This is a genomic window from Massilia sp. DJPM01, assembly GCF_030348125.1.
Taxonomy (GTDB): domain Bacteria; phylum Pseudomonadota; class Gammaproteobacteria; order Burkholderiales; family Burkholderiaceae_D; genus Telluria_A; species Telluria_A frigida.
This window is the reverse complement of sequence record NZ_JAQOZV010000059.1, coordinates 1-47,854: the sequence shown is the minus strand read 5'-3', so window position 1 is coordinate 47,854 and position 47,854 is coordinate 1. Positions and strand designations below refer to the sequence as shown.

43 protein-coding genes are annotated in these 47,854 nt (G+C 63.4%); 20 read left to right on the top strand and 23 right to left on the bottom strand.

Annotated features, from left to right (window positions below; all coding sequences use genetic code 11):
• Positions 1-21: 21 nt before the first annotated feature.
• Together PO883_RS28105 and PO883_RS28100 are read right to left on the bottom strand one after the other, a co-directional pair.
• On the bottom strand, positions 22-2,382 hold the full coding sequence (locus PO883_RS28105; protein WP_289312699.1) for a tetratricopeptide repeat protein: 2,361 nt from the start codon (positions 2,380-2,382) through the stop codon (positions 22-24).
• Between the two features lie 10 nt (positions 2,383-2,392).
• Positions 2,393-3,088 carry a toll/interleukin-1 receptor domain-containing protein gene (locus tag PO883_RS28100; protein ID WP_289312698.1) on the bottom strand — a complete coding sequence of 232 codons (696 nt, stop codon included), beginning with the start codon at positions 3,086-3,088 and terminating at the stop codon, positions 2,393-2,395.
• A gap of 95 nt (positions 3,089-3,183) precedes the next feature.
• On the opposite strand from PO883_RS28100, the gene PO883_RS28095 reads away from it, so the two are divergent.
• A complete protein-coding gene (locus PO883_RS28095) occupies positions 3,184-4,164 on the top strand; it encodes an NADPH:quinone oxidoreductase family protein (protein WP_289312697.1) in 981 nt (326 codons plus the stop codon).
• Between the two features lie 44 nt (positions 4,165-4,208).
• Here PO883_RS28095 and PO883_RS28090 read toward each other — a convergent pair whose 3' ends face one another.
• From PO883_RS28090 to PO883_RS28080, 3 genes are read right to left on the bottom strand one after another with little or no spacing between them, the layout of a single operon-like run.
• Positions 4,209-6,032 carry a DUF885 family protein gene (locus PO883_RS28090; RefSeq protein ID WP_289312696.1) on the bottom strand — a complete coding sequence of 608 codons (1,824 nt, stop codon included), beginning with the start codon at positions 6,030-6,032 and terminating at the stop codon, positions 4,209-4,211.
• 3 nt (positions 6,033-6,035) lie between these two features.
• Positions 6,036-8,042: an ATP-dependent DNA helicase gene (locus tag PO883_RS28085; protein WP_289312700.1), complete on the bottom strand. Its 2,007-nt coding sequence runs from the start codon at positions 8,040-8,042 to the stop codon at positions 6,036-6,038.
• A gap of 58 nt (positions 8,043-8,100) precedes the next feature.
• Positions 8,101-8,301, bottom strand: coding sequence for a YdcH family protein (locus tag PO883_RS28080; RefSeq protein WP_167089445.1), 201 nt, complete (start codon positions 8,299-8,301; stop codon positions 8,101-8,103).
• A gap of 222 nt (positions 8,302-8,523) precedes the next feature.
• Here PO883_RS28080 and PO883_RS28075 point away from each other — a divergent pair, with 222 nt between their 5' ends.
• Positions 8,524-9,330 (top strand): PP2C family serine/threonine-protein phosphatase, encoded by an 807-nt coding sequence (locus PO883_RS28075; RefSeq protein ID WP_167089447.1) that lies wholly within the window; start codon positions 8,524-8,526, stop codon positions 9,328-9,330.
• A 106-nt stretch (positions 9,331-9,436) separates the two neighbouring features.
• Here the strand turns inward: PO883_RS28075 and PO883_RS28070 are convergent, their stop codons facing one another.
• From PO883_RS28070 to PO883_RS28050, 5 genes are all read right to left on the bottom strand, one after another.
• Entirely contained in the window at positions 9,437-10,138 is a 702-nt protein-coding gene (locus PO883_RS28070) for a hypothetical protein (protein ID WP_289312695.1), read from the bottom strand.
• Positions 10,139-10,158: 20 nt separating this feature from the next.
• Positions 10,159-11,256, bottom strand: a complete 1,098-nt coding sequence (gene zapE / locus PO883_RS28065; RefSeq protein ID WP_289312694.1) for a cell division protein ZapE — start codon at positions 11,254-11,256, stop codon at positions 10,159-10,161.
• A 64-nt stretch (positions 11,257-11,320) separates the two neighbouring features.
• Positions 11,321-12,754 (bottom strand): dihydrolipoyl dehydrogenase, encoded by a 1,434-nt coding sequence (lpdA, locus tag PO883_RS28060; RefSeq protein WP_289312693.1) that lies wholly within the window; start codon positions 12,752-12,754, stop codon positions 11,321-11,323.
• Between the two features lie 91 nt (positions 12,755-12,845).
• Positions 12,846-14,117: a 2-oxoglutarate dehydrogenase complex dihydrolipoyllysine-residue succinyltransferase gene (gene odhB, locus PO883_RS28055; protein WP_289312692.1), complete on the bottom strand. Its 1,272-nt coding sequence runs from the start codon at positions 14,115-14,117 to the stop codon at positions 12,846-12,848.
• A 60-nt stretch (positions 14,118-14,177) separates the two neighbouring features.
• Positions 14,178-17,033, bottom strand: coding sequence for a 2-oxoglutarate dehydrogenase E1 component (locus tag PO883_RS28050; RefSeq protein ID WP_289312691.1), 2,856 nt, complete (start codon positions 17,031-17,033; stop codon positions 14,178-14,180).
• Positions 17,034-17,335: 302 nt separating this feature from the next.
• On the opposite strand from PO883_RS28050, the gene PO883_RS28045 reads away from it, so the two are divergent.
• On the top strand, positions 17,336-17,974 hold the full coding sequence (locus tag PO883_RS28045; RefSeq protein ID WP_289312690.1) for an ankyrin repeat domain-containing protein: 639 nt from the start codon (positions 17,336-17,338) through the stop codon (positions 17,972-17,974).
• 20 nt (positions 17,975-17,994) lie between these two features.
• Here PO883_RS28045 and PO883_RS28040 read toward each other — a convergent pair whose 3' ends face one another.
• The gene (locus PO883_RS28040) at positions 17,995-18,213 is read right to left on the bottom strand and encodes a hypothetical protein (protein ID WP_289312689.1); all 219 of its coding nucleotides are present in this window, start codon (positions 18,211-18,213) and stop codon (positions 17,995-17,997) included.
• A 287-nt stretch (positions 18,214-18,500) separates the two neighbouring features.
• Here PO883_RS28040 and PO883_RS28035 point away from each other — a divergent pair, with 287 nt between their 5' ends.
• From PO883_RS28035 to PO883_RS27990, 10 genes are all read left to right on the top strand, one after another.
• Positions 18,501-19,139, top strand: coding sequence for a PepSY-associated TM helix domain-containing protein (locus tag PO883_RS28035; RefSeq protein ID WP_289312688.1), 639 nt, complete (start codon positions 18,501-18,503; stop codon positions 19,137-19,139).
• Between the two features lie 11 nt (positions 19,140-19,150).
• Positions 19,151-19,666 (top strand): DUF2271 domain-containing protein, encoded by a 516-nt coding sequence (locus PO883_RS28030; RefSeq protein ID WP_289312687.1) that lies wholly within the window; start codon positions 19,151-19,153, stop codon positions 19,664-19,666.
• A gap of 11 nt (positions 19,667-19,677) precedes the next feature.
• Positions 19,678-20,511 (top strand): DUF4198 domain-containing protein, encoded by an 834-nt coding sequence (locus PO883_RS28025; protein WP_289312686.1) that lies wholly within the window; start codon positions 19,678-19,680, stop codon positions 20,509-20,511.
• A 2-nt stretch (positions 20,512-20,513) separates the two neighbouring features.
• Positions 20,514-21,524: an FAD:protein FMN transferase gene (locus PO883_RS28020; RefSeq protein WP_289312685.1), complete on the top strand. Its 1,011-nt coding sequence runs from the start codon at positions 20,514-20,516 to the stop codon at positions 21,522-21,524.
• Complete coding sequence (locus tag PO883_RS28015; protein ID WP_289312684.1) at positions 21,521-22,867, top strand: sulfite reductase subunit alpha; 1,347 nt, start codon at positions 21,521-21,523, stop codon at positions 22,865-22,867. Before PO883_RS28020 ends, PO883_RS28015 begins: the two co-directional genes overlap by 4 nt.
• 205 nt (positions 22,868-23,072) lie before the next feature.
• The gene (locus PO883_RS28010; RefSeq protein ID WP_289312683.1) at positions 23,073-25,379 is read left to right on the top strand and encodes a catecholate siderophore receptor Fiu; all 2,307 of its coding nucleotides are present in this window, start codon (positions 23,073-23,075) and stop codon (positions 25,377-25,379) included.
• A 94-nt stretch (positions 25,380-25,473) separates the two neighbouring features.
• A complete protein-coding gene (locus PO883_RS28005; protein ID WP_289312682.1) occupies positions 25,474-26,154 on the top strand; it encodes a Fe2+-dependent dioxygenase in 681 nt (226 codons plus the stop codon).
• A gap of 59 nt (positions 26,155-26,213) precedes the next feature.
• Positions 26,214-26,612 carry a BlaI/MecI/CopY family transcriptional regulator gene (locus PO883_RS28000; RefSeq protein ID WP_289312681.1) on the top strand — a complete coding sequence of 133 codons (399 nt, stop codon included), beginning with the start codon at positions 26,214-26,216 and terminating at the stop codon, positions 26,610-26,612.
• A gap of 200 nt (positions 26,613-26,812) precedes the next feature.
• The gene (locus PO883_RS27995) at positions 26,813-27,631 is read left to right on the top strand and encodes a hypothetical protein (protein WP_167089473.1); all 819 of its coding nucleotides are present in this window, start codon (positions 26,813-26,815) and stop codon (positions 27,629-27,631) included.
• Position 27,632: 1 nt separating this feature from the next.
• The gene (locus PO883_RS27990; RefSeq protein WP_167089475.1) at positions 27,633-27,941 is read left to right on the top strand and encodes a hypothetical protein; all 309 of its coding nucleotides are present in this window, start codon (positions 27,633-27,635) and stop codon (positions 27,939-27,941) included.
• 6 nt (positions 27,942-27,947) lie between these two features.
• Here PO883_RS27990 and PO883_RS27985 read toward each other — a convergent pair whose 3' ends face one another.
• Positions 27,948-28,913: a ribonuclease Z gene (locus PO883_RS27985; protein ID WP_289312680.1), complete on the bottom strand. Its 966-nt coding sequence runs from the start codon at positions 28,911-28,913 to the stop codon at positions 27,948-27,950.
• A 97-nt stretch (positions 28,914-29,010) separates the two neighbouring features.
• Positions 29,011-29,556, bottom strand: coding sequence for a PEP-CTERM sorting domain-containing protein (locus tag PO883_RS27980; protein ID WP_289312679.1), 546 nt, complete (start codon positions 29,554-29,556; stop codon positions 29,011-29,013).
• Positions 29,557-29,748: 192 nt separating this feature from the next.
• On the opposite strand from PO883_RS27980, the gene PO883_RS27975 reads away from it, so the two are divergent.
• Positions 29,749-30,207 (top strand): DUF421 domain-containing protein, encoded by a 459-nt coding sequence (locus PO883_RS27975; protein ID WP_289312678.1) that lies wholly within the window; start codon positions 29,749-29,751, stop codon positions 30,205-30,207.
• 38 nt (positions 30,208-30,245) lie between these two features.
• Here the strand turns inward: PO883_RS27975 and gluQRS are convergent, their stop codons facing one another.
• Both gluQRS and PO883_RS27965 read right to left on the bottom strand, forming a co-directional pair.
• Positions 30,246-31,238 carry a tRNA glutamyl-Q(34) synthetase GluQRS gene (gene gluQRS, locus PO883_RS27970; RefSeq protein WP_289312677.1) on the bottom strand — a complete coding sequence of 331 codons (993 nt, stop codon included), beginning with the start codon at positions 31,236-31,238 and terminating at the stop codon, positions 30,246-30,248.
• Positions 31,239-31,259: 21 nt separating this feature from the next.
• Entirely contained in the window at positions 31,260-31,757 is a 498-nt protein-coding gene (locus tag PO883_RS27965; RefSeq protein ID WP_289312676.1) for a nuclear transport factor 2 family protein, read from the bottom strand.
• 400 nt (positions 31,758-32,157) lie between these two features.
• On the opposite strand from PO883_RS27965, the gene PO883_RS27960 reads away from it, so the two are divergent.
• On the top strand, positions 32,158-33,546 hold the full coding sequence (locus PO883_RS27960; RefSeq protein ID WP_289312675.1) for an Atrophin-1 multi-domain protein: 1,389 nt from the start codon (positions 32,158-32,160) through the stop codon (positions 33,544-33,546).
• 66 nt (positions 33,547-33,612) lie between these two features.
• Here the strand turns inward: PO883_RS27960 and PO883_RS27955 are convergent, their stop codons facing one another.
• The 7 genes from PO883_RS27955 to PO883_RS27925 form a co-directional block, all read right to left on the bottom strand.
• Positions 33,613-34,914 (bottom strand): citrate synthase, encoded by a 1,302-nt coding sequence (locus tag PO883_RS27955; RefSeq protein WP_289312674.1) that lies wholly within the window; start codon positions 34,912-34,914, stop codon positions 33,613-33,615.
• A gap of 94 nt (positions 34,915-35,008) precedes the next feature.
• Positions 35,009-35,275, bottom strand: coding sequence for a succinate dehydrogenase assembly factor 2 (locus tag PO883_RS27950; RefSeq protein ID WP_167089491.1), 267 nt, complete (start codon positions 35,273-35,275; stop codon positions 35,009-35,011).
• A 198-nt stretch (positions 35,276-35,473) separates the two neighbouring features.
• Positions 35,474-36,184, bottom strand: coding sequence for a succinate dehydrogenase iron-sulfur subunit (locus PO883_RS27945; RefSeq protein ID WP_054263811.1), 711 nt, complete (start codon positions 36,182-36,184; stop codon positions 35,474-35,476).
• Positions 36,185-36,193: 9 nt separating this feature from the next.
• A complete protein-coding gene (gene sdhA, locus PO883_RS27940; RefSeq protein ID WP_289312673.1) occupies positions 36,194-37,972 on the bottom strand; it encodes a succinate dehydrogenase flavoprotein subunit in 1,779 nt (592 codons plus the stop codon).
• Between the two features lie 2 nt (positions 37,973-37,974).
• Positions 37,975-38,340 carry a succinate dehydrogenase, hydrophobic membrane anchor protein gene (gene sdhD, locus PO883_RS27935; RefSeq protein ID WP_289312672.1) on the bottom strand — a complete coding sequence of 122 codons (366 nt, stop codon included), beginning with the start codon at positions 38,338-38,340 and terminating at the stop codon, positions 37,975-37,977.
• A complete protein-coding gene (sdhC, locus tag PO883_RS27930; protein ID WP_206089484.1) occupies positions 38,340-38,762 on the bottom strand; it encodes a succinate dehydrogenase, cytochrome b556 subunit in 423 nt (140 codons plus the stop codon). Before sdhC ends, sdhD begins: the two co-directional genes overlap by 1 nt.
• A gap of 239 nt (positions 38,763-39,001) precedes the next feature.
• A complete protein-coding gene (locus PO883_RS27925; protein ID WP_167089499.1) occupies positions 39,002-39,799 on the bottom strand; it encodes a GntR family transcriptional regulator in 798 nt (265 codons plus the stop codon).
• 295 nt (positions 39,800-40,094) lie between these two features.
• Between PO883_RS27925 and PO883_RS27920 the strand changes: the two genes are divergently transcribed.
• The 5 genes from PO883_RS27920 (at position 40,095) to PO883_RS27900 (ending at position 47,175) form a co-directional block, all read left to right on the top strand.
• Positions 40,095-41,084, top strand: a complete 990-nt coding sequence (locus PO883_RS27920) for a malate dehydrogenase (RefSeq protein ID WP_289312671.1) — start codon at positions 40,095-40,097, stop codon at positions 41,082-41,084.
• A gap of 104 nt (positions 41,085-41,188) precedes the next feature.
• Positions 41,189-42,184 (top strand): CoA ester lyase, encoded by a 996-nt coding sequence (locus PO883_RS27915; RefSeq protein ID WP_289312670.1) that lies wholly within the window; start codon positions 41,189-41,191, stop codon positions 42,182-42,184.
• Between the two features lie 14 nt (positions 42,185-42,198).
• Positions 42,199-42,795 carry a hypothetical protein gene (locus PO883_RS27910; RefSeq protein WP_308606397.1) on the top strand — a complete coding sequence of 199 codons (597 nt, stop codon included), beginning with the start codon at positions 42,199-42,201 and terminating at the stop codon, positions 42,793-42,795.
• 155 nt (positions 42,796-42,950) lie between these two features.
• Entirely contained in the window at positions 42,951-45,659 is a 2,709-nt protein-coding gene (acnA, locus tag PO883_RS27905) for an aconitate hydratase AcnA (protein WP_289312669.1), read from the top strand.
• A gap of 250 nt (positions 45,660-45,909) precedes the next feature.
• Positions 45,910-47,175: a DUF2863 family protein gene (locus PO883_RS27900; RefSeq protein WP_289312668.1), complete on the top strand. Its 1,266-nt coding sequence runs from the start codon at positions 45,910-45,912 to the stop codon at positions 47,173-47,175.
• A gap of 468 nt (positions 47,176-47,643) precedes the next feature.
• Here the strand turns inward: PO883_RS27900 and PO883_RS27895 are convergent.
• Positions 47,644-47,854: hypothetical protein (locus PO883_RS27895; RefSeq protein WP_289312667.1), on the bottom strand; the 211-nt coding region annotated here is incomplete at its 5' end.

Here is a 47,854-nt window from a genome sequence, read left to right as displayed (position 1 = left end):
GCGACGCGCGCCAGCCTGGTCTTAGCGGGCGCTGACCGGGCGCCCGCCGACGGCATCGGTCAGCGCCTGTTGCAGCGCGGACACTTCGTCCTGGGCGAAAGCGAGCAGCGCATCCTTGTCGTTGTTGCGCTGATAGACCTGCTTGATCAGGGCCACCCCGCGCAGGCGCAGCAGCGGCGGCACATGGCGCCGCAGCACGCTTTTGCGCAGGCTGTCGGCCAGCACGCGCGCCTCGCGCTCGCTGCGCTGGTCGATCAATTCCTGCAGCTGGGCCAGCTTGTGCGCGAGGCCGTCGCTGCCGTCGGCGGCGTCGAGGATGCCGCTGCGCCGCGCGCCGCCCGGCTGCCCGCTATCGGGCAGCTTGCGCGCCTCGCCGCCATAGCCGTGGCGCGCCGGGGCCGGGTCGCTCTCGCGGGCGGGCGCCTCGCCCGTGCCGCGCGCCGGCTCGCGCATCTCGACCAGTTTCTGGCGCAGGCGCCGCGCCGCGTCCAGGTCGCCCTGCTCGCTCAGGGTCGAGGCCAGCCGGGTCTGGCTGGTGATGGTGTCGGGATGGTCGGCCCCGAGGCAGCGCTCGCGGCTTTTGGCCAACAGTTCGAGCATCCCGCGCACCCCGCCCAGGTCGCTCTGGGCCGCCATGATCTCGGCCAGCAGTTCGCGCGCCTGCATCGTGGCCGGATGGTCGGGCCCGGCGTGGCGTTCGCGCGCGCCGGCCACCCCTTCCTGCAGCTTGCGCGCATTGCCCAGGTCGCCCAATTCCAGCAGCAGGGCCGCCAGTTGCTGGGCGCAGCGCAAGCTGTCCTCGTGCTCGCCGCCGAGCAGGCGCTCGCGTCCTTCCAGCACCCGTTCGAAGACCATGCGCGCGCGGCTGAACTCGCCGTGGCGGGCCAGGGTCTGGGCCTGCCCCGCCAGACGCTCGAGGGTGAGCATGTGGCCGCAGCCGAGCACGCGCTCGCTGGCCTCGATCAGCTGTTCGTGCAGGGCCAGCGCACGCGCGAAGTCGCCGCCCTCGGCCAGGGTGGCGGCCAGCGCGGCGCGCGCGGCCAGGGTGTCGGGATGGTCGCTCCCGAGCAGGCGCACGCAATCGTCGGCCAGCAACTCTTGCAGCAGGCGCGCCTCGGCCAGGCGGCCCTGCTGGCGCAGCAGCGCCGCCAGCAGGGCCCGGCTGGCGCGGGTGTCGGCATGCTCGTCGCCGAGCAGGCGCTGGCGCAGGCTGGTGCTTTCTTCGAAGCAGGCGATGGCTTCCTCGACCCGCCCCGTGCCCTGGTACAGCACGCCGAGCTGGTGCAGGTCGAGCGCCAGCGGCAGCGACAGCGCAGTGGCGCTGCCGCGCCCGAGGCGCTCGCGCGCCGCGCCGATGGCGGCGCACAGGCAAACCTCGGCGTGCGATTGCCAGGGAAAATAATTGCCGCTCATCCAGTCGAGCAAGGTGGAAAAGGTGCGCGCCAGCGAAAAGCGGTCGCCATCGCGGGCGGCGCCGGGCGCGAACGCATCACCGGCGGCCACGGTATGGATCTGCTGCAACTGGATTTCATCGAAATAGCTGTCGAGCGACACCCGGGCCACGCCGTACCACTGGCGCAGCAATTGCTCGATCACGCTCTGGTAGCCGGACAGCGCGCGCTGCGGATCGCCGCGGCGCCACTGCTGGCGGCGCTGCAGGTCGGCGCTGTCGACCGCCGCTGGCAGCGGGTAGACCAGCAGCGGGCGCTGTTCGTCCTCGTGGCAACAGCGGTAATCGATGGCGCGCGTGACCGCCCCGGCCAGCCCGTCCAGGCTGCGCTGGCTGGGCGTGAACACGGCCACCAGCCGGCGCGGCAGCAGGGTGGTGCAGATGCTGACGGCGGCCGAGCGCCCGCTGGGAGCATCGACCAGCACGTGCGCGAAACGCTGCGCCAGATAGTCGCCGAAACAGCGGAACAGGGCCGGACAGGCATCGAACAAGCCATCCCAGTCGAACTGGTCGGCGCGTTCGCCGTAACTGTCGTCGAAGCGGCCGGCGCGCATCAGGTACAGCGGGCGGCTCTGGTCGACCCGCTCGACGAAGGGTTCCCAGTCGACCGCGTCGAGCACCTGGCGCGCCAGCGCCGCATCGTCGCGCGTCGCCGGGCCGCGCCCGAGCAGGCGCAAGTGATCGCGGCAAGCCTGGAAGTATTCCAGCAGGCCCGGCCGTTCAGCGGGGCGCCCGGCGTCCTGGTGCAGGCCGGGCGCGGCGGTATCGAAGTCGATCATCAGCACCGGCACGGTTGCGTTGTGCCGCCCGGCCAGCAGCAGCGCCATGCTCGACAGGGCCATGCTGCGCGCCGGGCCGCTCTCGAACGAGTAGAAGGTGGTCACCTCGCCCGGGCTGGCCAGGGGCGGTAGAGTAATGCGTTTGATTTCCATGTTGCTCCTCTTATTTTTTCGGAAAAGTCAGATCCGGCAGATCGCGCCACACGGGTGGGACATCGGGAAGCACGAATTGGTTGCAATCATGGCCGACGGGGATGTACTTTTTTAGGCATTCATATTGGATGACAATCCTGTTCACGATTTTCTTGATATCGGGCAGGAACTCCGGATGCGATTTCAAGTCGCCCGTCGCCATCGTGAAATGCGAAAAATCCACGTAAAAGCTGGATGCGGCGATCTGGGGCGGCAAGCGGGCCGGATGCATGGTCATGATCACCGGAATGATCAGGTGGCTGGGCATGGTGTACCAGCGACTTCGTTCGGCCTCGATGGCCTGCATGGCGGCGAACTCGCGCCGCGTGTAGCCGTGCGCCTCGTACTTGGGCGTGTAGATCAGGATCATGGTCACGCTCTCGCACAGCGCGCGCGCGATGCGGCGGTCGATATCGTCGCCGCCGCCGAGCTGTTCCGTATCAATGAACAGCTCGTCTTCATTGTCAAAATACGGTTCCAGATAGCAGCGGATGGCATCCGACAGGGCAATCTTGAACGCGTTCATCAGTCCATCGCGGCGGCCGTGGGCGTAACTAAAGAAACAGCCATAACGGATTGCCATGTCAGCCTCCCTTCTCCGGTGGTCCCACTCATGCGCTCGCCCTGTCGACTTTAACAAGCGCGACAGAGGTGGCCTTGCGCGCACGCAAACGGCTTGGCGGCCCGCCAGCGCGGAATTCAGGCATAATCAAAAAACCAAACGGTCGTACTATTTTTTAACAATACTCATCGGAGACACCAATGAAAGCCGTGGTTTGCAAAGCGTGGGGGCTGCCCGACAGCCTGGTAGTGGAACAAGTGGCGGCCCCGGTGGCGGGACCGGGCCAGGTGCTGCTGGACGTCAAGGCGGCCGGGGTCAACTTCCCGGACGTGCTGATCATCCAGGGCAAGTACCAGTTCAAGCCCGAGCTGCCATTTACCCCGGGAAGCGAACTGTCGGGCGTGGTCAGCGCGCTGGGCGCGGGTGTCACCAACGTCAAGCCGGGCGACCGGGTGATCGCGTTTACCGCCCAGGGCGCGTTCGCGCAGCAAATCGTGGTGCCGGCCCAGGCTGTCATGCCGATGCCGCCCGGAATGGATTTCGACACCGCCGCCGCCATCACCCTCACCTACGGCACCTCGCACCACGCGGTGGTCGACCGCGCCGCGCTCAAGGCTGGCGAAACCATGCTGGTGCTGGGCGCGGCCGGCGGCGTGGGCCTGGCGGCCATTGAAATCGGCAAGGCGCTGGGCGCGCGCGTGATCGCGGCGGCGTCGAGCGATGAAAAACTGGCGGTGTGCCGCGAGCATGGCGCCGACGCCACCATCAATTACAGTACCGAAGATTTGCGCGAAGCGATCAAGGCCGCCACCGACGGCAAGGGGCCGGACGTGATTTACGATCCGGTCGGCGGCATCTATGCCGAACCGGCCTTCCGCTCGATCGGCTGGCGCGGGCGCTACCTGGTGGTCGGCTTTGCCAACGGCGAGATTCCCAAGCTGCCGCTCAACCTGACCCTGCTCAAGGGCGCGTCGCTGATGGGCGTGTTCTGGGGCGAGTTCGCCAAGCGCGAACCGAAGGCCAACCTGGCGGCCATGCGCGAACTGATGGGATGGCTGGCCAAAGGCAAGATCCGGCCGCGCATTTCAGGCCGCTACACGCTGGAACAGACGGCGCAAGCCCTGAACGACATGGCCGCGCGCAAGGTCACCGGCAAGGTGGTGATCGTACCGGACGCGTAAGCGGCCGGGCAACGCGGAGGCCGGGCAACGCGGAGGCCGGACGCCTACTTGGCTTGCTGGGCGATCCAGGCGTTGATCCTGGTCTCCAGCAGCGCCAGCGGCAAGGTGCCGTCGGCCAGCACCGCATCGTGGAACTTGGCCAGGCTGAACTTGTCGCCCAGCGCCGACTGCGCGCGCTGGCGCAGTTCCAGGATTTTCAGCGCCCCCACCTTGTAGCCGAGCGCCTGGGCCGGCCACGCCATGTAGCGTTCGGTCGCGTTGCGCGCATCTTCCTCGGTGCTGCCGGCCTCGTCGACCAGAAAGCGGATGGTTTGTTCGCGCGTCCAGCCTTTGGCGTGCAAGCCGGTGTCGACCACCAGCCGGGCCGCGCGCATCATGTCGAGCATCAGGTGGCCGGCGTAGGCGTTCGGGTCTTCATACAAGCCCATTTCCTTGCCCAGCGATTCGGCGTACAGGGCCCAGCCTTCGATATACGCATTGTTGCCGCCGAACTTGCGGAACTTTGGAATCGGCAGCTCCTGCTGCTTGGACAGCTGGAAATGGTGGCCCGGATGGCCTTCGTGCAGGAACAGGGAGGTCATGCGCGTGCTGGCGTATTTGGCCGGGTCGGGAATCACGGCCCAGAACATGCCCGGGCGCGAGCCATCCGCCGCCGCGCCTGTGTAATGGTCGGACGCGGTATCGCGCGACAGGGCCGGCTCGGCGCGGATTTCCAGCTGCGCCTTGGGCAGGGTCGCAAACAGGCGCGGCAGCATCGGCAAGATGCGCGCATTGAGCGCCCGGTACGCCTGCAGCACGTCTTCCTCGGTCTTGAACGGCCGGTACTTGGGCTGCTGCGCCAGCCAGCGCGGCAAGCCGGCCGGCGTGCCTGTGTAGCCCAGCTTGGGCGCCAGCCTGGTGAATTCGGCATTGATGCGGGTCATCTCGGCCAGCCCGATGCGGTGGATTTCTTCGGGCGAGAGCGCGCTCGTGGTTTGCGCCGCCACCCAGGCGCGGTACCAGTTGCCGCCGTCCGGCAGGCTGCCCCAGCCGGCGGTCTCGCGCGCGGCCGGCAGGTACTCGGTCTCCAGGAAGGCGGCCAGCTTGCGCAGCGATGGCAGCACCTGCACCCGCACCGCTTCGCGGTAGGCACCCGTCATGCGTGCTTTTTCGCCCTTGCTGAACGATGCCGGCAGTGAGCGCGCGGGCGCCGAGAAAGCACTGGTATCGACCGTGGCGGCGGCCAGCGCCTTGATCTGCGGCAGCAGCCCCTGCACCAGTGCCTTGGGTTGCACGATGCCCTGCTTGATGCCGGCGCGCATGTTGGTAATCGCCGCGTCGGTCCACTGCGGCAGCGCCGTGATGCGCTTGAGGTAAGCCTGGTAATGCGCCACGGTGGCCAGCGGCTGCGAACCGTCGCCGGCGCCGAAATTGGCCAGCAGCACCGGCAAGCTGTCCATCTGGTTCATCGGCAGCAGATAATCCTTGAACGACTCGAAGCGCAGCAGGTTGCTGACTTCGAAAGCGAGGACGTCGTAGGTGGTCAGGTCAAGCGGCGTGAGTTTGCTGCGGTCGATCCGGGCCAGCTCGTCGCGCACTTCGTGCAGCATGGCGAACTGGCGCGCGCGCACGGACGGCACGATGGTCATCGACAGCAAATCGTCGAAACGGTTGTCGCCCGAGAACGTGGCGTTGATCGGCTCGAAGCGCGCCTGCTCTTCATAATAGCGTTCGGCCAGCTGGGCCAGCTGCGCGGCCGGCGCCCCAGCCGGCGTCTTGACCGGATCGGCGGCGCCTGGCGCCAGCGGCTCGGCGGCATGCAGCGGCAGCGCCGCCGCCACGGAGGCGCCCAGCAAGGCGGAAAGTAGTAGCGAGCGCAGCACGGTCATGGCTTAGTCCTGGGGTTCTTGAGGCGGTTTAAAAAAGGCGATCACGTCTTCCTGCAAACGGGTACGCTTGAATGACGGCAGGCTCTGCCACACACGCTTGCCGTACGACTTGGAAATCAGGCGCGGGTCGCAGATCATCAGCACCCCGCGGTCGGTCTCGTCGCGGATCAGGCGCCCTGCCCCCTGCTTGAGGTTGATGATCGCCTCGGGCAGGGTGTGGTGCATGAAGCCGTTCAAGCCCTGCTTTTCCATCACATCGATGCGGGCGGCCAGCACCGGGTCGTCGGGCGGCGCGAACGGCAGCTTGTCGATGATCACCAGCGAGAGCGCATCGCCGCGCACATCCACGCCTTCCCAGAAACTTTGCGAGCCGACCAGCACGCCGTTGCCGGCATTGCGGAAGGAATCGAGCAATTCCGTGCGGCCGCGCTCGCCCTGGACGAAGAGCGGAAAATCGAGTCCGCGCTTGGCGAACTCGTCGCGCAGGCGCTCGGACACGTGCTTGACGGCGCGGATCGTGGTGCACAGGAAAAAGGTGCGCCCGCCGGCCGCCTCGATCACCGGCAGAGCGCAATCGATGACGGCGTCGGTGTAGCCGAAGGAATTCGGTTCCGGCAAGCCATTCGGCACGTACAGCAAGCCCTGCTGCTCGTAGTTGAACGGGCTCGGCCAGGTCTTGGCCGGTTCGCCCGTGAGACCCATCTGGTTCGAGAAATGCTTGAAGTCGTTCTTGACCGCCAGCGTGGCCGAGGTAAAGATCCAGCTGCGCGGCGTGCCTTCGCGCTGGTTATTGAAAATCGGCGCGATCGACAGCGGCGTCTTGTGCAGTTGCAGGGAGGACGAAAAGGCCTCGACCCACAGCACCGCCTGGTCGCCTTCGACCACCTTACCCTTGCCATCCTGCTTCCAGGCGTCCAGCGCGGCGGCCAATTCGACCGCGCGCACGCGCACCTGCTCGATGGTTTCGGCGCGCGCGGCCTGGTCTTCCAGCACGTCGATCATCTCGGCCAGCTTTTCCTTGAGCGTGTTCAGGGCCGGGAAAAAGTCGGAGGACGGCATGATCTGCGCCAGCGACAGGCGCATGATGTCTTGCGGGAAGGTCAGGCGCAGGTCGCGCGCGGCCTTTTCGACCACGGTCACCACCTTGGCCCAGTCGGGGCCGCCGCGCGCGTGCGCCAGGCCCTCGGCCAGCACGTCGCGGCACAGCTCCAGGATGTGCGAGGTCGACACGGTCTGGCCAAAGAACAAGGTGGCCGTGTCGGGCAACTGGTGCGCTTCATCGAAGATGATGGTGTTGGCCGACGGCAGCAGCTCGGCCACGCCGGTATCTTTCAGCGCCACGTCGGCGAAGAACAGGTGGTGGTTGACCACCACCACATCGGCCTGCTGGGCTTCGCGGCGCGCCTTCATCACGAAGCAATCCTGATAATACTGGCACTCGGCGCCCATGCAGGTGTCGCGCGTGGAGGTGACCAGGTTCCAGATCAGGGCGTTTTCGGGCACCTTGGCCAGTTCGGCCTTGTCACCGGAGGTGGTCATCTTGATGAAGCGCGAGATTTCGCGCAGGTTGCCGACATCCTCGCGCGAGGTCATGCGCCCGTTCTGCAAGGTGCGTTCGAGGTGGTAGTGGCAGACGTAGTTCGAGCGGCCCTTGAGCAGCGCCACCGAAACCGGCGCCTTGAGCGCGGCGCGCACGGTCGGTATGTCGCGCAGGAACAACTGATCCTGCAAGTTTTTGGTGCCGGTCGAGATGATGGTCTTGCCGCCCCACAGCAGCGCCGGGACCAGGTAGGCGAAGGTTTTACCGGTGCCGGTGCCGGCCTCGGCGATCAGGGTGCTCTGGTCGGCGATGGCCTGGGCGATCGACTTGGCCATCTCGGTTTGCGAGCGGCGCGGGCTGAAACTGCCGACCGAGGGCGCGAGCGGGCCGCCCGCGCTGAACAGGCGGTCGACTTCGGCATCGTGTTTGCCGGCCGGCAGGGTGTCGGCGCCGTCATCGGCGTCGTGCAGCGCCCCGGGCGCGAGGAGAGGGTCGGTCAAAGTGGCATTTCAGTGAAGCGAAGACGGATCAGGCCGGGACATCAGGCACTAATTGCATTTTCAGCAGGGTAATGTGGTCTTTCAATTGCAATTTACGCTTTTTGAGCCGGCGCAGCTGCAACTGGTCGTGGTGCCCGTCCAGGGTCAACATATCTATGACCGCATCCAGGTCGCGATGTTCCACATCGAGTTCGATCAGGCGGCGCTGGATGGTTTGGACATCGTTCATGTGTGGCATTCCAGACAAGTTCATTTCAAAAATTTCATCAACTGCTGCCCAAAAACGCATACAATCGGAAACAATTTTTGTCGCACAGAAAATCGTCTCCGCTTGCAACAAGGAGGCAACTCAGTGCATAGTTTAATCTACGGCGCCGTTGCAGCCAACAATATCGCATACGACAGCCAAGACAGGCGTATGGTAACGCAGCCAGGACTTTACCCCAAGCTTATGAATGTATACAAGATCGAGGCCGGAACCGCGCAGCACATCGGTAATCGGCCGGAACAAACCAACCGGACCGCCTTGTTCACCGGCGCGCGCGCGCCCGGCTACATGATGGCGGTGCTGGCCGACGGCGTGTCCGGCGGCGCCATCGCATCCGACCAGGTGCTGCTGACGGCCAAGCAGCAGTTCGACAATTTCAAGCCGGGCGACGATCCCAGCATCGAGCGCTTGCAGGGATTGCTGCGCGACATCGTGCTCGAAACCCACACGGTTCTCAAGCTCAACGCGCTGACCAGCAAGACCGAGCCGCATACCACCTTCGTCGGGCTGGTGATCACGCCCAAGGGCACGGCGGTGTGGGCGCACGTGGGCGACTCGCGCCTGTACCGTTTCACCCGGGCCGAGTGCGCGGTGCGCACCAGCGACCTGCCCTACATCGAGCATCTGGTCGGCACCGACAAGCTGCCGCTGGAAGCGGCCAAGAATCACCGCCATTCCAAGCTGCTGGTCAATGTGCTGGGCAACGGCCGCAAGGAGCCGTTCGTGGCGGTGGGCCACCACGACAACCTGGCGGCGGGCGACACCTTTTTGCTGGCCTCGGACGGGCTGTGGCACTTCTTCACGGACAACGAACTGGGCGCCGTGACGAACAAGAACACCCCGCGCCAGGCGTCCGAACTGCTGATCAACAAGGCGGTGGAACGGGCCCACGGCAAGGGCGGCAATTGCACCATGGCGATCGTGAAACTGGTCAAGCCGCCCAAGGAAGTGCCGAACTACACGGTGGAACGGATGCGCCGGGCGGTCTGAGGCTGCTACGTCGTTCCCGCTAGCTCGTCGTTCCTGCCATTGGCAGAAACGACTTCCCGCGCAGGCGGGAACGACGTGTGGTAGTGGGTAAAACGCCGCTGAGGGCTTATTTCGAGATCTTGACTTCCTTCGGCTGCGCAGCCGCCGCGGCATCTTTCGCCGCCTTCTCCGCCTTCTTCGCGCTGGCCGCTTTCTTCTCTTCGACCTTGCGCTGGCGCTTCTCCGAATCGATGCGCTTCTGCGCGAACGCTTCGGCATTGGCCGCGCGCTCCGGCCCGGCCGCCTTCTCTTCCTGCGCAATGCGCGCCAGCTTGGCCGCCTGCGCCGCCTTGCGCGCTTCCAGCGTCGGCTTGGTCGACGGCCCCTTCACCTTGGGCGGCGCCGCCACCGCCGCCGGCGTCGGATTGGCCGCCAGGCGCGCTTCTTCCGCTTCCGCCGCGCGCACCGATTCGGCCACCGCCACGTCGCGCGCATCGGCCGAGGCCTTGCGCTGGAAATGCTTGGCCTCGTCCTCGACCGCGTTCAGGTAGGACAGCGTCACGCGCCGGTATTCGCGCGCTTCGTCCAGGCAGTCGTTGACGAAGAAACGCTCATAGCAGGTGACCTCGCTGTTGGCATAGCGCGCTTCGGCGGCGGCGCGCTGGCTGCGCACCTGCTCCAGTTTGAGTTCGGCCTGCTCCACCGACACCGTGGCCGGCACCACCGGCACCACCGAGGTCGGCAGCAAGCTGTTGGAACAGGCCCCCAGGCCGGCCGCCAGCAGCGCCAGCGCGCAAGCGCGGATCAGGGGGTGTGCGAGTTTTTTCATGGTCTTTGTCCTGTGGCTGGTCACGAGAGGGAGTCGGCGGCGCCGCGGCGCTCCGCATCCATGTATTCGCGCGACTGCATTTCAATAATACGCGAGACGGTGCGGTGAAACTCGTTCGACAGCGTCCCTTGCGTGTACAGCTCTTCCGGCGGCACGGCGGCCGACATCAGCAGTTTAACCTTGTGGTCGTAGAAGACGTCAATCAGCCACGTAAACCGGCGCGCCTCGGACGACTGCGCCGCCGACATGGCCGCAATCCCCGACAGCACCACGGTGTGGAAGCGGCTGGCGATCTCCAGGTAATCGTTCTGCGAACGCGGCCCGCCGCACAGGGTGGCGAAATCGAACCAGATGATGCCGCCCGCATGGCGCAGCGCGCGGATTTCGCGCTCCTCGATGCGGATGCGCGGGTCTTCGTCGGCCGTCTCGGCGATGCGCGCGTAAGCCGTGCGCAGCGCCTGGTCGGAGGCGGCATTGAGCGGCGTGTAATAGCTCTCGACCTGTTCCAGCGCGCGCTTGCGGTAATCGATGCCGGCGTCGACGTTGAGCACGTCGAGCTTGTCCTTGAGCAGGGCGATGGTCGGCAGCATGCGGTCGCGGTGCAGGCCGTCCGGATACAGCAGGTCGGGATCGTAGTTCGAAGTCATGATGAACGACACCCCGTTGTTGAACAGGGCGGTCAGCAAATTATACAAAATCATGGCGTCGGCGATATCCGACACGTGGAATTCATCGAAGCAGATCAGGCGGTATTTCTTGGCGATGCGGCGCGCCACGTCGTCGAGCGGATCGGCCACGCCCTTGAGCTCATCGAGCTCGCGGTGCACGCCGCGCATGAATTCATGGAAGTGCAGGCGCGTCTTGCGCACCACCGGCACCACCGAGTAAAAACTGTCCATCAAAAACGACTTGCCGCGCCCTACCCCGCCCCACAGGTAGACCCCGCGCGGCACGTCCGGGCGGTTGATCAGGCGCTTGAAGGTGGACGAGCGCTGCGCGCGAAAATCCACCCATTCTTCATAGGCGCGCTGCAGGCGGTCGACCGCGCGCTGCTGTTGCGCGTCCGAGGTAAAGCCGCGTTGGGATAAGGCGTGCTGGTAGAACTCTTGGACATTCATCAGGGGAGGCAATGCAGAAAGCCGGGCGGGCCAGAACCACTGGCACGCCCGGCGGGGTACGGATTTAGAAGTTCAGCGACCGCTTGTCGACGGCGAGCGCGGCTTCCTTGGTTGCTTCGGACAGCGATGGGTGGGCGTGGCAGATGCGTGCGATGTCTTCCGACGAGGCGCGGAATTCCATCGCGACGACCGCTTCCGAAATCAGTTCGGACGCCATCGGGCCGACGATGTGGACGCCCAGGATTTCATCGGTGGTGGCATCGGCCAGGAACTTGACCATGCCGGACGTGTCGCCCAGCGCGCGCGCACGGCCATTGGCCATGAACGGGAAGGTGCCCGCCTTGTAGGCCACGCCGGCCGCTTTGAGCTGCTGCTCGTTCTGGCCGACCCACGCGATTTCCGGCGAGGTGTAGATCACCCACGGAATCGTGTTGAAGTTGGTGTGACCATGCTGGCCGGCGATACGCTCGGCAACCGCCACGCCTTCTTCCTCGGCCTTGTGCGCCAGCATCGGGCCGCGCACCACGTCACCGACCGCCCACACGTTCGGCAGGTTGGTCTTGCAGTCGTCGTCGACGGCGATGAAGCCGCGTTCGTCGAGCTTCAGGCCAACCGCTTCGGCACCCAGGCCGATGGTGTTCGGCACGCGCCCGATCGAGATGATCAGCTTGTCGAACACGGCGCTCTGCGCTTCGCCGGCGGCGTTGGCGTAGTCGACCGTGACGCTGTTCTCGCCCGCCGTCACTTTGCTGATCTTCACGCCCAGGTTGATTTCCAGGCCCTGCTTGGCAAACAGCTTGTGCGCTTCCTTGGCGATCTGCTCGTCGACCGCGCCCAGGAACGTCGGCAAGCCTTCCAGCACCGTGACCTTGGCACCGAGGCGGCGCCAGACGCTGCCCATTTCCAGGCCGATCACGCCGGCGCCGATCACGCCCAGGGTGGCCGGCACGGAGCCGATCGCCAGGGCGCCGGTGTTCGACAGGATCAGTTTTTCGTCGAACGGTGCGCCCGGCAGTTCACGCGCGTTGGAACCGGTCGCGATGATGACGTGCTTGGCGGCGAGCGTCTCGGCATTGGCGCCGGTGACGCTGACCTGGTAAGCGCCTCCGGCGGCGCCGGAAAACGCACCGCGCCCGTGGAAGAAGGCGATCTTGTTTTTCTTGAGCAGGAACAGGATGCCGTCATTGTTTTGCTTGACGACGGTTTCCTTGCGCTTCAACATCTGCGGCAGGTTCAGCGACAGGCCGGCGAAATCGATGCCGTGCTCGGCGAACGCATGGCCGGCGTGCTCGTAGTGTTCGGACGACTGCAGCAGCGCTTTCGATGGAATGCAGCCGACGTTGGTGCAGGTGCCGCCGGGAGCGGGACCGCCCTTGGCGTTGGCCCATTCATCGATACAGGCAACCTTGAAACCGAGTTGCGCCGCGCGGATGGCGGCGATGTAGCCGCCAGGGCCAGCGCCGATGACGACCACGTCGAATTGTTTTGCATCACTCATTATTGATTCCCTTGTCTTATTCTACTGCTACGAATATCCACACCGGCCGCCGCTCGCTGGGGAGCGTGCGGCGGCCAGGCGCGCTGCGTGCTTACAGGTCCAGCAGCAGGCGCGCAGGATCTTCCAGCGTTTCCTTCATCGTGACCAGGCCCAGGACGGCTTCGCGGCCATCGATGATGCGGTGATCGTACGACATCGCCAGGTAGTTCATCGGACGCACCACAACCAGCCCGTTTTCGACGACAGCGCGGTCCTTGGTCGCGTGCACGCCCAGGATGGCCGACTGCGGCGGGTTGATGATCGGGGTCGACAGCATCGAGCCGAAGGTGCCGCCGTTCGAGATCGAGAAGGTACCGCCGGTCAGGTCTTCCAGGGTCAGCTTGCCTTCCTTGGCTTTCTGGCCGAATTCACCGATCTTCTTCTCGATTTCGGCGATCGTCATCTGGTCGGCGTTGCGCAGGATAGGCACCACCAGGCCGCGCGGCGAACCGACCGCGATGCCGATGTCGAAGTAGCCGTGGTAGACGATATCGTTAGCGTCGACCGAGGCGTTGATGATCGGGTACTTTTTCAGCGCGGCGACAGCAGCCTTGACGAAGAAGGACATGAAGCCCAGCTTGACGCCGTGCTCTTTCTCGAACTTGTCCTTGTACTTGTTGCGCAGGTCGATCACCGGCTGCATGTTCACTTCATTGAACGTGGTCAGGATGGCGTTGGTCGATTGCGACTGCACCAGGCGCTCGGCGATACGGGCGCGCAGGCGGCTCATCGGCACGCGCTCTTCCGGACGTGCGCCCAGGTTGGCGACGGCAGGTGCTGCCACTTGCTGCAGCGGTGCTTTCGCTGGCGCGGCAGGTGCGGCCAATGGGGCTGGTGCCGCTGGCTTGACGCCGCCGGCAACCGCGCCAAGGACGTCGCCCTTGGTGACGCGGCCATCGCGGCCGCTGCCGGCCACGTCGGAGGTGGTCAGGTTGTTATCGGCCAGCAGCTTGGCGGCGGCAGGCATGGCCACATTGGCCTTCGAGGCGATCGCGCTGATGGCGGCGGCAACCGGATCGGCGGCCGCTGGCGCGGTCTGCACCGGCGCCGACGACACTTGCAGCGGGCTCACTTGGGCCGACGCTTCGGTATCGATGATGGCGATGACTTCGCCGGCGACGACGGTGGCGCCGTCCGCCTTGAGTATCTGGGTGATGATGCCGGCGTTCGGCGCTGGCAGTTCGAGCACGACCTTGTCGGTTTCGATATCGATCATGTTTTCGTCGCGCGCGACTGGCTCGCCGACTTTCTTGTGCCACGACAGCAGGGTCGCTTCCGCTACCGATTCCGACAGAACTGGGACTTTGACTTCGATTTGTGCCATGTAAAACTCCGTGTATTGTTTGTTGCGGCGCCCCGCGCAGCAAGCCGGGGCGCACCGTCATTATTTGGTCAGGATGAAACCCTTGAGCTTGGCGAACGCCGTTTCCAGCAATTCCTTCTGCTGCGCGTTGTGCTTGTCGGCGTAACCGACCGCAGGCGAGGCCGAAGCCGGACGGCCCGCATACGCCAGGCGCTGGCCCGATTCGAGGCTTTCAAAGATGTTGTGCTGGATCTGGAACCATGGTCCCTGATTCTGCGGCTCATCCTGGGTCCACACCACTTCGGTCGCGTTCGGGAACTTTTTCAGTTCGGCCGCGAACGACTTGTGCGGGAACGGATACAGCTGTTCGACGCGGATGATGGCGGTGTCGCTCTGGCCGCGTGTTTTGCGGGCGTTCACCAGGTCGTAGTAAACCTTGCCCGAGCAGGCGATCACGCGCTTGACCTTCTTGGCATCGATTTTCTCGTCGACTTCACCGATGACGGTGTGGAAGGCGCCCTTGGCCAAATCGGTCAGCGGCGAGCTGGCATCCTTGTTACGCAGCAACGACTTCGGCGTCAGGATCACCAGCGGCTTGCGGAACTGGCGCACCATCTGGCGGCGCAGCAGGTGGAAAATCTGGGCGCCGGTGGTTGGCTGCACCACTTGCATATTGTTGTCCGCGCACAGCTGCAGGAAGCGTTCAGGACGCGCCGACGAGTGCTCCGGACCCTGGCCTTCGTAACCGTGCGGCAGCATCATGACGAGACCCGACGCGCGGCCCCATTTGACTTCGCCGGAGGCGATAAACTGGTCGATCACGACCTGGGCGCCGTTGGCGAAGTCGCCGAACTGGGCTTCCCAGATGGTCAGGGTGTTCGGTTCGGCGGTCGAGTAACCGTATTCGAAGGCGAGTACCGCTTCTTCCGACAGCACCGAGTCGATCACGACGAACGGCGCCTGGCTTTCCGACACATTGCACAGCGGGACATAGGTGCCCGCATCCCAGCGCTCGCGGTTCTGGTCGTGCAGCACGGCGTGGCGGTGGGTGAAGGTACCGCGGCCGGCATCCTGGCCCGACAGGCGGATGGCGTAACCGGACGACACCAGCGAAGCGTAAGCAAGATGCTCGCCCATGCCCCAGTCCAGGTTCAGTTCACCGCGGCCCATGGTGGCGCGGTCGGCCAGCACTTTTTCGACCAGCGAGTGGACCTTGAAGTTTTCCGGCAAGGTGGTGATGCGGGTGGCCAGGCGTTTCAGTTCCGTCATCGGCACGGCGGTGTCGGCACTGTCGGTCCATTTGCGGTTCAGGAACGGCAGCCAGTCGACCGCGTACTTGTTCTTGAAGTTCGAGATGACCGGATCGATCGTGTGCTTGCCGGCGTCCATGGCGTCGCGGTAGGCCGAGACCATCTTGTCGCCGCCGTCGGCAGCCAGGGAACCCTGGGCGATCAGCTTGTCCGCGTACAGCTTGCGGGTGCCCGGATGCTGGCCGATTTTCTTGTACATCAGCGGCTGGGTCAGCGCCGGGGTGTCCTGCTCATTGTGGCCGAGCTTGCGGTAGCAGATGATGTCGACCACGACGTCTTTCTTGAACTGGACGCGGTAGTCGAGCGCGATTTGGGTCGCCAGCACGACCGCTTCAGGATCGTCGCCGTTCACGTGCAGCACCGGTGCTTCGATCATCTTGACGACGTCCGAGCAGTACAGGGTCGAACGCGCATCGCGCGGGTCGGACGTGGTGAAGCCGATCTGGTTGTTGATCACGATGTGCATCGTGCCGCCGGTACCGTAGCCGCGCGTTTGCGCGAGGTTCAGCGTTTCCATGACCACGCCCTGGCCGGCGAAAGCGGCATCGCCGTGCACCAGGATCGGCAGCACTTGGGCGCCATCCTTGTCGCCGCGACGCTCCATGCGCGCCTTGACCGAGCCTTCGACGACCGGATTGACGATCTCGAGGTGGGACGGGTTGAAGGCCAGCGACAGGTGCACCGGACCGCCGGCGGTCGAGATATCGCTCGAAAAGCCCTGGTGGTACTTGACGTCGCCCGATGGCAGGTCGTCGCCGTGCTTGCCTTCGAATTCTTCGAACAGTTCCTGGGGCGACTTGCCCAGGGTGTTGACCAGCACGTTCAGGCGGCCGCGGTGGGCCATGCCGATGACGATCTCCTGCACGCCATTTTCACCGGCGCGCTGGATGGTTTCGTCGATCGACGCGATGAAGGACTCGGAGCCTTCCAGCGAGAAGCGCTTGGCGCCGACGTACTTGGTGTGGAGGTAGCGCTCCAGGCCTTCGGCGGCCGTCAGGCGTTCGAGGATGTGGGCTTTTTTCTCGGCTGTGAAACTCGGGGTCGAGCGGATCGCTTCGAGCTTTTCCTGCAGCCAGCGCTTTTCCGCCGGATCGCCGATGTACATGAATTCGGCGCCGATCGAACGGCAGTAGGTATCGCGCAGGAAGTTCAGCAGGTCGCGCAGGGATGCGGTTTCAGGGCCGAAGTAGGTATTGCTGATGTTGAACACGATGTCCATGTCGGCATCGGTGAAGCCGTAGAACGCCGGATCGAGTTCCGGAATCATCGGACGTTCCTGGCGCTGCAGCGGGTCCAGGTTGGCCCACTGGGAGCCCAGATAGCGGTAAGCGGCGATCAGCTGGGTGACGGCGACGCGCTTGCGGCCCATTTCAGGATCGTGCGAGGCGGTCACGACACGGATCGGACCGGCCTTGGCGCGCTCGGCGAACGAGGCGATGACGGAAGCGTGGGCTACGTCGGGTTTGTTGGAGCCGTCGACTGCAGGGACGTTCTGCATGGAGTCGAAATAGGCACGCCAGTTGTCTGGCACCGAGCCTGGATTGTCGAGGTAGGCCTCATACAGCTCTTCAACGTACGGCGCGTTACCACCGAACAAATAGGAGTTCGCGGTTTGTTCTTGCATCATCTTGCTCACCTTTCTTCGCGCTTCGCGAGTTTGGCGGGTTAATCTAACCTTCCGCGACACGGCCTGACCGGTTAGCGGATTGCACATCAAGTTGTGGGGAAGGACTTGTAAAGCTCGCAGCATTCTAACGAGGTCGGAAGAATAGCACGCGTATTGTACGCGTAACATCCCGTCTCGTGAAAAAAGTTGCCGATCATCTTTTTCCGTTGGGCGATACCAAAACCACGCGGGATGGATAAAAAGATTGACACGGTTTCCGATTATGGCTATACATCGGCTCTTTTTCCTTCCTCGCCACCGCCATGCCCAAGCCGACCGTCGCCTCTACCCTGTTCGCCCTCTCCATATGGTGCCTGGCCGGCGCCGCGCAAGCCGGTGTGCGCGCCGACCTGGCGGGCGACTGGTGCTTTTACCAGCAGTCGAGCGGCGCCACCGTGATCCCGGAACAGGTCAATATCAGCCTGCACCCGGACGGGCGCTACGACTGGCGCGAAGGCGCCTTCCACCAGGACGGCAGCTGGTCGGCCGACGACAAGACCCTGACCATGAGCGATGTGGGCCAGCACGGGATCGTCAGCATCGCGGGCGAGGAGATGACCTTGCGCCGCTCCAGCCTGATGCACTTCAGGAAGGGCGCATGCGCGCCGGGCTTTGGCGACCAGGACCTGATCCGCTTCCAGAACGCGGCCTCCACCGGCGACATGGCGGTGCTCGCCGACTACCTGGCAAGGGGCATGGAGGTCGACATGGTCGACTTCCGCAGCGGCGACAGCGCCCTGGTCAAGGCCGCCAAGTTCTGCCAGGTGGGCGCGGCCAAGGCCCTGCTGGCCAAGGGCGCCAGCCGCACGCTCAAGGGCGACGACGACAAGACGGCGCTCGAGCATGCGCGCGCGAGCCGCTTCCACAAGGGTTGCCCGGAACTGGTCGCGCTGCTGGAGTAGGCGCCGGCGGTTGCCGCCGGTCAGGACAGCAACTCTTCGAGCCGCCTGTCGTCGGCGGCGAAGACCCCGGCTTCGGCGCTGTCCATCACAAGGGTGCGCCAGCCCATGTACACGCCGTAGGCGCGCTCCCTGCGCAAGCCTGCCTCCAGGTCGGAATAGCGGCGCGCCTCCATCATGAAATGGCTGATCAGCTCGGCGCCGCGTTCGGTAAGCGACTCGTAGGTATAGGGACCGCTCACATAATTCGGAAGCGATATGATGTTTGTACCTGGCTGGCCAGGCAAGGACGCGGACGCATCGCTGAACGTGCCGATGTCCCGCCTCGGCTTCGATTGTAACGATTAGGCGAAAGATGCCGCGCCGAATACGCGGCACCTGCCACGCGGCACGGGCAGCACCGGCGCCGCCCGCCGCCGCATTTCCGCCAACAAGCGATTGTTGCGTATTGTAAATCCAGTCCCAGTCCATTGACCGCGCAAATGATAATAGTTATCATTTGCGTTTGATTCATTCACGGAAGCACCCGATGCCCTCCCCCGCCACGCTCCCCAGCGCCAGCCGCGCCGCCTGGCTCAAGAATCTGCATCGCTGGCATTGGATCAGCTCGGCTTTGTGCCTGATGGGCATGCTTTTATTCAGCATCACCGGCATCACGCTCAACCACGCCACCCAGATCGAAGCCAAGCCGGCCGTCACCAAGCGCAAGGCCAGCTTGCCGGCGCCGCTGCGGCGCGACCTGGAGCAGTTCGCCACCAGGCATGCCGACGCGCGCGCGCCGCTGCCGCCGCGCGTGGCCAGCTGGGCCGACCGCGAGTTCGGCCTGGACGTGGGCGCCATCGATGCCGAATGGACCGAGGAAGACGCGTACGTCGCCCTGCCCCGGCCCGGCGGCGACGCCTGGCTGCGCATCGCCGTCGACGGCGGCGCCGAATTCGAGAAAACCGACCGTGGCATGGTTTCCTGGCTCAACGACCTGCACAAGGGCCGCAACGCCGGTCCCGTGTGGGGCTGGTTCATCGATATTTTCGCGCTCGCGTGCGTGGTGTTTTCGCTCACCGGTTTCCTGATCATGAAACTGCACGCGGCCAACCGCCCATCCACCTGGCCGGTGATCGGCGCCGGCATCCTGCTGCCGCTGCTGCTCGCCCTTTTGTTTACCCACTAAGTCCGCCACCTATGAAACTACAGCACACGCTTGCCCTTACCCTCCCCATGCTGAGCAGCTGGGCCGTCGGCGCCGACCTGGCCGTCAAGTTCGAGATCCCGCAACTGAACGTGGCCGAATACCACCGTCCTTACGTGGCGATGTGGCTGGAGCGCGCCGACCAGAGCGTGGCCGCCAACCTGTCGGTGCTGTACGACGTCAAGAAGAAGGACAACGCCGGCACCAAGTGGGTCAAGGACTTGCGCACCTGGTGGCGCAAGGCCGGACGCGACGTGGAACTGCCGATCGATGGCGTGAGCGGCGCGACCCGCTCGGCCGGCGAACAGACCATCAGCTTCGGCCCGGCCCGCACCGGCATCGACAAGCTCCCGGCCGGCGACTACAAGCTGGTGATCGAAGCGGCGCGTGAATCGGGCGGACGCGAACTGGTACGCGTTCCTTTCACCTTGCCGCTCAAGGGCAAGCAAACCTACAGTGCGCGCGGCAAGGAAGAACTTGGCGCGGTCTCCCTCCAGATCACCCCTTGATTGAAGCGACCATGAACAACACGACAATGAAAAAAACCCTGCTCGCGCTGGCCCTGGCCGCCGTTTCCCTGCATGCCTCGGCGCACCGTGGCTGGCTGTACCCGCAGTCGACGATGGTCGAATCGAAGGAGCCGTGGGTGACCATCGACGGCGCCATTTCGGAAGGCTTGTTCGACGTCGACCACGTCGCCCTCAAGCTCGATGGCGCCACCGTCACCGACCCGGATGGCGTTGCTACGCCTGCGCCGGCCGGCTACATGGGCAAGCAGCGCAGCACCTTCGATTTGAAGATGGCCAAGAACGGCACCTACAAGATCAGCATCGTCAGCCGCAACGTCATGGCCAGCTACAAGGACAAGGCGGGCGAAACCAAGCGTTTCCGCGGCAGCGAGGAAGCCTTTGCCAAGGAAGTACCAAGCGACGCGGCGGAACTGAAAACCACCTACGCCCACCAGCGCCTGGAAACGTTCGTGAGCGCGAACAAGACCAGCGACGGCGCCTTGAAAGCGAGCGGCGTGGGGCTGGAGATGATCCCGCTGACCAATCCGACCGACCTGCGCGCGGGCGAAACGGCCAGGTGGCGCTTCCAGCTCGATGGCAAGCCGCTGCCGAAATTCGCCTTCAGCCTGATTCCGGGCGGCGTGCGCTATCGCGGCGTGCTCGGTGAAGTGCGCCTGGAAACCGACGCAAAAGGCGAAGTGGCGGTGACCTTGCCGGCGCCCGGTATGTACTGGCTCAACGCCGGCTTCCCGCAAGCCCAGCCGAAAGGCCCGGCCCCGGCCGACGCACCGGCAGTCACGCGCCGCTACAGCTACGCCGCCACGCTCGAAGTGCTGCCAGAGTAAATATGGAGCGCCGCGTTCTCGTCCCCCTCGCGATCGCGCCGGCCTTGCCGCCGCGCGCAAGCATGCTGCACGACCTCGGTGGCAGCACCATGGGCACCAGCTGGTCGGCGCGCGTGATGGCGCCAGGCGATGCCGGACCGGCCCTGCTGGAAGGCTTGCAGCGCCAGCTCGACCTGGTGGTGGCGCAAATGAGCCACTGGGAACGCGACTCGAACCTGAGCCGCTTTAACAGTGCCCCGGCGGGCAACTGGCATCGCCTGCCGGATGAATTTTTCACGGTACTGAGCTACGCGCTGGAAGTGGCCGAGGCCAGCGGCGGCGCGTACGATCCGTGCGCCGGCGCGCTGGTCAACGCCTGGGGCTTCGGCGCGCGCCAGCGCTATAACGAAGCCAATTTTTACGCGCCCTTGCCGGGCGCCAGCGCGGCCATCGTGGCGCGCGCCGACCGCCAGCGCCTGCGCCTCGATGCGGGCAGCCGGCGCGCGCTGCAAGCAGGCGGCGTGCAGATCGACCTGTCGTCGGTAGCCAAGGGCTACGCGGTCGACCTGCTGGCGCGCTGCCTGGAAGCGCAAGGCCTGCATCACTACCTGGTTGAAATCGGCGGCGAACTGCGCGGCGCCGGCAGCAAGGCCGACGGCCAGCCGTGGTGGGTCGCGCTGGAAGGCGTGCCCGATGCCGGCGGCGGCGCGGGCCAGACCACGGTGGCGCTGCACGGGCTGGCGATTGCCACCTCGGGCGACTACCGGCGCTACTTCGAGCATGGCGGCCGGCGCGCCTCGCACACGCTCGACCCGCGCAGCGGCGCGCCGATCCGCAACGACGTGGCCTCGGTCACGGTGCTGCATGCCGAATGCATGGCGGCCGATGCGCTGTCGACCGCGCTGTCGGTGCTCGGCCCGGACGATGGCCTGGCCTTCGCCGAACGCCACCACCTGGCCGCGCGCTTCCTGCTGCGCGAGGGCGGCGGCCTGCGCGAAGTCGTCTCCAGCGCTTACCAGGAACTGCTGCAATGATGATCAGTGTCGATCCGCTGCGCTGGGGCGGCGCCGCTGCCGCCGTGGCAGCCTACGCGGGCATGTGCCTGGCGCTGCTGCGCGCGCGCCGCGGCCTGCGCAAGGACGGCGGCGCTGACAATGCCGACTGGCTGGTGGCCTACGCCAGCCAGACCGGCACCGGCGAAGCGCTGGCCGAGCACACCGTGGCGACCCTGCGCACCGGCGGCCTGTCGGCGCGCGCGGTCAGCGTCGAGCACTTGGATGACGCCACCCTGCGCGGCGCCGCGCGCATCCTGTTCATCGCCAGCACCTACGGCGAGGGCGACGCGCCCGACAGCGCGGCGCGCCTGGCGCGCCTGCTCGAGCAGCCGGATCTGGCGCTCGGCCAGCTGCATTACGCGCTGCTGGCCCTGGGCGACAGCAGCTACGCCAATTACTGCGGCTTCGGGCGCCGTCTCGATGCCGCCTTGCAGGCACGCGGGGCGCAGGCGCTGTTCGAGCGGGTCGACGTGGACCGCGGGCGCGCCGCCGCCATCGACACCTGGCAGCATCACCTGAGCCATCTGGCCGGCACCAGCGATGCGCCCGACTGGAGCGCACCAAGCTACGGCGACTGGCGCATCGGCGCGCGCCGCCTGCTCAATCCGGGCAGCGCGGGCGCGCCGGTGTACCGCATCGACCTGCTGCCGGCCACCGGGGATTTGCCCGGCTGGGAGGCGGGCGACCTGGTGCAGGTAAGCGCGCCGGGCGAGCCGGATTATCCGCGCGAGTATTCGATTGCCTCGACCATGGGCGAAGGCTGCCTGTCGCTGCTGGTGCGCTTGCACCTGCGCGACGACGGCGGCGTTGGCATGGCGTCCGGCTGGCTGTGCCGCGAGGCGCGCGAAGGCGATCCGGTGCTGCTGCGCGTGCGCCAGCACAGCCGCTTCCGGATCGGTGACAACGCCGGGCGGCCGCTGGTCTTGATCGGCAACGGTACCGGCATCGCCGGCCTGCGCGCGCACCTGAAAAGCCGCGCCGACGCCGGCGAGGCGCGCAACTGGCTGGTGTTCGGCGAGCGCAATGAAGCGCATGACCACTTCTGCGCCGCCGACATCGCGGCGTGGCGCCAGGCCGGCATGCTCGACACGCTCAGCCTGACCTTTTCGCGCGATGGCGGCAGCGTGCGCTACGTCCAGCACGCGCTCGATGCGCAGGCCGCGCAGCTGCGCGCCTGGGTCGACGCGGGCGCGGCCATCTATGTCTGCGGCAGCCTGCAAGGCATGGCCGGCGCGGTGCACGACACCCTGGCCAGGGTGCTCGGCAGCGATGCCCTGGCGCTGCTGGACGAGACTGGCCGCTACCGGCGCGACGTGTACTGATGAGGCCATTTTTCATGCCGAAAAATATGCATGAAGCATAGTTCGGGCAATTTTACCAGATGCGAATCTAAATCGAATTGATAACGATTATCATTTACAGGAATTTACGTTTCTCCTACAATGACTAAGTTGTTGGCAATTTATGCCATCCGGCGCGCGTTTCCAGGCCCGCCGGCGCCCACCCACCGTCAAAGAAGAGAAGCAGATGGCACCGATCAAAAGCCGCAAGCACGCGCAATCCCGTTTCAATCAACACATGAGCGTCGCGCTGGCCGCGCTGCTGGTGCCGGTGGCCGCCCATGCCGCCGAGGCCCCTCAGACCCCTCAGACCCCTCAGACCCGCACCCTGCCGGAAGTCCAGGTGGTGAGCAAGACCGGCGAAGAAACCGTCAACGACTTCAAGGCCGAGCGCGCCGCGTCGCCGAAATACACGGAACTGCTGATCAACACCGCGCAAACGATCACCGTCATCAAGAAAGAACTGATCCAGCAGCAAGGCGCGCTCACCCTGACCGAAGCGCTGCGCAACACGCCCGGCGTGGGCACCTTCTTCCTCGGCGAAAACGGCAACACCACCACCGGCGACAGCATCTACATGCGCGGCTTCGATTCCTCGACCAGCATTTTTGTCGATGGCGTGCGCGACATCGGCTCGATTTCGCGCGACGTCTTCAACGTCGAGCAGCTCGACGTGCTCAAGGGACCGGCCGGCACCGACACCGGGCGCTCCTCGCCGACCGGTTCGGTCAACATGGTGACCAAGCAAGCCGTGATGGAATCCGGCACGACCGGCTCAGTGATCGCCGGCAGCGGCAAGCAAAAGCGCGCCACGGTCGACTACGCCCAGGTGCTGAGCGCCGAAAAAGGCATCGCCCTGCGCCTGAACGCGCTGGCCCAGGATAGCGGCGTTCCCGGACGCGATGTCGTCAAGGACAAACGCTGGGCGCTGGCACCCTCGCTCGCCTTCGGCCTGAACGGCCCGACCCGCATCTACCTGAACTACCTGCACGTGAACCAGGACAACGTGCCCAACGGCGGCGTGCCGACCATCGGCTTGCCGGGTTACACCAGCCCGGACGCGCGCGCCTTCCTGACCAGCGCGCCGCGCGTCGATCCGCGCAACTTCTACGGTTCCGTGACCGACTACGACGAAGTCAAGGCCGACATGTTCACGGTCAAGGTCGAGCATGACTTTGCACCGAACGTGAAGCTGCAAAACACCACGCGCTACGGCAAGACGTCGCAGGATTACCTGCTGACCGCTTTCATGGGCAATAGCGCCAACCTGAAAACGCCGAACCCCAACGACCCGGCCAGCTGGACCATCACGCGCGGCAACCGCACGGTCAAGGACCAGAGCAACACGATCCTCACCAACCAGAGCGTGGCGACGGTAGGCATGGACCTGGGCGGCATGAAGCACACCTTCGTGGGCGGACTGGAACTGACCAGCGAAGAGCAGACCACCTTCGGCTACCTTGGCGCCGGCACGATGGCGGTCGATTCGCTGTACGCGCCGAATCCATCCTCGCCGATCACCGGCCTGAACCTGGTGCGCAATGGCGTGAGCACCAATTCCAAGGTCGATACCCAGAGCCTGTACCTGTTCGACACCATCAAGCTGGGCGAGAAGTGGATCTTCAACGTGGGCGGCCGCATGGACCACTTCAACGTGAACTACAACGCGACCAGCCTGTCGACCGCCTCCGCCAATCCGGCGCTGCCGGTCGGTACCCTGCTGCCGACCGCGCTCAAGCTGAGCGATACGGTGGGCAACGGCAAGGTATCGGCGCTGTACAAGCCGACCGCCGCCAGCAGCGTGTATGCGCTGGTGGCAACGTCCAAGCAGCCGCCGGGAACCAACCTGGCGCTGTCGGCGTCGGCCAATAGCGCGTCGAACCCGAAATACAATCCGCAGCAATCGACCACGACCGAAATCGGCACCAAGTGGGATTTCCTCAAGCAAAAACTGTCGCTCACGGCGGCGCTGTACCGCACCACGGTCAAGAACGAGCTGGAGCAGGATCCGGTGGACCTGGTGTACTACCAGACCGGCCGCAAGCAAGTCAAAGGCATCGAGCTGGGCGTGACGGGTGAAGTGGCGCGCAACTGGCTGGTGAGCGCCGGCTATGCCCGCATGGATACCGAAGTGAGCAACGGCAAGGTCGTGACCGCCAGCGGGATCAATAACCTGAACTACACGCCGAAAGATGCATTCACCTCGTGGACCTCGTACACCCTGCCGATGGGCCTGAAAGTGGGCGGCGGCGCGCGCTATGTCGGCAAGCTGCTGCGCGGTACCGATGGCGCGGTGGGTACGCCGGCGTTTGCCGATGCCTACTGGGTGGTCGATGCGATGGCGTCGTACACCGTGAGCAAGAACCTGGACGTGCAGCTGAACGTGTACAACCTGGCGGACAAGCAGTACATTGCGCAGATTAACAAGAGCGGTTACCGCTACACGCCGGGCGCGCCACGCTCGGCCAGCCTGATGGCCAACTTCCGCTTCTAAACGCCTTACCGGCATCGCCAGACACCGTCATGTCCGCCATTGGCAGGCATGACGGTGTTTGACTTTCCACTTCCTTCGTCACCATTTTATTGCCATGATGCTCCATATTCCCCACGTGCTCAGTCCCGACCAGCTTGCCGCCATGCGGCGCGCGCTCGACAGCGCCGACTGGACCGACGGCCGCGCCACGGTCGGCGCACAAGGTGCACAGGTCAAGCACAACCAGCAACTGCCGGCCGAAGCCCCCCTCGCCGCCGAACTGGGCCGCATCATCCTGGCCGCCCTGGCCGCCAATCCCCTCTATTTCGCCGCCGCCCTGCCCCTGCGCACGGTGCCGCCGCTGTTCAACCGCTACACCGGCGGCGAACACTACGGCGCCCACGTGGACGGTGCCGTACGCAATGTGGCCGGCAGCGCCTTGCCGCTGCGTACCGACCTGTCCTGCACCCTGTTCCTGTGCGAACCGGAGGACTACGATGGCGGCGAACTGATCATCAACGATACCTACGGCGTGCATGAAGTCAAGCTGCCGGCCGGCGACATGATCGTCTACCCCTCGTCCAGTGTGCACAAGGTCGAGCCGGTCACGCGCGGCAGCCGCGTCTGTTCCTTTTTCTGGGTGCAGAGCATGGTGCGCGACGATGGCCGCCGCGCCATGCTGCTCGAACTCGACCAGACGATCCAGCGCCTGCGCGCCCGCCTTGGCGATACCGAGGAAACGGTCGGCCTGACCGGGCATTATCACAACCTGCTGCGGATGTGGTCGGAGATCTGAACTGGACTTTCGCATCTAGATAATTTATTCTAGATGCATTCCCACCAGTCTATTTCCCCATGTCCGAGCCGTCCGCCCCGCCCAAGCCCACCGCATCGGAACTGGAGATGCTGCGCCTGCTGTGGCAACTCGGTCCGGCCAGCGCCAAACAGGTGCACCAGGCGGCCATCGCCAGCCGCCCCGACATGGCGTACGCGACCGTGCTGCGCCTGCTCCAGCTGATGCACACCAAGGGCTTGCTCACGCGCGACGAAAGCGCGCGCGCGCATGTGTACGCGCCGGCGCAGCCGCAGGATTCGCTGCAGACCAGCCTGATCAGGGAATTGATTCACAAGGCGTTTTCGGGTTCAGGCAAGGAACTGGTGCTGGCGGCGCTGCGCGGGCATGTGAGCGCGCGCGAACGGGCGGAGATCCAGGCGATTCTGGATCAGGAAAAGCCTCCCGCCGGAAAAGCCTGAGCACGATCTGGTGCGCTCCATCGCTCTGCCGTGTAATCGGGAAAATTCAGGTTCAGGGCTTGCGTCAATGTATTCTGGGATGGACGAAGAAGGCCTCATGATTGCATGAGTTCCTTAGGTAGTCTCCGGCGATTTTCCGGTAGGATGTACGCTAACGTCGCGCCGCTGTATGTCTTAGTGGACATTTGTTGGCGCGGACAATGTCGATATCCACAGCGAAAACATCCTCCGAAATGACTAACGTCTCGCCAAATACTGCTGAAACTGCGCTGCATGTTCATTTCAATCTCTCTTCGGGGACAGTTTGCAGAGTCACGCCCACTTGCGATATCGACGCGATTGGCTTCACTCTCACTGATGAGGAAATTATCGGGCTGAGCGGTGCGCCGACTGGGTCTGTTGTGACGGCCTATTTCGAGCCAGAACCAGCAATCGATGCCAGTAAAATTAATGACGGCAACAAGGTTGAAGAGGTGCCGCCGGGCCTGTACTTAAAAGTCCTGAATCCCGACTACATCGGAACATACAATCAAGTCATTCTCTACCCCATTGAGGCTGACAATGATCGCATTGCCGTTGGTATCTACATCAAGCTTGTGGATTTCTTACCGAAAGCTGCTGACAAGAAAAGTTTTACGGGGATTGGCGGGTACATGGTTGCGGCGATCGCACGGGCTGCCCGGCCTAACCCAGACATCCTTGAAATTCGTTTGCAGGCTGCGGGCGGCCGCTCATGGAATGACCGGACGGAGGGCGGCCGCTGGTATGGATACGCCGCGTGGCCAAAGTATGGTTTTGACATGCCGGTACATCAACTAACCACGTCAATGTATCCATTTTTCAAGTATGAACCACCTAAGCTGGCCGCTTGCGTGTATGTCTCCGAGGTGCTAGCCTTAGGCAAGTCTGGGGCAGAATTCTGGAAGACCGTGGGTGATGGGTGGGATATGACGTTCAACCTGGATCCTGGCGGAAAATCGCTTCCTGCATTGTCCAGCTATTTGAAATTCGAGGTGTGAAATGACGAAACCTTTCCACATTGCGCGTCTGAAGCCGCAAAAAAAAGAACAGAACAGCGGGTCACCGGCCGGCGCTTCCAAGATGCTCAGCGAAGAACGTGTGACACTGCGGAATAGCGCTCCCGCTGGCGTTGGAAAAACTCAGGCAACGCAGCCAGCAGCAAGTGTTGTCCGCTCAGTTTCTGGACGTGAAATTGCGCGGCCAAAAGTTCTCCTCTATCGGACCGGTGAGAGTTACGCATCGCGCAGCCAAAACGCCCTCAAGAAAACGATTGTCAATACGGAATTGCCATCAGATTTAGTTGAGTAGACCGGCTTAAGCGGGCGCTGGCACTTTCCGTACAATTCCCACACTGTCCAGTTCATAGCTGGCAAAATCCTGCGCCAGGAACAGCTTGCCCGCGTAATGCTGGCGCGCCTCCGCTTCCAGTTCCGCCATGCCTTCCGGATTGTCGTAACGCGCACTGAAATGGGTCAGGATCAGGTTCGGCAAGCCGCATTCGGTGGCGAACTGCGCCACACGCTGCACGGAACTGTGGGTCGGCCCGGGGCCTACCTTTTGCAGGATCGCTTCGGTATAAGTCGCCTCGTGCACCAGCACCTGGGCATCGGCGCAAGCCTGGCCGAGCAGCGCCGGGGTATCGTTGTCGCCGCCGATCACCGCCACCGCGCGCTGCACATCGGCCACGCGGACATCGGCGGCCGCCAAGGTCGTCCCGTCGTCCAGCGTCACATCGTGACCGGCCTGCAATTGCCCCCACAGCGGACCGGATGGCACGCCGCGCGCGCGCAAGGCCGCGCTGTCGAGCTTCCATTTGCAGGTCTCCACGGCGAAGCGAAAACCGACGCTCGGCGCCCGGTGCGACAAGTGATGCCGTTCGATCGTCAGGCCCGGCTCCTGATGAACCTGCTGCTCGCCGGCGACATCCACATGGATCAGCGCAAACGGCAGGAACAGTTCGGTATGCAGCATGGTCGCTTCCAGCCACGCTTTAACGCCCAGCGGCGCGACCAGGATCAGCGGGCGCTTGCGTCCGCCCATGGCCGCGCTGGCCAGAAAGCCGGGCAAGCCGTAACTGTGGTCGCCGTGAATGTGGGTGATGCAAATGCCGGCCAGGTCATGCACTGTGAGGGGAATATGCTGCAGGCGATGCTGGGTGCCCTCGCCGCAGTCGATCAGCCACCAGTCGCGGTTCAGGGAGGTCTGCAGCGCCAGCGCGGTGACGTTGCGGTTTTTGGTTGGCACGCCCGAGGACGTGCCGAGAAAGGTCAGTTTGAACATGCCGCATTATGCGCCAGCGCTAAAGCCGGCGCCAGTGCAGGCCGGACCGCCTTGCGCGAGCGGCCACACGGCAGCGTCGGCAGCGACGCCGCTCGTCTCAGCCCTGGCGGGCCTTGCGGGCGCGACGGGCGCCGAAGCCCACCACCGCCAGGCCCAGCGAGAGCATCGCGTACGAGGCCGGTTCCGGCACGGCCGTGGTGATGAACTGGCCACTGAAGTAGGCATCGCGCGTACCGTGCACGCCGCTCAGATTGATTTCGACGTAATCGGCGCCGACCGTCAAGCCGTAACCGACCAGATTGGTGTCGACGATCAACGATTGCAAGGATGCGCCATTGCTGAAGTCGAGATCGGTCAGGCGAAACACAATCCCGTTGCCCCAGGCGAAAGGATTGCGGTAATCCATGGTGAAGCGGTCGGCATCGACATCGAGCGTATAGGCGACGCTGTAGCTTTTCTGATCGGCCGCCCCGTTCTCGACGACAAACGGGCTGTCCAGGCCGAATCCCGTGATCCGGCCGACACCTTTACCGGTGTCGATGGTCCGGTACATGCCGGCGTCGACCGTATCTCCCAGCAAGGATGCATCGGCGCGCGCATCCGCAATCAAAACCAGTCCCAACAATACTGACAACAACTTCATTCCTGTCTCCTTATAGTTATTTTCATAATTTTCCTGCAACGCGAAATTAACATAAAGCAGCTTGTATGTACAACTTTGTTGTTGCCGCGCGAGCCCACAACGCACCGTACGGAAATCCACCTGTCCTTGCGTTTCTTTACAATATGATAAAAATCCACAGCGCAGCACGCTGAACACTGAAAGGAATTGCACATGTTCGAGATGGACCATCCCTGGTGGGAATTCGTCGTGCGCGGCGCGGCCGTGTATCTGATCCTGCTGGTCATGGTGCGCGTGTCCGGCCGCCGCACGGTGGGCCAGTTCACGCCCTTCGACCTGCTGGTGGTGATGCTGCTGAGCGAGGCCGTGTCCAACTCCCTGACCGGCGGCGATCAATCGCTCATTGGCGGCTTCATCGTGGCGGCGGTGCTGGTGGGACTGAACATGACGATGTCGTTCCTGTCATCGCACAGCAAGAAAATGTCCGACATTCTCGACGGCAGCGCCGTGCTGCTGGGACGCGATGGCGAACTGTACGACAAGGTCATGAAACGCTGCCGCATTTCACGCGAAGAGGTCGACCAGGCCCTGCGCTGCTCCGATTGCGACATCAAGGACATGCGCTGCGCGTTTCTTGAAGCCGATGGGCAAATCACCATCCAGAAGAAATAGCACTGTTGCCGCCGGGGCCGTCGTGCCGCAGCGGAAGACTATATGAAGCGCTTCGCCCATGCGGGGATTGCCGCTTGCCAGAACGCGCTGATCGAGGCTGGCGGCGCAAGCGGCAGTTGCAGGAAGGCGGCCGCCGCTTGCAGTGCGCCCAGGGCTTGCGCTTCACTGTCGGGAGCGACCGCCAGCGCGCCGGTTTGCTTGGACAGCTTTTCGCCATCCGCATTGCGCACGACCGGCACGTGCAGATAACGCGGGGTAGGCACGCCCAGCAGTTGCTGCAGATAGATCTGGCGCGGCGTCGAATCGATCAGGTCAGCGCCGCGCACGATGTCGGTAACGCCCTGCTGCGCGTCATCGACGACCACGGCAAGCTGGTAGGCCCAGAAGCCATCGGCGCGCTTGAGCACGAAGTCGCCCGACTCAGTCGCCAGATGCTGCGCCACCCGTCCGGCGGCGCGGTCGGTAAACGTGATCAGGTCGGTATTTGCCGTGGTGGCGGGACTAGCAGTGCAGCCGGCCGCATCGGGCACCCGCATGTCGGGTACCCGCATGTCGGGTACCCGCATGTCGGGTACCCGCATGTCGGGTACCCGCATGTCGGGCACCCGTACGCGCAGGCTGCGCATGGTCTTGCCTGGCGCCAGGCCATGACGGCAGGTTCCGGGATAGATGGCCGAGCCATCGGGTGCGGTGCCGACGCGGGAATCGGCGATTTCGCGGCGGTTGCAGCCGCAGGGATAGACATGCGCGCCAAGTTTATCGGCGGCTTCCTGGTATAGCAGTTTGCGCCGGCTCTGCCAGACCACATCGCCATCCCAGTCCATGCGCAAGGTGCGCAGCAAGGCCAGCATGGCTTCGCCTGCGCCCGGCACGCTGCGGCCTTCATCCACGTCTTCGATCCGCACCAGCCACTGGCCGTGATGGGCTTTGGCGTCCAGGTAGCTCGCCATGGCCGCCACCAGCGATCCCTGGTGCAGCGGACCGCTGGGCGATGGCGCGAAGCGGCCAATATAGGGAGTTCGGTTTTGCACGTGCTGGCTTTGCGCTGGGCCTTATTTCACGGACGGAGCCGCCTCAAAATCCTTGATCGTTTTAGTCACCTTGTCCGCCACCGGATTGGGAACGGCGATCGAGAGCTGATAATGCTCGATCTCGAATCCCTTGTCGGTCTTGCGCAACACGCCGCTGGCCTGGCACACGCCCATCTGGGTATCGAGCAGTTCATCGAACCAGATGAAGTTCTTGTCCGCCGACATATACACATTCCGTTTCGTGGCTTTGAAAGACCATGCCTTGCCCTTGTCGAAGAAGCGCTTGGCCCAGGCCTTGAACTGGTCCCGGTTCCACAGCTCGGTCTTGTCGGTGCCGATATACACGCCGTTCGCTGCCATCTTGTCGAAATAGGCCGGACGGGCATGCGCGGCGTCATCGTGCCATTCATCGATAAAGGCATTGATCTGTTTGGTATAGGGCGCAGCGGGGTCGGACGCTTGTGCGAACGCACCCAGGCTGAACATGAACAGGATGCAGGCCAGCAGTGTTTTCTTCATTCTGACTTTCCAGGGGCAATGAGCGGGACGAGACGCGATTGTACACGCACCGGCGTGGCGCCGGCGCCGCCGGCACAGCGGGCGCGAGCATGCATGGATATTATCTTTTATTAACGCAGGCAATCTAATATTCCACCACCAGCATCATCGTATATGTTTTTACTCTGGCTAAAACAAACGCCCGATTATTACCGGCATATGAACAGCGGATAAATTCCCCGATACTCATTTTTTATCGCCAAAATGAACGCCGCAATCGATTTCATCGCCGGAATAATGTGGTATCGTTAAATCAGCTGATATGAAAATCAGCCGAAACAGACGATCTTCCTTTTTGCATTATCAACGCTCCCACATGCCGCCCGCACCCAGGGGCATATCCATTCCGAGGACTTTGCAGATGAAATTACTTGTAGCTGTTGGAACACTGGCGCTGGCGTCCGTGACGCAGGCGTATGCACAAACCGTTCCCACGGCGACTTTTGGCACTTACCAAAAACCCTTTGCCGCCGATTCGCTCTGGAATTCCTATCCGGTCAATCCGGCATTCGACACCTGGGAAATCCCGGCCACCACATGGAATCCGGCGATTCAGGCCGGCGCTTACTCGTCCGGCATTTTCGAGGCGAAAGCGTCGGACCCGCAGATGCTGATTTATCCGGTGGCCGGCAAGAGCGGCGTGGTCGATACCGACACCGAGATGTCGACCCCGACCTACACCATCCCCCATTGGCCGGCGAACACCGTCCCCGCGACGGGCAGCGATGGCCATGCCGATATCGTCGATGCGAGCCTGAACCGGATCTATTCTTTTTCCAACCTGAAGAAAAACACCGAAGGCAAGTGGACCGCGACCCGGGTGTCGTGGACGCCCTTGAACGGCACCGGCTGGGGCGACCCGGCCCATTACTATCAAGGTGCGCGCGCGGCCGGTCCGGCCCCAACGGGCGGCATGATCCGCATCGCCGAAGCCGGCGATACCAAACCCCTGTTCGAGCACGCCCTGTCCATGTCGCTCGATTTCACGGGATTGCTCGCCGGGCCCGACCGCTATACCTATCCGGCGACAGCGGCCGACACCCCCATAGCGAACAAGCCGAATACCGGCCGGATTCCCGAAGGCGCGCGCGTCATGCTGCCGCCCAATTTCGACCTGAGCAAAATTACCGATGCGCGCCTGCTGAAGGTCGCCAGGACGTTGATGAAGTACGGCGCCTACGTGGTCGACCGCAACGACAATACGCCGTTCGCGATCTACGTGGAAATCGGCGCGCCGTGGGGTGCTTCGCCGCCCGACCAGCTCAACCTGGTGCGCAAGAGCCTGCGCCGGGTGCTCGGCCAGACTGGCCACATCGACGGCAACGGCAAGCCGCGCGTGCCCGAGACGCACGTCAACCTGCTCTCGCTGCGTGGCGCCTGGCTCCTGATCGATGGCGTCGGCGCGCAAGGCGTGTACGACACCTTCAGCCAGTCCGTGGTGTGGGGCACGACCACCACGCGGCCTATGACCCAGATCAACTACTCGAACTGGGGCCTGGGCCGGGTCGCGAACAAGTACCCAAGCGCGCCCAAGCGCTACAAGCTGTCGGTCGAGTCGACCAGTGGCACCACCATGAGCATGACGATGCAGGTGGGCACCGTCAAAACCACGACCGCGCAACTGGGCAATGGCCAGAGCGCGACGGTGGTCTGGCCCGATAAAGCCACTGCCTTCTTCACCGCCAAGAAACCGGTGGGCGGACCGGCGCGCCTGAAAGCGCGCCTGGTCGAGCTGTCGGCAGGCGAGTAATCACGCCAGCAGGGCAATAAAAAAGCGAGCCCAAGGCTCGCTTTTTTCAATGACAACGCAAACCGATCAGCGTTTGTCGATCGGCTTCACGTCGCGCGTCGGCGAGCCGACGAACAGCTGGCGTGGACGGCCGATTTTTTGCTCTGGATCGGAAATCATTTCGTTCCATTGCGCGATCCAGCCGATGGTGCGCGCCATCGCGAAGATACCGGTGAACAGCGATACCGGAATACCCAGCGCCGATTGCACGATGCCCGAGTAGAAGTCGACGTTCGGGTACAGCTTGCGCGATACGAAGTAGTCGTCTTCCAGCGCGATTTTTTCCAGCGCCATGGCCAGCTTGAACAGCGGGTCGTCCTGCAGGCCCAGCTCTTCCAGCACTTCGTAGCAGGTTTCGCGCATCAGCTTGGCGCGCGGGTCGAAGTTCTTGTACACGCGGTGACCGAAGCCCATCAGCTTGACGCCGGAATTCTTGTCTTTCACCTTGGCGATGAACTCAGGAATCTTGTCGACGGTACCGATTTCTTTCAGCATGTTCAGTGCCGCTTCGTTCGCACCACCGTGCGCCGGGCCCCACAGGCAGGCGATGCCGGCAGCGATACAGGCGAACGGGTTGGCGCCCGAGGAACCAGCCAGGCGAACGGTCGAGGTCGACGCGTTTTGCTCGTGGTCCGCGTGCAGGATCAGGATGCGGTCGAGTGCGCGCACCAGCACTTCGTTGACAACGTATTCTTCGCACGGATTGCCGAACATCATGCGCATGAAGTTGGCGCTGTACGACAGGTCGTTGCGCGGGTACACGAACGGCTGGCCGATCGAGTATTTGTACGACATCGCGACCAGGGTCGGCATCTTGGCGATCAGGCGGATCGCCGATACTTCGCGGTGATGCGGGTCGTTGATGTCGAGCGAGTCGTGGTAGAACGAGGCCAGCGCGCCGACGGTTCCCACCAGCACCGACATCGGGTGCGCGTCACGGCGGAAGCCGCGGAAGAAGAATTGCATCTGCTCGTGCACCATGGTGTGCTTGGTGACGGTATCGCTGAACTTCAGGTTTTCTTCTTTGTTCGGCAGTTCGCCGTTCAGCAGCAGGTAGCAGGTTTCCAGGAAGTCGCAATTGACGGCCAGTTGCTCGATCGGGTAACCGCGGTACAGCAGCTCGCCCTTGTCGCCATCGATGTAGGTGATGCTCGAGTTGCAGGCGGCGGTCGACATGAAGCCCGGGTCGTACGTGAATTTGCCGGTCTGGGCGTACAGCTTGCGGATGTCGATGACGTCCGGGCCAACGGTGCCCTTGTAAATCGGCATGTCGATGGGCGTGCTGCCATCGGAAAACGACAGGGTGGCTTTGGTATCAGAGATGTTCATGGCACTTCCTTCTTGGGAGGTGAGGTCTACAAAATAAAAAATACGAAACTCGTCGGGCTATGCCACGGGCTTGCGCCACGGGCTATTGCCACGTTCACGCTTGCCGCAGGCGCGACAGCAAGGCGCGCACATGCGGCAAGTCGACTTCACCTTCGGGCTCTTTGCGCGCCAGCAGCAGGTCCATCAGCGGATTGTCCGCCAGATCGAGCAGCCGGGTCAGCGCGTCGACTTCGTCATCGGTCATCCCTTCCTCATGCGCGTCAAGGAAGCGCGTGAGGATCAGGTCGTTTTCGAGCAAACCCCGGCGGCTGCGCCAGCGCAGTCGCGAGCGGTTGGCCGGGTCGGATTGGTGCGTATTCACTCTAGAGTCCGTCGTTGGGTCAACACTATACTCCGCCTGCCGGATTTCGGCAGTACGGTACTTTTACTGTATTGCTTGCAACAATTCACCACAATCGACCATACCGGACGGCATGTAAATCCGCCCCGGATGGCAAGCGGGCGCGACGCGGACAAGCGTGTCCGCGCCGCGCCCGCCATGGCGGTTTGCCATGCTGCCTTAGACAGCGCGGCGAACCATCAATTCCTTGATCTTGCCGATCGCCTTGTTCGGGTTCAGCCCCTTCGGACAAACGTCGACGCAATTCATGATCGAGTGGCAGCGGAACAGGCGGTACGGGTCTTCCAGGTTGTCCAGGCGCGCGCCGGTGTCTTCGTCGCGGCTGTCGGCGATGAAGCGGTAGGCTTGCAAGAGGCCGGCAGGACCGACGAACTTGTCCGGATTCCACCAGAACGACGGGCACGACGTCGAGCAGCAGGCGCACAGGATGCACTCGTACAGGCCGTCGAGCTCTTCGCGCTCGGTCGGGGTCTGCAGGCGCTCTTTTTCAGGCGGAATCGAATCGTTCACCAGGTAGGGCTTGATCGAATCGTACTGCTTGAAAAACTGCGTCATGTCGACGATCAGGTCGCGGATCACCGGCAGGCCGGCCAGCGGACGCAGGACGATCGGCTGGGTCAGCTCGTTCAGGTTGGTGGTGCAGGCCAGGCCGTTCTTGCCGTTGATATTCATCGCGTCCGAACCGCACACGCCTTCACGGCAGGAGCGGCGCAGGCTCAGGGTATCGTCCACGTCCGACTTGATGCGCTGCAGGGCGTCGAGCAGCATCTTGTCGGTGTCCTGCAGCTCGACGGTCACGTCTTGCATGTACGGCTTGGCATCCTGGTCGGGATCGTAGCGGTAGATTTTCAGTTTTACGGTGCGTGTCATGTTCTGACCTTAGAAAGTACGTGGTTTCGGCTTGAAGGTATCGACCGTCAGCGGCTTGGTGATCACAGGCTTGTACTCGAGGCGGTTGTTCTCCGAGTAGAACAAGGTGTGCTTCATCCAGACGTCGTCGTCGCGGTTCGGGAAGTCGCTGTGGGCGTGCGCGCCGCGCGATTCCTTGCGTGCCACTGCCGATGTGATGGTCGCTTTCGCCGTTTCAATGAGATTATCCAGTTCCAGCGCTTCGACGCGCGCGGTGTTGAACACCATCGACTTGTCCTTGAACGAGACGTGCTTGCGGCGCTCGTCGAGCACCATGATCTCTTTGTAGCCCTGGTTGAGCAGCTCGTCGGTGCGGAACACGCCGCAGTATTTCTGCATCGTGGAACGGATATCGTTGGCCACGCCCTGCACTTTTTCGGAACCGGTCGAGGTTTCCAGGCGGTTCATGCGATCGAGCGCAAAGTCGGCCGCATCCTTCGGCAAAGGCTTGTTTTCCTTTTGCTTCAGGTTCGATGCCACCACGTGGTTGCCGGCCGCGCGGCCGAACACCAGCAGGTCGAGCAGCGAGTTGGTGCCGAGGCGGTTGGCGCCGTGCACCGAGACGCAGGCGCATTCGCCGATCGCGTACAGGCCGTTCACCACGGCGACCGGATTGCCATCTTTTGGCGCGACGACCTGGCCGTGGATGTTGGTCGGGATGCCGCCCATCTGGTAGTGAATCGTCGGCACCACCGGAATCGGTTCCTTGGTGGCGTCGACGTTGGCGAACTTGTGGCCGATTTCGAGAATCGACGGCAGGCGCTTGGCGATGGTGTCGGCGCCGATGTGGCGCAGGTCCAGCAGCACGTGGTCCTTGTTCGGACCGCAGCCGCGGCCTTCCTTGATTTCCTGGTCCATCGACCGCGACACGAAGTCGCGCGGCGCCAGGTCTTTCAGGGTCGGCGCATAGCGCTCCATGAAGCGTTCGCCATTGCTGTTGATCAGGATGCCGCCTTCGCCGCGCACCCCTTCGGTAATCAGGACGCCCGCGCCGGACACGCCGGTCGGGTGGAACTGCCAGAATTCCATGTCTTGCAGCGGCAGGCCGGCGCGCGCCGCCATGCCCATGCCGTCGCCGGTGTTAATGAAGGCGTTGGTCGAGGCGGCGAAGATGCGCCCTGCTCCGCCGGTGGCGAAGATGGTGGTCTTCGCTTCCAGGATCATGCATTCGCCGGTTTCCATTTCGAGCGCCACGACGCCCACGCAATCGCCATCGGCGTCGCGGATGATGTCGATCGCCATCCACTCCACGAAGAAGTGGGTGCGCGCGCGCACATTACGCTGGTACAGCGTGTGCAGCAGCGCGTGGCCGGTACGGTCGGCCGCCGCGCAGGCGCGCTGGACCGGCTTTTCGCCGAAGTTGGCGGTGTGTCCGCCGAACGGACGCTGGTAAATCGTGCCATCCGGATTGCGGTCGAAGGGCATGCCGAAGTGTTCCAGCTCGTACACGACTTTCGGTGCTTCGCGGCACATGAATTCGATCGCATCCTGGTCGCCCAGATAGTCGCCACCCTTGACGGTGTCGAACATATGCCAGTACCAGTCATCTTCCGACATATTGCCGAGGGACGCGCCGATGCCGCCCTGGGCCGCGACCGTGTGCGAACGGGTCGGGAAGACTTTGGACAGCACGGCCACGTTCAGGCCGGCTTCAGCCAGTTGCAGGGATGCGCGCATGCCCGAGCCGCCGGCGCCGATGATGACCGCGTCGAAACGGCGGGTAGGAAGTGCTTTTTTGATTGCTGCCACGATTAAACGCTCCAGAGAATTTGTACAGTCCATGCGGCGCAGCCAATCAGCCACAGGATGGTGACCGCTTGCAGGGCCAGGCGCACGCCGACCGGTTTGATGTAATCCATCCAGACGTCGCGCATGCCGACCCAGGCGTGGTAGTACAAGCCGGCGAAGGTCACCAGGCTGAACAGCTTGAACCACTGTTGCGAGAACAGGTGGGCCCAGCCTTCGTAAGAGAAGTTGTCGCCGGTCAGGAAGGAGATCAGCAGGGTGAAGGTGTACACGGCCATCACGACCGCGGTGAGGCGCTGGGCCATCCAATCCTTCAGGCCGTAGTGGGCGCCGACGACCAGGCGGTTACGTCCGACATTATTCTTTGCCATCAAAACACTCCAAACAGTTTGAGACCAGCCAGTGCGGTCAGGATCAGGCTGACAACGAGCACGCTGACAGCGCTCTGGCGCGAGGAATCCTTCTCGATGCCCATGTGCATGTCCATGAACAGATGACGGAAACCTGCGCAGAAGTGGTGCATATACGCCCAGATCAAGCCCAGCAAGACCAGTTTGCACAGCGGATGCGAGAGGATGCCTTTGAAATAGTCGAACGACATTTCGGACTGGACGCTGTTCTGGAACAGATACAGCAGGAACGGCAGCATCAGGAAGATCGCCGCGCCGCTGATGCGGTGCAGGATCGACACGTAGGCGCCAGGCGTCATATTGTAATTCATCAAATCGGTAACATGAATGTTACGGATCTCGGGCCGTTCTTTTTTTGGAACTTCCTTCACGGCTTCGGACATGGCAGTACCTCCCCTTAGACTAACTAAATTGTAATGAACCCGCAATTTTCGCCCATTTTGCCCAAATGCACCAATATTCCTCTTGGGATTGGCACGTTCAGCAACAATATGGGCAGATGCTCGCTACTTTCTTATGATCAATGCATTTTAAACGGAACGGGCATTTTGTGCACCGCACCGTCGCTATGCGCCACCCTGAATCGAGGTTCAATCGCGGTTCGGCAACACTTATCTTGAAACTACGACAAGTCATTCTGGTAATGGTGGTGCGCGGTCAGGTACAGCCCGCGGCGCAGCTCGACCGCCTTGTCGCCGTAAGTGAACGAGACGCGCTCGGCGCACAGCAGCGGCGCGCCTTCCTGCACTCCGAGGAACTGGGCGGCGCCGGCGTCGGCCCCGAGCGCGCGGATTTTCTCGCTGGCACGGATCATGCGGGTGCCGAACTCGGACTCGAACAGCCCGTACATGGGACCCTTGTACTCGACCAGGCGTTCCGCGGTCAGGCCCTTGAACAGGAGGCCGGGAAGCCACATTTCTTCAAGAATTGTCGGCGTGCCGTCGAACGACATCACGCGCTTGATATACACTACGGAGTCGCCCGATTTCAAGTCCAGCAGGCGCGCCACTTCGGCCGGCGCGCGCATGCGCTTGACTTCGATGATCTTGTTGTCGGGATGGTGGGGCACGCCTTCATCGGGCATCAGGCGCAGGAAGCGGAAATGCGCGCGCGCCTCGTGGTGGGTGGCGACAAAGGTGCCCTTGCCCTGGCGCCGCAGCACCAGGTTTTCGGCGGCCAGTTCGTCGATCGCCTTGCGCACCGTGCCCTGGCTGACCTTGAAGCGGCCGGCCAGCTCGACTTCGCTGGGGATCATTTCGCCGGGTTTCCATTCGCCCGCCTGCAAGCCCTGCGTGATGAGCGCCTTGATTTGCTGGTAAAGGGGGCTGAAGGTCGGCGAATTGCCCGACGCGCCGGCGGAAGCGCCGGTCCCGCTGGCCGTTGTACCATGCAAGATCGGAGGGGTCGGGACTGGATTCATAGACCGGGATTTCACCACAAACGGGCGCGCCAGTCCAGTGCAATCGCCGGTGGCAGGTGTTTTATATAAGGTGTCTTATATAAGATATATGATACGAATTGACAGATCGCTGTCACGCGCCTACACTCGCGGTCGATCCGGCATACGCGCGTATCGCCCCACGGTTTTGCGACGGGGACGGGAAGTTCCGGCTGTGGTGTCCGATGTCGGTATCCGATTTTGGTATCATTACGGTTTTCCCGAACAAGCGTATCCTCAGCTTCGACCGTTTTCTTTCCCACTTTGGAGATTCATCATGGCTAAAACCCCACTGCGCGTTGCTGTCACCGGCGCTGCCGGCCAGATCGGCTATTCCCTGCTGTTCCGCATCGCGAACGGTGACATGCTCGGCAAAGACCAGCCAGTCATCCTGCAATTGCTGGAAATCGCCGACGAGAAAGCCCAGAAAGCGCTCAAGGGCGTCATGATGGAAATCGACGACTGCGCCTTCCCGCTGCTGGCCGGCATGAGCGCCCACGCCGACCCGATGACTGCCTTCAAGGATGCCGATTTCGCCCTGCTGGTCGGCGCCCGTCCACGCGGTCCTGGCATGGAGCGTAAAGACCTGCTCGAAGCCAATGCCCAGATCTTCACGGTGCAAGGCAAGGCGCTCGACGCCGTCGCGTCGCGCAACGTCAAAGTGCTGGTGGTCGGCAACCCTGCCAACACCAACGCCTACATCGCCATGAAATCGGCGCCCTCGCTGCCGGCCAAGAACTTCACCGCCATGCTGCGCCTGGACCACAACCGTGCCCTGTCGCAAATCGCGTCGAAAACCGGCAAGCCGGTCGCCTCGATCGAAAAACTGTGCGTGTGGGGCAACCACTCGCCAACCATGTACGCCGACTACCGTTTCGCCCAGATCGATGGCGCATCGGTCAAGGAAACCATCAACGACGACGCCTGGAACCGCGACACCTTCCTGCCAACCGTCGGCAAGCGCGGCGCGGCGATCATCGAAGCGCGCGGCCTGTCGTCGGCAGCGTCGGCCGCCAACGCCGCCATCGACCACATGCACGACTGGTACCTCGGCACCAACGGCAAGTGGACCACCATGGGTATTGCTTCGGATGGTTCGTACGGTATCCCTGAAGGCACCATGTTCGGCTTCCCGGTCACCACCGAGAATGGCGAATACACGATCGTGCAAGGTTTGCCGATCGACGAGTTCTCGCAAGAACGCATCAACCTCACACTCAAGGAACTGACCGAAGAGCGTGAAGGCGTTGCCCACCTGCTGGCCTGAGTTTCAACGCGGCCGGATTCGTGGATCCCGTAACCCCACCGATTCGCCGCACGCGCCGTGCCGCCCCGAGCGGCACGAGCGCTGCTGTACCTGAGAAAATGAACATGCATCCCTCCGAGGTTTTATTCCAGGGCAAACGCCAGCCTTTGCTGCTCCCCGCCTGCGACCACTATGCAGGCTCCGAAAAGCTGATGCTCAAGTCGATGGCCCTGCAACAAGAGTTTGGCCCCCTGTTCGACATCACGTTCGACTGCGAGGACGGCGCCACCGCCGGCTCCGAGCCCGAACACGCCCAAATGATCGTGCGCCTGCTCAACGACGACGGCAACCGCCACAACCGCATCGGCGTGCGCGTGCACGACGTGGCCAGCCCGTTTTTCGACGCCGACCTGTCGCTGATCGTGGGCGGCGCCGCCCAGCGCCTGGCCTACATCGTGCTGCCCAAGATCCACAGCGCGGCCGAAGTCGCGCGCGCCATCAAGACCATCAACCAGCATGCCACCAAGGCCGGCCGCAGCACCCCGCTGCCGGTGCACGTGCTGATCGAAACCCACGGCGGCCTGCGCGAAGCCGATGCCATCGCCGCCCTGCCCCAGGTCGAGTGCCTGTCGTTCGGCATCATGGATTTTGTGTCGAGCCACTACGGCGCCATTCCCGGCGCGGCCATGCGCACCCCGGGCCAGTTCACGCACCCGCTGGTGGTGCGCGCCAAGCTCGAGATGGCGGCCGCCTGCCACGCGCACGGCAAGGTGCCTTCGCATAACGTGACCACCGACATCAAGGACAGCGCCGTGGTGGCCAACGATGCCCAGCGCGCCGCCGCCGAATTCGGCTTTACGCGCATGTGGAGCATCCACCCCGACCAGATCAAGCCGATCCTCAAGGCCTTCACGCCGCGCCTGTCGGAAGTGAACGAAGCGACCAATATCCTCACCGAAGGCAAGAACGCCAACTGGGGCCCGATTTCGCAAAACGGGCGCTTGCACGACCGCGCCAGCTATCGCTATTATTGGACGGTGCTGCAGCGCGCGAAGCTGGCGGGCCTGGCCCTGCCCGACGCCGCCGCCGCGCTCGTCAACGACCCACAACCCGCCACCTGAACGGATCCATCCCGATGACCACCCTGATCAAGAACACCCTGCTCGCCTGCTCGCTGGCGATGGCAGCGGCCACGCTGTGCGCGGCCCCGTCGGCCCAGGCGGCCGAACCGAAAAAGACCGTCAAGGCCACGGCCAAATCGAAGAGCCATCCGAAGGCGGTCGACGTGGTCGGCAGCGAGCCGGAACCGGACATCAGCGGCACCACCACCACCGACTTCAACTGCGAACTGGGCAACAAGGTCACGACCTACCACAACGACAGCGACGACGGCCACATCGCGCTGCGCTGGAAAAAACGCCTGCACCGCCTCACCCGCGTGGGTACCACCACGGGCGCCAAGCGCTTTGAAAACCCGCTCTTCGGCCTGGTCTGGATCGGCATTCCGGCCAAGGGCATGCTGCTCGATTCGCGCCTGAACCGCCAGCTGGCCAATGAATGCAAGAACGCCGAGCAGATGAAGCCGCTTGTCGACACCCCGGTGGCGCCCGTCGCGGCCCCGGCGCCCATGCCGGCGCCAACCCCGGCATCGGGCGAACTTGCAGTACCAGCGGTGCCGCCCCTGGCGGCGCCGGCGGCGCTTGACGCCCCTGCAGCAAAAAAAACGAACTGAAACAAGGGGGCCTCGAACAGCCGCAGCGAGCGGCGCAAGTGTCGTTTGAGAAGCGCAGCCGTACGAAGGTACGGTGAGCATCGCAGGACGATCATTGCGCCGCGCAGCAGGTTGGTCGAGGTTCCCTAATAAAATACCCCACTGAAGGAGAGGTCATGTCCCGCAACACTCTGAACACGCTCAAGGATTTCAAACTGTCGGCCGGCCAGAAAGGCAAGTTCTACTCGCTGCCGGCGCTCGAGAAAAGCCTTGGGGTGAATGTCTCGCGCCTGCCGTTGTCGATCCGCCTGGTCCTCGAATCCGTGCTGCGTAACTGCGACGGCAAGAAGGTCACGGAAGAACACGTCAAGCAATTGGCGAACTGGGCGCCAAACGGCGAACGCACCGACGAGATTCCTTTCGTCGTGGCCCGCGTCGTGCTGCAAGACTTCACCGGCGTGCCATTGCTGGCCGACCTGGCCGCGATGCGCAACGTCGCCAACAAGATGGGCATGAACCCGAAAAACATCGAGCCGCTGGTACCGGTCGACCTGGTGGTCGATCACTCGGTCACCATCGACCACTACCGCGAAAAGAACGCGCTCGACCTGAACATGAAGCTGGAATTCTCGCGCAACAACGAGCGCTACCAGTTCATGAAGTGGGGCATGCAAGCCTTCGACACCTTCGGCGTGGTCCCACCGGGCTTTGGCATCGTGCACCAGGTCAACCTGGAGTACCTGGCGCGCGGCGTGCACAAGGCTGGCAACACCTACTACCCTGACACCCTGGTCGGCACCGACTCGCACACCACCATGATCAACGGCATCGGCGTGGTCGGCTGGGGCGTGGGCGGCATCGAAGCCGAAGCGGGCATGCTGGGCCAGCCGGTCTACTTCCTGACCCCGGACGTGATCGGCGTGAACCTGACCGGCGCCCTGCGCGAAGGCTGCACCGCGACCGACCTGGTGCTGACCATCACCGAAATGCTGCGCAAGGAAAAAGTCGTCGGCAAGTTCGTCGAATTCTTCGGCGCCGGCACCGAAACGCTGTCGCTGACCGACCGCGCCACGATCGCCAACATGGCACCGGAATACGGCGCGACGATGGGCTTCTTCCCGGTTGACGACGCCACCATCGAATACTTCGAAGGCACCGGCCGCACCACCGAGGAAATCACCGCGTTCAAGAACTACTTCAAGGCGCAGAACCTGTACGGCGTGCCGCAAGAAGGCGACATCGACTACACCCGCGTGGTCTCGCTCGACCTGGCCACGGTGACCCCGTCGCTGGCCGGCCCGAAGCGTCCGCAGGACCGTATCGAAATCGGCAACGTCAAGAACAACTTCATCGAACTGTTCTCCAAGCCGACCACCGAAAATGGGTTCAACAAGAACCCGGCCGACCTGACCAACCACTACGAAACCACCAACGGCGTGCACGTCAAGAACGGCGACGTGCTGATCGCGGCAATCACCTCGTGCACCAACACCTCCAACCCGAGCGTGCTGCTGGCCGCGGGCCTGCTGGCCAAGAAAGCGGTTGAAGCCGGCCTGACGGTCGCTCCCCACATCAAGACCTCGCTGGCCCCCGGCTCGCGCGTGGTCACCGAGTACCTGACCGCCGCCGGCCTGCTGCCGTACCTGGAGCAGCTCGGCTTCGGCGTGACCGCCTACGGCTGCACCACCTGCATCGGCAATGCCGGCGACCTGACCCCGGAACTGAACGCGGCCATCGCCGAGAACGACATCGTGGCCTCGGCTGTGTTGTCGGGCAACCGTAACTTCGAAGCACGGATCCACCCGAACATCCGTTCCAACTTCCTGGCCTCGCCGCCGCTGGTCGTGGCCTATGCCATCGCCGGCAACATGACGCGCGACCTGATGACCGAACCGGTCGGCAAGGGCACCAACGGCAAGGACGTCTACCTGGGCGACATCTGGCCGACCTCGAAAGAAATCGGCAAGCTGATGAAGTTCGCGATGAACTCCAAGGTCTTCAAGGCCAACTACGCCGACGTCAAGGGCGCACCGGGCAAGCTGTGGGAAAACGTCACCACCACCACCGGCCAGGTCTACGACTGGCCGAAGTCGACCTACATCGCCGAGCCGCCGTTCTTCGACGGCTTCGAGATGATCCCGAAAGCGGCAGCGACCGGCATCACCGGCGCGCGCGCACTGGGCGTGTTCGGCGACTCGATCACCACCGACCACATTTCGCCGGCCGGTTCGATCCAGGAAAGCGGCCCTGCGGGCAAATGGCTGCTGGCCAATGGCGTGCAGAAGGCGGACTTCAACTCCTACGGTTCGCGCCGCGGCAATCACGAGATCATGATGCGCGGCACCTTTGCCAACGTGCGTATCAAGAACCGCATGATTCCTGCCAAGGCCGACGGTTCCGCGGTTGAAGGCGGCATCACGATTCACCAGCCGAGCGGCGCCCAGATGCCGATCTACGACGCAGCCATGAAGTACGTGGCCGACGGCGTGCCGACCATGGTCTTCGGCGGCGAAGAGTACGGCACGGGTTCCTCGCGCGACTGGGCGGCCAAGGGCACCCAGCTGCTGGGCGTGAAAGCGGTCATCACCCGCTCGTTCGAGCGTATTCACCGCTCGAACCTGGTGGGCATGGGCGTGCTGCCGCTGCAATTCATCGGCGACGACAGCGTGCAGACCCTGAACATCACGGGTAACGAAGTGTTCGACCTGAAGGGCCTGGAAGGCGAGATCAAGCCGCAGCAACTGGCGACCCTGGTCATCACGCGCGCCAATGGCGACGTACAGGAAGTCAAGGTGCTGCTGCGTATCGATACCCCGATCGAAGTCGATTACTACAAGCACGGCGGTATCCTGCCATTCGTGCTGCGCCAGCTGCTGGCCGCGTAATTCCCGACGCCCTGCGCCCGCGCGGGGCTGGATCAAAAAACGCCGGATTCGTCCGGCGTTTTTTTTCGTCCGCAGCGTTGCGGCAAGGCCGGGCAAGCGCCCACCCCCCCCTCCCGCTCACCTTTTCTTCACACTTCTTGCGCCGTCTTCATGGGGAAGGGACGAATGAACTACAATACGGCCGATAAGGGTTTATCATTGTTACGACATTATTGATCCGTTCATTCACTTACAAAGACTCTTATACGCCATGCGTCGTCCAACCAAAGATACATCCCATAAGTTGTCGGCCGAGAGCCAACGCCTGGTCAGCATCAGCCAGGCGATCGTCCAGGCGTCCAGCCGCATTGAAGAACGGGCCTGGGAGCGCCAGCTCGACACCCACCTCCAGCGCCTGCTCAAGACCGGCCACCAGGATACCGTCGACACCACCCTCAACGTGCTGTTCAAGGAAGACCTGAACGCCTACGACACCCTGATGGAGGGGGTCGAAGCGGTCAGCGAATCGTCGACCATGGTCGAGCAGCACGATGGCGCCGAACAGACCTTCCAGGCATTGCTGGTGGCGGCGCCAATCCTGGCGTGGACGCGTTTTTCGATCGCTTCCGGCAGCATTCCGGCCGAGCTGCTGCAGACCCTGTCCGCCCACTTCTCGGCCCACCTGCTGGCCGATGGCGTGCAGATGGCCATGGCGCCGACCCTGTTCTCGATCGACCAGCTGCCGCGCACCCACGCCGAAACCTATACCACCACGCACAAGCTGGCCCAGGCCGCGCACAAGGGCACGGCGGTCAAGCCGATCGCCAAGCCGGCCGAGACCGCGCCGTTCCTGGCCGACACGCGCTACCTGATGGTGGCCATCGTGGCGCCGCTGGGCGCGCCGCTGTTCCGCTGGCAGGAGCCGCAGTTCCAGTCGAGCTTCATGGTCGAACGCGCGAATGCGCTCGAACAGTGGCGCGCGCAGGCCGGCCCGACCATCACCCGCCTGCTGCCGGGCTGCGGCGTCGAACTGCTGCTGCCCGAAGCGTATTACGTGGCGTGCCGCGAAGCGGATAAGCTGATCCGTCCGGTATCGGTGCGTGCCGCCGTGCATTACCTGACCAATACCCTGGGCGTGGAAGCGTCCGACCTGCGCGCCGTCATTGCCGGCTTCGGCGATGAATCGGCCGAAGGCCAGATCGACGAGTACCGGGTCGGCTTCACCATGCGCCAGACCGCCGATGTGATCTACGGCATCGTGTGGCCGCTGTACGGGCAGGAAGATGAAGACGGCACGCCGGTGGAAGGCTTGTCGGCCGCCGCGCTGGGCGGCATGGCCGAGCCGAAGGCGCCGCTCGACGAGATCATCGGACACCTGAACGAAGCGGGCGTCACCCACATCAAGCGCCATAACGAGCGTTTCGTGACCGAGTATTGCGACGATTGCGACGCGCCCCTGTTTGCCGATCCGACTGGCGAACTGGTGCATGCGGAAATGCCGGAAGACGCGCCCGCGGGCAACGAGCATTTTCACTAAGCAGGTATTGCCTCATCCAGAACCCGGGTCCGCCCGGGTTTTTTTACGCCGCCCGCTTTCTTGGGCACGCACAAGATAACGAAATGCCAACACCCCTACACTCGCTGGGTGGTCCGTCCGGGCCGCATCAACGCACTGTGGAGAACAAGCATGGACGATATGATGATTCAGGTGGTGCCGGTGTTGACCGGATTTATCGATACTTTCATCACCTGGTTCCTGGCAATCGCCCGGGTTTTCAAGTGGTAGGCAAGCAGCCAGCGTAGTGCCGCAGCGCGTGGGCGCCCTGCCCACGCCGCCTCGCCCGCCGTGTTAACAGTGAGCCCGGCAGGCAAATCCATCGACGCCCCCGCACCCCGCATGATGCCGCTTCCAGGCATCAACCTCCCTTCTTCCCACGTGCCCAGGCCCGCCCATGTTGCAGCCCGACGACGGCTGCCACGGGTCCCGCCGCCTGTTGTTTCCGCACTACCGGCGGTAACAAAAATTGCACTTTTGCATCAAAAATAATGGTAAAATATCATGAACAAATGTCGCAAAGACGAGTGCAATCAATAACATCAGGCCCCGTTTCCCTGCACTTGCCCCACCCCGGATGTCGCGTTTTACCCCTCGCTCAGGCAGTCGGGTGACCGAGCTTGCCGCCTCAATTCTCCCGAATTGACTGACTTTGAATGAA

Excerpts from the sequence above, each read along its gene's own strand:
- PO883_RS28105 (WP_289312699.1), bottom strand. The coding sequence starts at position 2,382 with ATGGAAATCAAACGCATTACTCTACCGCCCCTGGCCAGCCCGGGCGAG.
- PO883_RS28095 (WP_289312697.1), top strand. The coding sequence starts at position 3,184 with ATGAAAGCCGTGGTTTGCAAAGCGTGGGGGCTGCCCGACAGCCTGGTA.
- PO883_RS28090 (WP_289312696.1), bottom strand. The coding sequence starts at position 6,032 with ATGACCGTGCTGCGCTCGCTACTACTTTCCGCCTTGCTGGGCGCCTCC.
- PO883_RS28080 (WP_167089445.1), bottom strand. The coding sequence starts at position 8,301 with ATGAACGATGTCCAAACCATCCAGCGCCGCCTGATCGAACTCGATGTG.
- PO883_RS28075 (WP_167089447.1), top strand. The coding sequence starts at position 8,524 with ATGAATGTATACAAGATCGAGGCCGGAACCGCGCAGCACATCGGTAAT.
- PO883_RS28070 (WP_289312695.1), bottom strand. The coding sequence starts at position 10,138 with ATGAAAAAACTCGCACACCCCCTGATCCGCGCTTGCGCGCTGGCGCTG.
- zapE (WP_289312694.1), bottom strand. The coding sequence starts at position 11,256 with ATGAATGTCCAAGAGTTCTACCAGCACGCCTTATCCCAACGCGGCTTT.
- lpdA (WP_289312693.1), bottom strand. The coding sequence starts at position 12,754 with ATGAGTGATGCAAAACAATTCGACGTGGTCGTCATCGGCGCTGGCCCT.
- odhB (WP_289312692.1), bottom strand. The coding sequence starts at position 14,117 with ATGGCACAAATCGAAGTCAAAGTCCCAGTTCTGTCGGAATCGGTAGCG.
- PO883_RS28050 (WP_289312691.1), bottom strand. The coding sequence starts at position 17,033 with ATGATGCAAGAACAAACCGCGAACTCCTATTTGTTCGGTGGTAACGCG.
- PO883_RS28045 (WP_289312690.1), top strand. The coding sequence starts at position 17,336 with ATGCCCAAGCCGACCGTCGCCTCTACCCTGTTCGCCCTCTCCATATGG.
- PO883_RS28035 (WP_289312688.1), top strand. The coding sequence starts at position 18,501 with ATGCCCTCCCCCGCCACGCTCCCCAGCGCCAGCCGCGCCGCCTGGCTC.
- PO883_RS28030 (WP_289312687.1), top strand. The coding sequence starts at position 19,151 with ATGAAACTACAGCACACGCTTGCCCTTACCCTCCCCATGCTGAGCAGC.
- PO883_RS28025 (WP_289312686.1), top strand. The coding sequence starts at position 19,678 with ATGAACAACACGACAATGAAAAAAACCCTGCTCGCGCTGGCCCTGGCC.
- PO883_RS28020 (WP_289312685.1), top strand. The coding sequence starts at position 20,514 with ATGGAGCGCCGCGTTCTCGTCCCCCTCGCGATCGCGCCGGCCTTGCCG.
- PO883_RS28015 (WP_289312684.1), top strand. The coding sequence starts at position 21,521 with ATGATGATCAGTGTCGATCCGCTGCGCTGGGGCGGCGCCGCTGCCGCC.
- PO883_RS28010 (WP_289312683.1), top strand. The coding sequence starts at position 23,073 with ATGGCACCGATCAAAAGCCGCAAGCACGCGCAATCCCGTTTCAATCAA.
- PO883_RS28005 (WP_289312682.1), top strand. The coding sequence starts at position 25,474 with ATGATGCTCCATATTCCCCACGTGCTCAGTCCCGACCAGCTTGCCGCC.
- PO883_RS28000 (WP_289312681.1), top strand. The coding sequence starts at position 26,214 with ATGTCCGAGCCGTCCGCCCCGCCCAAGCCCACCGCATCGGAACTGGAG.
- PO883_RS27995 (WP_167089473.1), top strand. The coding sequence starts at position 26,813 with ATGTCGATATCCACAGCGAAAACATCCTCCGAAATGACTAACGTCTCG.
- PO883_RS27990 (WP_167089475.1), top strand. The coding sequence starts at position 27,633 with ATGACGAAACCTTTCCACATTGCGCGTCTGAAGCCGCAAAAAAAAGAA.
- PO883_RS27985 (WP_289312680.1), bottom strand. The coding sequence starts at position 28,913 with ATGTTCAAACTGACCTTTCTCGGCACGTCCTCGGGCGTGCCAACCAAA.
- PO883_RS27980 (WP_289312679.1), bottom strand. The coding sequence starts at position 29,556 with ATGAAGTTGTTGTCAGTATTGTTGGGACTGGTTTTGATTGCGGATGCG.
- PO883_RS27975 (WP_289312678.1), top strand. The coding sequence starts at position 29,749 with ATGTTCGAGATGGACCATCCCTGGTGGGAATTCGTCGTGCGCGGCGCG.
- PO883_RS27965 (WP_289312676.1), bottom strand. The coding sequence starts at position 31,757 with ATGAAGAAAACACTGCTGGCCTGCATCCTGTTCATGTTCAGCCTGGGT.
- PO883_RS27960 (WP_289312675.1), top strand. The coding sequence starts at position 32,158 with ATGAAATTACTTGTAGCTGTTGGAACACTGGCGCTGGCGTCCGTGACG.
- PO883_RS27955 (WP_289312674.1), bottom strand. The coding sequence starts at position 34,914 with ATGAACATCTCTGATACCAAAGCCACCCTGTCGTTTTCCGATGGCAGC.
- PO883_RS27945 (WP_054263811.1), bottom strand. The coding sequence starts at position 36,184 with ATGACACGCACCGTAAAACTGAAAATCTACCGCTACGATCCCGACCAG.
- sdhD (WP_289312672.1), bottom strand. The coding sequence starts at position 38,340 with ATGGCAAAGAATAATGTCGGACGTAACCGCCTGGTCGTCGGCGCCCAC.
- sdhC (WP_206089484.1), bottom strand. The coding sequence starts at position 38,762 with ATGTCCGAAGCCGTGAAGGAAGTTCCAAAAAAAGAACGGCCCGAGATC.
- PO883_RS27925 (WP_167089499.1), bottom strand. The coding sequence starts at position 39,799 with ATGAATCCAGTCCCGACCCCTCCGATCTTGCATGGTACAACGGCCAGC.
- PO883_RS27920 (WP_289312671.1), top strand. The coding sequence starts at position 40,095 with ATGGCTAAAACCCCACTGCGCGTTGCTGTCACCGGCGCTGCCGGCCAG.
- PO883_RS27915 (WP_289312670.1), top strand. The coding sequence starts at position 41,189 with ATGCATCCCTCCGAGGTTTTATTCCAGGGCAAACGCCAGCCTTTGCTG.
- PO883_RS27910 (WP_308606397.1), top strand. The coding sequence starts at position 42,199 with ATGACCACCCTGATCAAGAACACCCTGCTCGCCTGCTCGCTGGCGATG.
- acnA (WP_289312669.1), top strand. The coding sequence starts at position 42,951 with ATGTCCCGCAACACTCTGAACACGCTCAAGGATTTCAAACTGTCGGCC.
- PO883_RS27900 (WP_289312668.1), top strand. The coding sequence starts at position 45,910 with ATGCGTCGTCCAACCAAAGATACATCCCATAAGTTGTCGGCCGAGAGC.